Origin of the sequence: Burkholderia sp. MSMB1078WGS (genome assembly GCF_001528895.1) — a bacterium.
Lineage (GTDB): Bacteria > Pseudomonadota > Gammaproteobacteria > Burkholderiales > Burkholderiaceae > Burkholderia.
On record NZ_LPDI01000050.1, the window covers coordinates 1 to 55,747 of the forward strand.

The 55,747-nt window shown below is 67.1% G+C and carries 57 protein-coding genes (1 of these 57 cut by a window edge); 37 read left to right on the top strand and 20 right to left on the bottom strand.

Features of this window, described 5'->3' with window-relative positions; genetic code table 11:
- Nucleotides 1-115: 115 nt before the first annotated feature.
- Nucleotides 116-925: an IclR family transcriptional regulator gene (locus tag WT24_RS14895; RefSeq protein WP_059505752.1), complete on the bottom strand. Its 810-nt coding sequence runs from the start codon at nt 923-925 to the stop codon at nt 116-118.
- Nucleotides 926-1,107: 182 nt separating this feature from the next.
- On the opposite strand from WT24_RS14895, the gene WT24_RS14900 reads away from it, so the two are divergent.
- The 12 genes from WT24_RS14900 to iscX all read left to right on the top strand — a co-directional run bounded on the left by WT24_RS14900 (nt 1,108) and on the right by iscX (nt 10,232).
- The gene (locus WT24_RS14900; RefSeq protein ID WP_060034448.1) at nt 1,108-1,830 is read left to right on the top strand and encodes a (Fe-S)-binding protein; all 723 of its coding nucleotides are present in this window, start codon (nt 1,108-1,110) and stop codon (nt 1,828-1,830) included.
- Nucleotides 1,831-1,865: 35 nt separating this feature from the next.
- A complete protein-coding gene (locus tag WT24_RS14905; protein WP_060034450.1) occupies nt 1,866-3,278 on the top strand; it encodes a lactate utilization protein B in 1,413 nt (470 codons plus the stop codon).
- A gap of 128 nt (nt 3,279-3,406) precedes the next feature.
- Nucleotides 3,407-3,634, top strand: a complete 228-nt coding sequence (locus tag WT24_RS14910; protein ID WP_034207755.1) for a hypothetical protein — start codon at nt 3,407-3,409, stop codon at nt 3,632-3,634.
- Between the two features lie 101 nt (nt 3,635-3,735).
- Nucleotides 3,736-4,218: a low molecular weight protein-tyrosine-phosphatase gene (locus WT24_RS14915; protein WP_059505757.1), complete on the top strand. Its 483-nt coding sequence runs from the start codon at nt 3,736-3,738 to the stop codon at nt 4,216-4,218.
- A 114-nt stretch (nt 4,219-4,332) separates the two neighbouring features.
- Nucleotides 4,333-4,872, top strand: coding sequence for a Fe-S cluster assembly transcriptional regulator IscR (gene iscR / locus WT24_RS14920; RefSeq protein WP_009691731.1), 540 nt, complete (start codon nt 4,333-4,335; stop codon nt 4,870-4,872).
- Between the two features lie 64 nt (nt 4,873-4,936).
- On the top strand, nt 4,937-6,160 hold the full coding sequence (locus tag WT24_RS14925; RefSeq protein WP_059505759.1) for an IscS subfamily cysteine desulfurase: 1,224 nt from the start codon (nt 4,937-4,939) through the stop codon (nt 6,158-6,160).
- A 67-nt stretch (nt 6,161-6,227) separates the two neighbouring features.
- Nucleotides 6,228-6,635 (top strand): Fe-S cluster assembly scaffold IscU, encoded by a 408-nt coding sequence (iscU, locus tag WT24_RS14930; protein ID WP_006478389.1) that lies wholly within the window; start codon nt 6,228-6,230, stop codon nt 6,633-6,635.
- Between the two features lie 67 nt (nt 6,636-6,702).
- Nucleotides 6,703-7,026 carry an iron-sulfur cluster assembly protein IscA gene (gene iscA, locus WT24_RS14935; RefSeq protein WP_011885413.1) on the top strand — a complete coding sequence of 108 codons (324 nt, stop codon included), beginning with the start codon at nt 6,703-6,705 and terminating at the stop codon, nt 7,024-7,026.
- Nucleotides 7,027-7,122: 96 nt separating this feature from the next.
- On the top strand, nt 7,123-7,650 hold the full coding sequence (gene hscB / locus WT24_RS14940) for a Fe-S protein assembly co-chaperone HscB (protein WP_059506084.1): 528 nt from the start codon (nt 7,123-7,125) through the stop codon (nt 7,648-7,650).
- A gap of 54 nt (nt 7,651-7,704) precedes the next feature.
- Nucleotides 7,705-9,573 (top strand): Fe-S protein assembly chaperone HscA, encoded by a 1,869-nt coding sequence (gene hscA, locus WT24_RS14945; protein WP_060034453.1) that lies wholly within the window; start codon nt 7,705-7,707, stop codon nt 9,571-9,573.
- Between the two features lie 88 nt (nt 9,574-9,661).
- On the top strand, nt 9,662-10,003 hold the full coding sequence (gene fdx / locus WT24_RS14950) for an ISC system 2Fe-2S type ferredoxin (RefSeq protein ID WP_059506086.1): 342 nt from the start codon (nt 9,662-9,664) through the stop codon (nt 10,001-10,003).
- Between the two features lie 19 nt (nt 10,004-10,022).
- Entirely contained in the window at nt 10,023-10,232 is a 210-nt protein-coding gene (gene iscX, locus WT24_RS14955; protein ID WP_059505763.1) for a Fe-S cluster assembly protein IscX, read from the top strand.
- A gap of 153 nt (nt 10,233-10,385) precedes the next feature.
- Here iscX and WT24_RS14960 read toward each other — a convergent pair whose 3' ends face one another.
- From WT24_RS14960 to WT24_RS14975, 5 genes are all read right to left on the bottom strand, one after another.
- Complete coding sequence (locus WT24_RS14960; RefSeq protein WP_060034456.1) at nt 10,386-11,114, bottom strand: glycine zipper 2TM domain-containing protein; 729 nt, start codon at nt 11,112-11,114, stop codon at nt 10,386-10,388.
- A 345-nt stretch (nt 11,115-11,459) separates the two neighbouring features.
- Nucleotides 11,460-12,986, bottom strand: a complete 1,527-nt coding sequence (gene lysS, locus WT24_RS14965) for a lysine--tRNA ligase (protein ID WP_059790490.1) — start codon at nt 12,984-12,986, stop codon at nt 11,460-11,462.
- A 73-nt stretch (nt 12,987-13,059) separates the two neighbouring features.
- Nucleotides 13,060-14,164, bottom strand: a protein-coding gene (prfB, locus tag WT24_RS32825) for a peptide chain release factor 2 (protein ID WP_108041952.1) whose coding sequence is annotated in 2 segments (ribosomal slippage) — nt 13,060-14,082 and nt 14,084-14,164 — 1,104 coding nt in all. Because the reading frame shifts where the segments join, the coding sequence is not laid out codon by codon here.
- A gap of 153 nt (nt 14,165-14,317) precedes the next feature.
- Complete coding sequence (gene recJ, locus WT24_RS14970; protein WP_059505768.1) at nt 14,318-16,015, bottom strand: single-stranded-DNA-specific exonuclease RecJ; 1,698 nt, start codon at nt 16,013-16,015, stop codon at nt 14,318-14,320.
- Nucleotides 16,016-16,029: 14 nt separating this feature from the next.
- On the bottom strand, nt 16,030-17,106 hold the full coding sequence (locus tag WT24_RS14975) for a hypothetical protein (RefSeq protein ID WP_059790492.1): 1,077 nt from the start codon (nt 17,104-17,106) through the stop codon (nt 16,030-16,032).
- A gap of 150 nt (nt 17,107-17,256) precedes the next feature.
- Between WT24_RS14975 and WT24_RS14980 the strand changes: the two genes are divergently transcribed.
- The 9 genes from WT24_RS14980 to ftsB all read left to right on the top strand — a co-directional run bounded on the left by WT24_RS14980 (nt 17,257) and on the right by ftsB (nt 28,301).
- On the top strand, nt 17,257-18,510 hold the full coding sequence (locus WT24_RS14980; protein WP_059505772.1) for a lipoprotein-releasing ABC transporter permease subunit: 1,254 nt from the start codon (nt 17,257-17,259) through the stop codon (nt 18,508-18,510).
- A complete protein-coding gene (gene lolD / locus WT24_RS14985) occupies nt 18,503-19,261 on the top strand; it encodes a lipoprotein-releasing ABC transporter ATP-binding protein LolD (protein ID WP_077175848.1) in 759 nt (252 codons plus the stop codon). Before WT24_RS14980 ends, lolD begins: the two co-directional genes overlap by 8 nt.
- Nucleotides 19,262-19,327: 66 nt before the next feature.
- On the top strand, nt 19,328-20,116 hold the full coding sequence (locus WT24_RS14990; protein WP_059505774.1) for a TatD family hydrolase: 789 nt from the start codon (nt 19,328-19,330) through the stop codon (nt 20,114-20,116).
- Nucleotides 20,117-20,173: 57 nt separating this feature from the next.
- Complete coding sequence (locus tag WT24_RS14995; RefSeq protein WP_060034460.1) at nt 20,174-22,684, top strand: DNA internalization-related competence protein ComEC/Rec2; 2,511 nt, start codon at nt 20,174-20,176, stop codon at nt 22,682-22,684.
- Between the two features lie 184 nt (nt 22,685-22,868).
- A complete protein-coding gene (locus WT24_RS15000) occupies nt 22,869-23,714 on the top strand; it encodes an alpha/beta fold hydrolase (protein ID WP_059505778.1) in 846 nt (281 codons plus the stop codon).
- 180 nt (nt 23,715-23,894) lie between these two features.
- Nucleotides 23,895-25,553, top strand: coding sequence for a CTP synthase (locus tag WT24_RS15005; RefSeq protein WP_059790498.1), 1,659 nt, complete (start codon nt 23,895-23,897; stop codon nt 25,551-25,553).
- Nucleotides 25,550-26,404, top strand: coding sequence for a 3-deoxy-8-phosphooctulonate synthase (gene kdsA / locus WT24_RS15010; protein ID WP_060034463.1), 855 nt, complete (start codon nt 25,550-25,552; stop codon nt 26,402-26,404). Before WT24_RS15005 ends, kdsA begins: the two co-directional genes overlap by 4 nt.
- A gap of 106 nt (nt 26,405-26,510) precedes the next feature.
- Nucleotides 26,511-27,794 carry a phosphopyruvate hydratase gene (gene eno / locus WT24_RS15015; RefSeq protein ID WP_006478406.1) on the top strand — a complete coding sequence of 428 codons (1,284 nt, stop codon included), beginning with the start codon at nt 26,511-26,513 and terminating at the stop codon, nt 27,792-27,794.
- 81 nt (nt 27,795-27,875) lie between these two features.
- Nucleotides 27,876-28,301, top strand: coding sequence for a cell division protein FtsB (gene ftsB, locus WT24_RS15020; RefSeq protein ID WP_059505783.1), 426 nt, complete (start codon nt 27,876-27,878; stop codon nt 28,299-28,301).
- Between the two features lie 89 nt (nt 28,302-28,390).
- On the opposite strand, the gene WT24_RS15025 is transcribed toward ftsB, so the two are convergent.
- The 3 genes from WT24_RS15025 to WT24_RS15035 form a co-directional block, all read right to left on the bottom strand.
- On the bottom strand, nt 28,391-28,756 hold the full coding sequence (locus WT24_RS15025) for a hypothetical protein (protein ID WP_059790502.1): 366 nt from the start codon (nt 28,754-28,756) through the stop codon (nt 28,391-28,393).
- Between the two features lie 137 nt (nt 28,757-28,893).
- Nucleotides 28,894-29,844: an Hsp33 family molecular chaperone HslO gene (gene hslO, locus WT24_RS15030; protein WP_034207735.1), complete on the bottom strand. Its 951-nt coding sequence runs from the start codon at nt 29,842-29,844 to the stop codon at nt 28,894-28,896.
- A 25-nt stretch (nt 29,845-29,869) separates the two neighbouring features.
- The gene (locus tag WT24_RS15035; RefSeq protein ID WP_059505788.1) at nt 29,870-30,394 is read right to left on the bottom strand and encodes a gamma carbonic anhydrase family protein; all 525 of its coding nucleotides are present in this window, start codon (nt 30,392-30,394) and stop codon (nt 29,870-29,872) included.
- Nucleotides 30,395-30,537: 143 nt separating this feature from the next.
- Here WT24_RS15035 and WT24_RS15040 point away from each other — a divergent pair, with 143 nt between their 5' ends.
- The 11 genes from WT24_RS15040 to WT24_RS34895 all read left to right on the top strand — a co-directional run bounded on the left by WT24_RS15040 (nt 30,538) and on the right by WT24_RS34895 (nt 39,912).
- On the top strand, nt 30,538-31,395 hold the full coding sequence (locus WT24_RS15040; RefSeq protein WP_060034466.1) for a ferritin-like domain-containing protein: 858 nt from the start codon (nt 30,538-30,540) through the stop codon (nt 31,393-31,395).
- A gap of 180 nt (nt 31,396-31,575) precedes the next feature.
- Nucleotides 31,576-32,466 (top strand): alpha/beta fold hydrolase, encoded by an 891-nt coding sequence (locus WT24_RS15045; RefSeq protein WP_060034468.1) that lies wholly within the window; start codon nt 31,576-31,578, stop codon nt 32,464-32,466.
- 82 nt (nt 32,467-32,548) lie between these two features.
- Nucleotides 32,549-33,379, top strand: a complete 831-nt coding sequence (locus WT24_RS15050) for a 3',5'-nucleoside bisphosphate phosphatase (RefSeq protein ID WP_059506088.1) — start codon at nt 32,549-32,551, stop codon at nt 33,377-33,379.
- Between the two features lie 72 nt (nt 33,380-33,451).
- Nucleotides 33,452-34,084 (top strand): L-threonylcarbamoyladenylate synthase, encoded by a 633-nt coding sequence (locus tag WT24_RS15055; protein ID WP_006478414.1) that lies wholly within the window; start codon nt 33,452-33,454, stop codon nt 34,082-34,084.
- Nucleotides 34,085-34,131: 47 nt separating this feature from the next.
- Nucleotides 34,132-34,794, top strand: a complete 663-nt coding sequence (locus WT24_RS15060; RefSeq protein ID WP_034207732.1) for a site-2 protease family protein — start codon at nt 34,132-34,134, stop codon at nt 34,792-34,794.
- A gap of 8 nt (nt 34,795-34,802) precedes the next feature.
- Nucleotides 34,803-36,005 carry a tryptophan--tRNA ligase gene (locus WT24_RS15065; RefSeq protein ID WP_006487046.1) on the top strand — a complete coding sequence of 401 codons (1,203 nt, stop codon included), beginning with the start codon at nt 34,803-34,805 and terminating at the stop codon, nt 36,003-36,005.
- 8 nt (nt 36,006-36,013) lie between these two features.
- Nucleotides 36,014-36,616, top strand: coding sequence for a bifunctional 2-polyprenyl-6-hydroxyphenol methylase/3-demethylubiquinol 3-O-methyltransferase UbiG (locus WT24_RS15070; RefSeq protein ID WP_060034471.1), 603 nt, complete (start codon nt 36,014-36,016; stop codon nt 36,614-36,616).
- A gap of 46 nt (nt 36,617-36,662) precedes the next feature.
- Nucleotides 36,663-37,568: a 4-hydroxy-tetrahydrodipicolinate synthase gene (gene dapA, locus WT24_RS15075; RefSeq protein WP_059505795.1), complete on the top strand. Its 906-nt coding sequence runs from the start codon at nt 36,663-36,665 to the stop codon at nt 37,566-37,568.
- A gap of 111 nt (nt 37,569-37,679) precedes the next feature.
- Nucleotides 37,680-38,825, top strand: a complete 1,146-nt coding sequence (gene bamC / locus WT24_RS15080; protein ID WP_059505797.1) for an outer membrane protein assembly factor BamC — start codon at nt 37,680-37,682, stop codon at nt 38,823-38,825.
- A 4-nt stretch (nt 38,826-38,829) separates the two neighbouring features.
- Nucleotides 38,830-39,606 carry an MBL fold metallo-hydrolase gene (locus WT24_RS15085; RefSeq protein WP_059505799.1) on the top strand — a complete coding sequence of 259 codons (777 nt, stop codon included), beginning with the start codon at nt 38,830-38,832 and terminating at the stop codon, nt 39,604-39,606.
- A 102-nt stretch (nt 39,607-39,708) separates the two neighbouring features.
- Nucleotides 39,709-39,912 carry a hypothetical protein gene (locus WT24_RS34895; RefSeq protein WP_006487056.1) on the top strand — a complete coding sequence of 68 codons (204 nt, stop codon included), beginning with the start codon at nt 39,709-39,711 and terminating at the stop codon, nt 39,910-39,912.
- Here WT24_RS34895 and WT24_RS35785 read toward each other — a convergent pair whose 3' ends face one another.
- Both WT24_RS35785 and WT24_RS15090 read right to left on the bottom strand, forming a co-directional pair.
- On the bottom strand, nt 39,913-40,158 hold the full coding sequence (locus WT24_RS35785; RefSeq protein WP_011657350.1) for a hypothetical protein: 246 nt from the start codon (nt 40,156-40,158) through the stop codon (nt 39,913-39,915).
- A 56-nt stretch (nt 40,159-40,214) separates the two neighbouring features.
- Nucleotides 40,215-41,435 (bottom strand): cupin domain-containing protein, encoded by a 1,221-nt coding sequence (locus WT24_RS15090; RefSeq protein ID WP_060034474.1) that lies wholly within the window; start codon nt 41,433-41,435, stop codon nt 40,215-40,217.
- A gap of 32 nt (nt 41,436-41,467) precedes the next feature.
- Between WT24_RS15090 and WT24_RS15095 the strand changes: the two genes are divergently transcribed.
- Nucleotides 41,468-42,010 carry a peptidylprolyl isomerase gene (locus WT24_RS15095; RefSeq protein ID WP_034207726.1) on the top strand — a complete coding sequence of 181 codons (543 nt, stop codon included), beginning with the start codon at nt 41,468-41,470 and terminating at the stop codon, nt 42,008-42,010.
- On the opposite strand, the gene WT24_RS15100 is transcribed toward WT24_RS15095, so the two are convergent.
- From WT24_RS15100 to WT24_RS15110, 3 genes are all read right to left on the bottom strand, one after another.
- Nucleotides 41,990-43,261 (bottom strand): hypothetical protein, encoded by a 1,272-nt coding sequence (locus tag WT24_RS15100; RefSeq protein ID WP_179949352.1) that lies wholly within the window; start codon nt 43,259-43,261, stop codon nt 41,990-41,992. The two genes, WT24_RS15095 and WT24_RS15100, sit on opposite strands and share 21 nt — an antisense overlap.
- On the bottom strand, nt 43,242-45,899 hold the full coding sequence (gene mutS / locus WT24_RS15105; RefSeq protein ID WP_059790511.1) for a DNA mismatch repair protein MutS: 2,658 nt from the start codon (nt 45,897-45,899) through the stop codon (nt 43,242-43,244). Before mutS ends, WT24_RS15100 begins: the two co-directional genes overlap by 20 nt.
- 117 nt (nt 45,900-46,016) lie before the next feature.
- On the bottom strand, nt 46,017-46,508 hold the full coding sequence (locus WT24_RS15110; protein WP_060034477.1) for a hypothetical protein: 492 nt from the start codon (nt 46,506-46,508) through the stop codon (nt 46,017-46,019).
- A 378-nt stretch (nt 46,509-46,886) separates the two neighbouring features.
- Between WT24_RS15110 and WT24_RS15115 the strand changes: the two genes are divergently transcribed.
- Both WT24_RS15115 and WT24_RS15120 read left to right on the top strand, forming a co-directional pair.
- Nucleotides 46,887-47,213: an EthD family reductase gene (locus tag WT24_RS15115; RefSeq protein ID WP_060034502.1), complete on the top strand. Its 327-nt coding sequence runs from the start codon at nt 46,887-46,889 to the stop codon at nt 47,211-47,213.
- A 238-nt stretch (nt 47,214-47,451) separates the two neighbouring features.
- Nucleotides 47,452-48,147, top strand: coding sequence for an isoprenylcysteine carboxylmethyltransferase family protein (locus WT24_RS15120; protein ID WP_060354673.1), 696 nt, complete (start codon nt 47,452-47,454; stop codon nt 48,145-48,147).
- 117 nt (nt 48,148-48,264) lie between these two features.
- On the opposite strand, the gene WT24_RS15125 is transcribed toward WT24_RS15120, so the two are convergent.
- Entirely contained in the window at nt 48,265-49,887 is a 1,623-nt protein-coding gene (locus WT24_RS15125) for an NAD(P)/FAD-dependent oxidoreductase (protein ID WP_059505806.1), read from the bottom strand.
- Nucleotides 49,888-50,191: 304 nt separating this feature from the next.
- Nucleotides 50,192-50,995: an inositol monophosphatase family protein gene (locus tag WT24_RS15130; protein WP_059505808.1), complete on the bottom strand. Its 804-nt coding sequence runs from the start codon at nt 50,993-50,995 to the stop codon at nt 50,192-50,194.
- A 281-nt stretch (nt 50,996-51,276) separates the two neighbouring features.
- Here WT24_RS15130 and WT24_RS15135 point away from each other — a divergent pair, with 281 nt between their 5' ends.
- Both WT24_RS15135 and cysE read left to right on the top strand, forming a co-directional pair.
- Nucleotides 51,277-52,101: an RNA methyltransferase gene (locus WT24_RS15135; protein ID WP_060034479.1), complete on the top strand. Its 825-nt coding sequence runs from the start codon at nt 51,277-51,279 to the stop codon at nt 52,099-52,101.
- A gap of 306 nt (nt 52,102-52,407) precedes the next feature.
- Nucleotides 52,408-53,181, top strand: coding sequence for a serine O-acetyltransferase (gene cysE, locus WT24_RS15140; RefSeq protein ID WP_257127380.1), 774 nt, complete (start codon nt 52,408-52,410; stop codon nt 53,179-53,181).
- 48 nt (nt 53,182-53,229) lie between these two features.
- On the opposite strand, the gene WT24_RS15145 is transcribed toward cysE, so the two are convergent.
- From WT24_RS15145 to WT24_RS15160, 4 genes are all read right to left on the bottom strand, one after another.
- Complete coding sequence (locus WT24_RS15145) at nt 53,230-54,030, bottom strand: UDP-2,3-diacylglucosamine diphosphatase (protein ID WP_034207717.1); 801 nt, start codon at nt 54,028-54,030, stop codon at nt 53,230-53,232.
- 26 nt (nt 54,031-54,056) lie between these two features.
- Complete coding sequence (locus tag WT24_RS15150; protein ID WP_006483987.1) at nt 54,057-54,548, bottom strand: peptidylprolyl isomerase; 492 nt, start codon at nt 54,546-54,548, stop codon at nt 54,057-54,059.
- Nucleotides 54,549-54,636: 88 nt separating this feature from the next.
- Entirely contained in the window at nt 54,637-55,212 is a 576-nt protein-coding gene (locus tag WT24_RS15155; RefSeq protein WP_059505814.1) for a peptidylprolyl isomerase, read from the bottom strand.
- 40 nt (nt 55,213-55,252) lie between these two features.
- Nucleotides 55,253-55,747 carry the 3' portion of a tetratricopeptide repeat protein gene (locus WT24_RS15160; RefSeq protein ID WP_060034481.1) on the bottom strand. The gene runs 228 nt beyond the window's last position, so only the last 495 of its 723 coding nucleotides appear in the window; the start codon falls outside the window, past its right edge; its stop codon occupies nt 55,253-55,255.

Below are 55,747 nucleotides of genomic sequence, written 5' to 3' on the forward strand. Positions count from 1 at the left end.
ACCGCCCGGTGCGGACCCGCATGCCGGGTGGTGTGGGAGGGGATCGGTCAGACTCTCTGACCGCCCCTATCCCGATCCGGTGAAACCGGAGTCGGAAGCGGGTCGATGGCGCCGCTTACGCCTGCCGCTGCAGCGCGTCCATGTCCTTCGCGGGCGCCGGCCGGTAGCCGAGCGATTCCGAGATGGTGAGCGCCGTCCGGCTCAACTGGCCGAGCCACGCATCCTGCAGGCGGTCGGCCGGTGCCGACAGCGACAGGCCCGCGACGAGCTTGCCCGAATCGTCGTAGATGCCGGCCGCGATACAGCGCACGCCGAGTTCGAGCTCCTCGTTGTCGCGTGCGCACGATTGCTGGCGGACGAGAGTCAGTTCGCGCTCGAGCTTCGCGATATCGGTGATGCTGTTCTGGGTATGGCCGGACAGCCCCGTGCGCGTCGCATAGGCACGCACGCGTGACGTTTCGTCGGCCGCGAGGAACAGCTTGCCGACCGACGTGAGGTGCAGCGGTGCGCGGCCGCCGATCGCACGGACGACCTGCATCCCCGAGCGCTCCGAGTACGCGCGCTCGATGTAGACGATCTCGTCGCCCTGGCGTACCGACAGGTTCACGGTTTGCCCGGTGAGGCGGTGCAGCTCGCGCATCGGCATCAGCGCCGCGTCGCGCACCGACAGGCGCGCCTTCACGAGATTGCCGAGCTCGAGCAGCCGCATGCCGAGGCGGTAGGTGCCGGGATCGGAGCGGTCGACGAGGCGGCAAGTCACCATGTCGTTGAGGATGCGGTGCGCGGTCGACGGGTGCAGCTCGGTGCGCTGCGCGAGTTCCTTCAGGCTGACGGGGTCACTGTGCGCGGCGAGCGCGTCCAGCAACCGCATCATGCGTTCGATCACCTGGATCGACGTTTTTGAATCCGGGGTGGGTTGGCTCATGTCGGGGAGGAATCGGTTGACGCGTCAAGCGGTGTTGGATCGATTGTATCTCGTATCGTGAAAAAAGCGAACGCCGTTCGAGGAAGTCCTCGCTTCGCGCGCTGCGGGCTTGCGCGCAGGCCGGCGTTGGTCTTGCCGGCCAAACGTCGGATAATGAGGGCCGTTTTCTCGAAGGAGCACGTATGCGAGTCGGTTTGTTCGTGACCTGCCTGGTCGACCTGATGCGTCCCGAAATCGGTTTTTCGGCGCTCAAGCTGATTCGCGACGCCGGCTACGAAGTGATCGTGCCGCCCACGCAGACCTGCTGCGGTCAGCCGGCCTACAACTCGGGCGACCGCGCGCTCGCGCGCGACCTCGCGGAAAAGACGCTGCGCGAGTTCGAGCAGTTCGATTACGTCGTCGCGCCGTCGGGTTCGTGCGGCGGGATGATCCGTGCGCACTATGGCGACCTGTTCCGCGACGATCCCGAGCTGATGGGGCGCTACGTGCGGTTCCAGCAGAAAGTCCACGAACTGACCGATTTCCTCGCGAACGTCGCGAAGGTGTCGCTCGCTCCGGGCGAATTCGCCGGCCCGGTCACCTATCACGACGCGTGCTCGGGCCTGCGCGAGCTCGGCGTGAAGGCGCAGCCGCGCGCGCTGCTCGCGCAGCGCGGCGTGACCGTCACCGAGATGAAGGACTGCGAGCATTGCTGCGGCTTCGGCGGTACGTTCGCGGTCAAGTACGGTGACATCTCGGCGGCCATCGCGGACGAGAAATGCGCGAACGTGCGCGCGTCCGGCGCGGGCGCCGTCGTGCTCGGCGATCTCGGCTGCATGCTGAACATCGAAGGGCGGTTGCGCCGCACCGGCGACCGCGACACGCGCGTGCTGCACGTCGCGCAGGTGCTGGCGGGCGACGTCTGACGCCCGGCTCCGCTCACTTTTCCCCCGATACCGCGATGCAAGTCCAATCGATGCATTTCAAGGCGCGCGCCGGCCAGAAGCTGGCCGACCAGCGCCTGCAGCAGAACCTGAAGAAGCTGTCGACGAAGTTCGTGTCCGCACGCGCCGATGCGATGACCATGATCGACTTCCCGGCCACGCGCGCCGCGCTCAAGGCGCGCCGCGACCGTGCGCTGGAAAATCTCGACGTGTGGCTCGAGGCGTTCGAGCGCGAGGCGACGCGGCGCGGCACGACGGTGCTGTTCGCCGAAACGACCGCGGACGCCGCCCGGCTCGTGGCCGACATCGCACGCCGCCACGCCGTGAAGAAGGTCATCAAGACCAAGTCGATGGTGTCCGAGGAAATGCGCCTGAACGCGGTGCTCGCCGAGATGGGCGTGCAGTCGATCGAGACGGACCTTGGCGAATACATCCTGCAGATCAACGACAACGAGCCGCCCAGCCACATCATTGCGCCCGTCGTGCACAAGGACAAGGACGAGATCGCCGATCTGTTCGCGCGTACGCATCAGCGCGAGCGACTCACCGAGATTCCGGACATGACGCGCGAGGCGCGCGAGGTGCTGCGTCCGCATTTCATGTCGGCCGACATGGGCGTGACCGGCGGCAACTTCGTGATCGCGGAAACGGGCTCGGTCGCGATCGTGACGAACGAAGGGAACGAAGGCATGTGCACGGTCATGCCGCGCGTGCACGTCGCGGTGACGGGCATCGAGAAGGTGTTGCCGACGCTCGAGGATCTCGCGACCGCGATGCGCTTGCTGCCGCGTTCCGCGACAGGGCAGAAGACGTCGAACTATTTCTCGCTGCTGACCGGGCCGCGCGCGCCGGGCGACGAGGACGGCCCCGAGCACAACTACGTGGTGCTCGTCGACGGCGGCCGCACCGGCCTGATCGGCGGCGAATTCCAGGAGATGCTGCGCTGCATCCGCTGCGGCGCATGCATGAACCATTGCCCGGTGTACCAGAAGGTCGGCGGTCATGCGTACGGCTGGGTCTATCCGGGCCCGATGGGATCGGTGCTGACGCCGAGCTACGTCGGGCTCGACCGCGCGCTCGACCTGCCGCAGGCGGCGACGCTGTGCGGCGAATGCGACAGCGTATGCCCGGCCGGGATTCCGTTGTCGCACCTGTTGCGCACGCTGCGCGAGAAGCAGGTCGAGCGCCATCTTCGGCCGTGGCGCGAGCGGGCGGCACTCGCCGCGTGGGGCTTCTTCGCACGGCGGCCGATGCTGTATGCGCTGACGACGAAGCTCGCGGTGCGCATTCTCGAGCGGCTGGGCGGCGATGCAGGCACGCTGCGACGCCTGCCGATGATGGGCGGCTGGATGGATACGCGCGACATGCCGACGCCGACCGGGCGCACGTTCCGCGAGCTGTACGCGGCGTCGCAAAGCCACCTCGGCTGACACTGTTCAGCGGGCGGCAACAGTGCGTTCGCTATTTGCATATTTATCTCGATAGATGCGATCTATAGAATCTCGTCTGTAGTCCCCGGAATCGGGTTTCGGGGTGCGAGGTCAAGGAGGTCCGCATCATGAAAAAGACAATATCGATGTACTGGCCGCTGGCAATCGTGGTTCCGCTGGCAGCGGTTGCCTATCTGCATGCGATGGACGGCGCGCCGTCGCGCGGCCCGCTCGCGGTTCACCAGGCGTCCGCCGAGCTGGCGCGCGCGGTATCGTTCGGGCTGGTCGGCGACGCGGCGCAGCCGCTGCCGGCAGCATCCGGCGACATTGCGCTCGCTGCGCCGAAGGCGCTGTAAGGCAGGGCGCCGTCGCTTCGCGCGACGGCGCGATTTCGGCCCCCTTTGTATAATGTCGCGTTCTTCACCCACGCGGTCCGCCGCGGCTTTCCGATAGTGCGATGACCCGCGTTGCGATCTGTTTCGTCTGTCTCGGCAATATCTGCCGTTCGCCCACTGCGGAGGGCGTGATGCGTCACCAGGTCGACGCGGCCGCGCTGGCCGATCGGATTGCGATCGATTCGGCCGGCACCGGCGACTGGCACGTGGGCGAGCCGCCCGATTCGCGTGCGCAGGCGGCCGCCCGGAGCCGCGGCTACGATCTGTCGGCGCTGCGCGCGCGACAGGTGAGCGCGGCGGATTTCGAGCGGTTCGACCTGCTGCTCGCGATGGACGAAGCGAACCTCGCCGAACTGCGCCGCCGTTGCCCGCCGCAGCATCGCGACAAGGTGCGCCTGCTGATGGAGTTCGCGCCGGGCGCGACCGAAACCGAAGTGGCGGATCCGTATTTCGGCGGCGCGCAGGGCTTCGAGCAGGTGCTCGATCAGGTCGAGCGCGCCTGCGCGGGCCTGCTGGAGACGCTCCGCGCACGTACGGCGCGCTGACCGCGCAATATTCAGCGGTTTGCGAATACCCTTTCAAAGGCATGGATACTTGACTAAAAACGTCAAATATTTATACTTGACCAAAATCGTCAAGATTGCAGTCCCCTAGACACCATGAGACTCACCACCAAAGGCCGTTTCGCCGTCACGGCGATGATTGACTTGGCGCTGCGCCAGGAGCAGGGCCCGGTGACGCTTGCAGGCATCAGCCAGCGCCAGCGGATTTCGCTCTCGTATCTCGAACAGCTGTTCGGCAAGCTGCGCAGGCATGAAATCGTCGAATCCGTGCGCGGCCCGGGCGGCGGCTACAACCTCGCGCGTCGCGCGCAGGACGTCACCGTTGCCGACATCATCATCGCGGTCGACGAACCGCTCGACGCCACGCAGTGCGGCGGCAAAGGCACGTGCGACGGCTCGAAGCAGCCCGACGGCCATTGCATGACGCACGAGCTGTGGTCGACGCTGAACCAGAAAATGGTCGAATACCTCGATTCGGTGTCGCTGCAGGATCTCGTCGATCAGCAGCGCGCACGCGAGGGCGCCCCGGCGGTGCTGCGCGACCGTCGCACGCCGGAGCCCGTCGCCGCACCGGCCGAGCCCGTGCGTACGATGCCGCTCGGCCCCAATTCGGTGTTCAACATCGCGAGTTCGTGAGCGCGAAGGCGCCGCCATACCCCATAACGCACATAGTCCCTGCACAGAATACCCGGAGCGACAGATGACCCAAGAGACTCTCCACCTGCCCATCTATATGGATTACAGCGCGACGACGCCGGTCGATCCGCGCGTGGTCGACAAGATGGTGCCGTACCTGCGCGAGCAGTTCGGCAACCCGGCGTCGCGTAGCCATGCCTATGGCTGGGACGCGGAGCGTGCAGTCGAGGAAGCGCGTGAGCAGGTGGCCGCACTCGTGAACGCCGATCCGCGCGAAATCATCTGGACGTCGGGCGCCACGGAGTCGGACAACCTCGCGATCAAGGGCGCCGCGAACTTCTACAAGGGCAAGGGCAAGCACATCGTCACGGTGAAGACCGAGCACAAGGCCGTGCTCGACACGTGCCGCGAGCTCGAGCGGGACGGTTTCGAAGTCACCTACCTCGACGTGAAGGAAGACGGGCTGATCGACCTCGACGTGTTCAAGGCTGCGCTGCGGCCGGACACGATCCTCGTGTCGGTGATGCACGTGAACAACGAGATCGGCGTGATCCAGGACATCGAGACGATCGGCGAGATCTGCCGCGAGAAGGGCATCGTGTTCCACGTCGATGCCGCGCAGTCGACCGGCAAGGTCGGGATCGACCTCGCGAAGCTGAAGGTCGACCTGATGTCGTTCTCGGCGCACAAGACGTACGGCCCGAAGGGCATCGGCGCGTTGTACGTGCGTCGCAAGCCGCGCGTGCGCATCGAGGCGCAGATGCACGGCGGCGGTCACGAGCGCGGCATGCGCTCGGGCACGCTGCCGACGCATCAGATCGTCGGCATGGGCGAAGCGTTCCGCATCGCGCGCGAGGAAATGGCGACCGAGAACGAGCGCATCCGCATGCTGCGCGACAAGCTGCTGCGCGGCCTGTCGCAGATCGAGGAAACCTACGTGAACGGCGACATGGATCACCGTGTCCCGCACAACCTGAACATCAGCTTCAACTTCGTCGAAGGCGAGTCGCTGATCATGGCGATCAAGGACGTCGCGGTGTCGTCGGGTTCCGCGTGCACGTCGGCGTCGCTGGAGCCGTCGTACGTGCTGCGTGCGCTCGGCCGCAACGACGAGCTCGCGCACAGCTCGATCCGCTTCACGGTCGGCCGCTTCACGACGGAGCAGGAAGTCGACTTCGTGATCGATCTGCTGAACAGCAAGATCGCGAAGCTGCGCGAACTGTCGCCGCTCTGGGAAATGCACCAGGAAGGCATCGATCTGTCGACGATCGAATGGGCCGCACACTGATACCGCATTGAATGCAACCGCGCGCGGATTGACGCACGCAGACGTAACGAGTCAAGGAGTCTGAGTCATGTCTTACAGCAACAAGGTTCTGGATCACTACGAAAACCCGCGCAACGTCGGTTCGTTCGCGAAGGACGACGACACGGTCGGCACGGGCATGGTCGGCGCGCCGGCTTGCGGCGACGTGATGAAGCTGCAGATCCGCGTCGGCGCGGACGGCGTGATCGAAGACGCGAAGTTCAAGACCTACGGTTGCGGTTCGGCGATCGCATCGAGCTCGCTCGTCACCGAATGGGTGAAGGGCAAGACGCTCGACGAGGCACTGTCGATCAAGAACACGCAGATCGCCGAGGAACTCGCGCTGCCGCCGGTGAAGATTCACTGCTCGATCCTCGCGGAAGACGCGATCAAGGCAGCCGTGGCCGACTACAAGAAGCGCCACGACACCAAGGAAAGCGATCAGGCAGCAGCCTGAGCGGCATCGAGAGCGGCTAGGGAAGGAAACGCGGCGGGCCTCGGCGGCACGCCGCGGCAAGGACATCATGGCAATTACACTGACCGAAAAAGCAGCACAGCACGTCCAGAAATACCTCGTCCGTCGCGGCAAGGGCGTGGGCCTGCGGCTTGGCGTTCGCACGACCGGGTGCTCGGGGCTCGCGTACAAGCTCGAGTATGTCGACGAGCTGGCTCCCGAGGATCAGGTGTTCGAGAGCCATGGCGTGAAGGTGGTCGTCGATCCGAAGAGCCTCGCCTATATCGACGGCACCGAGCTCGACTTCGCCCGCGAAGGCCTGAACGAAGGGTTCAAGTTCAACAACCCCAACGTGAAGGACGAGTGCGGGTGCGGGGAATCGTTCCGCGTGTGACGCGGCTTCCTCCGCGCGATGCGGGCAAGAGGCGGCACGGGCCGCCTTTTTAATGTGCGGCGTTTGCCGCGCGACGAACCGGAATTCAACGCGACGATGGTTTCGCTGAAAGACAGCCATTTCGACCTGTTTCACCTGCCGGCGCAATTCGCGCTCGACGAGACGGCGCTCGACGCCGCCTACCGGACGGTGCAGACGCAGGTGCACCCGGACCGCTTCGCGGCGGCCGGCGACGCGCAAAAGCGCATCGCGATGCAATGGGCCACCCGCGCGAACGAGGCGTACCGCACGCTGCGCGATCCGCTGAAGCGCGCGTCCTATCTGCTGTCGCTGCGCGGCGTCGACATCGGCGCAGAAAACAACACCGCGATGGAACCTGCATTCCTGATGCAGCAGATGGAGTGGCGCGAGGGCATCGAGGATGCCGCGGCCGCCCGCAACGTCGATGCGCTCGATGCATTGCTCGCCGAGTTGCGCGACGAGAAGCGCGTGCGCGTCGAGCGCCTCGGCACGCTGCTCGACAGCGGGGCCGATCAGGCCGCCGCGGAAGCCGTGCGTCAGCTGATGTTCATCGAACGGGTCGCGTCGGAAGTGAGCGCGCAGATCGAGCGCCTCGAAACTTAACCGCGTGCCTGGCGGCACGCGCAGCAAACGGGCCGAGCGCCCGAACGAACCAAGATGGCTTTACTGCAAATTTCCGAACCGGGCATGGCGCCGGCGCCGCACCAGCGGCGGCTCGCCGTCGGGATCGATCTCGGCACGACGAACTCGCTCGTCGCCGCCGTGCGCAACAGCGTGCCTGAAGTACTGCCGGACGAAGCGGGCCGCGTGCTGCTGCCGTCGGTGGTCCGTTACCTGGAGAAGGGCGGCCGCCGCATCGGCCACGAAGCGAAGGAGCAGGCCGCGACCGATCCGCGCAACACGATCGTGTCGGTCAAGCGCTTCATGGGCCGCGGCAAGGCCGAAGTCGAAGGCGCGGCGAACGCGCCGTACGAATTCGTCGATGCGCCGGGCATGGTGCAGATCCGCACGATCGACGGCGTGAAGAGCCCGGTCGAAGTATCGGCCGAAATTCTCGCGACGCTGCGGTATCGCGCCGAGGATTCGCTCGGCGACGAGCTGGTCGGCGCGGTGATCACGGTGCCCGCGTACTTCGACGACGCGCAGCGCCAGGCGACCAAGGATGCCGCGCGTCTCGCGGGCCTCAACGTGCTGCGCCTGCTGAACGAACCGACCGCCGCGGCGATCGCCTATGGTCTCGACAACGCGGCCGAAGGCCTTTACGCGGTGTACGACCTCGGCGGCGGCACGTTCGACCTGTCGATCCTGAAGCTGACGAAGGGCGTGTTCGAAGTGCTGGCAGCGGGCGGCGATTCGGCGCTCGGCGGCGACGATTTCGACCATGCGCTGTTCGATCACGTGCTCGCGCAGGCCGGTATCGACGCGAAGACGCTCGCGCCCGAAGACGTGCGCCTGCTGCTCGATCGTGTGCGGGTGCTGAAGGAGGCGCTGTCGTCCGCGCCGCAGGCAGCGCTCGACGTGACGCTGTCGAGCGGTGCGCATCTGGTGCAGACGATTTCGCACGACACGTTCGCGTCGCTCGTCGAGCCGCTCGTGCAGCGCACGCTCGCGCCGACCCGCAAGGCGCTGCGCGATGCGCAGGTCACGCCGGCCGACATCAAGGGCGTCGTGCTCGTCGGCGGCGCGACGCGCATGCCGGTGATCCGCGACGCGGTCGCGAAGTATTTCGGCCAGCTGCCGCTCGTGAACCTCGATCCGGATCAGGTCGTCGCGCTCGGCGCGGCGATCCAGGCCGACCTGCTCGCGGGCAATCGCGGCACCGGCGACGACTGGCTGCTGCTCGACGTGATTCCGCTGTCGCTCGGTGTCGAGACGATGGGCGGCCTCGTCGAGAAGATCATTCCGCGCAACTCGACGATTCCGATCGCGCGTGCGCAGGAATTCACGACCTTCAAGGACGGCCAGACCGCGATGGCGATTCACGTCGTGCAGGGCGAGCGCGAGCTCGTCGCCGACTGCCGGTCGCTCGCGCGCTTCGAGCTGCGCGGCATTCCGCCGATGACGGCGGGCGCCGCACGCATTCGCGTGACCTATCAGGTCGACGCGGATGGCCTGCTGTCGGTGTTTGCACGCGAGCAGTTGTCCGGCGTCGAGGCATCGGTCGTCGTGAAACCGTCGTACGGCCTCGCCGACGACGACATCGCGAAGATGCTGGAAGACAGTTTCAAGACCGCCGAAATCGACATGCGTGCCCGCGCGCTGCGCGAAGCGCAGGTCGAGGCCGAGCGGATGCTCGAGGCGACGCAGGCCGCGCTGGCGGCCGACGGCGAACTGCTCGATGCCGGCGAGCGCGAGCAGGTCGATGCGCTGGCCGCGGCGTTGCGCGCGCTCGCGCAGGGCGACGACACGAATGCGATCGAAGCGGCGACCAAGGCGCTGGCCGACGGTACCGACGAATTCGCGGCGCGCCGGATGGACAAGAGCATCAAGCGTGCGCTGTCGGGCCGCCGGCTCGACGAGATCTGAACCCACGAACCGCGCATCGGCCGGCAACGGCCCGCGCGACGATGAACCGTGCGGCGCATGGCGCCGCACCCTGACTGACGGAACGGACATGCCTCAACTGGTGGTGCTGCCTCACGTCGAACTGTGCCCGGATGGCGCAGTGATCGACGCGACGCCCGGCAAGAGTATCTGCGACAACCTGCTCGATCACGGAATCGAGATCGAGCATGCATGCGAGAAGTCGTGCGCATGCACGACGTGCCACGTGGTGATCCGCGAAGGCTTCAACGAACTGACGCCGTCCGAGGAGGACGAGGACGATCTGCTGGACAAGGCATGGGGCCTCGAGCCGACGTCGCGCCTGTCGTGCCAGGCAATCGTGAAGGAAGATTCGGACCTGGTGGTCGAGATTCCGAAGTACTCGATCAACCACGCGAAGGAAAATCACTGACAGGAACCGGAGGCAGGCGATGAAATGGACCGATTCGCGTGAAATAGCCATTGCGCTGGCGGACAAGTATCCGGACATCGACCCGCAGCGGATCAACTTCGTCGATCTGCGCCAGTGGGTGCTCGAACTCGACGGCTTCGCCGACGATCCCGCGCACTCCGGCGAGAAGATCCTCGAGGCGATCCAGGCACACTGGATCGACGAATCGGATTTCGACGACGAAGACTGACCGACCGGTCACGGCATGCGCCGCAACGGTGCACGCCGCGCGAATGGAAAACGGCTCGTGAGCGTTTGCTCGCGAGCCGTTTTCGTTTTTGGCAGCCTGCCCGCGCACGACGCGCGGGCAGGGGCGCCGACGATGGCGCGATCAGGGAGGTACTTACACGCCGACCAGCGTGCCGTTCTCGATCCGCACGCGCTGGCCCTGGCCGAACGGCGGCGGGTTGTGGTACGTGAACGTGCGCGTCGCGCCGCTTTCCATCTGTACTTGCACCTGATAGTCGGTTTCCGCGCGGACCTGCTTCTCGACCTGGTTGCCGGCGAGACCGCCGCCCAGCGCGCCGATGATCGTCATCGCGGTGCGGCCGTTGCCGTGGCCGAACTGGTTGCCGAGCAGGCCGCCCGCCGCCGCGCCGCCCACGGCGCCGATCCCCGAGCTCTGGCCCGGTGTGCGCGTCTGCGTGATCGCGACGACCGTGCCGCAGCTTTGGCAGTAGGTTTGCGCGGGCGCCGACGGCTGCTGCGCGTATTGCGGCGGCTGCGGGGCGGTCGCGTGACGGCGGTGCGGTGCAGCGGGGCGCGGCGCCGGCTTCGGTTCGGCCTGCGCGACGGCGGCCTTCTGCTGCGCGGCGGCCTGTTCTGCTGCCTGCCGCTGCGCTTGCGCAGCCAGTGCGGCGCTGGCGGCCGCGGCCGTGTCGACGGCCGGCTGCGACGCGATCAGCGCGGCCTGGGTCTGGCCGTTCTGTTCATTGCTGCTGCTCGCCTTCGGGAAGACGCCCGTGATCGCTGCGGTCGCCGCGAGGCTGGCGACGATGACGGCGCCGGCCGCGGTGGCGATGAGCGGGTGGAGGCGTTGCTTTTGCGGCGTGGTCTGATTCTGGTTGTCCATTTTGTTCTCCAATGTCGATCCGGATCGGCACACTGGCCGGAGCAGGATCCCACGCTCGGGAGCGAGCAGACTTGGCGTTCCGGCGCCTCGTTCTGGTCCCGTGGTCATGCGTGGTGACGCAACAGGAGTGTCGTCCACGGCCAAGCGGCGCGCCGTATCAAGGTGTAACGAATTGCAGCACGGGCGCGGCGGGCGCCATCGGGAAAACCCGGAGAAGGCCGGCGCGACGAGGGAATAAAACGGGGGAGGAGCGAAAGCCGGCGAACGCCGGCAGGCAGGATTTACGCGCGGTTACAAAGCCGATCCGTATGCACCGCGTAGCGCGGCGCATACGGGGGCACGGCGTCAGTCTTCGCGGCGCAGGTGCGGGAACAGCAGCACGTCGCGAATCGTCGGGCTGTCGGTCAGCAGCATCACGAGACGGTCGATGCCGATCCCGCAGCCGCCCGTCGGAGGCATCCCGTATTCGAGCGCGCGGATGTAGTCGGCGTCGAAGAACATCGCTTCCTCGTCGCCCGCATCCTTTTGCTCGACCTGCTTCTTGAAGCGCGCGGCCTGGTCTTCCGGGTCGTTCAACTCCGAGAAGCCGTTCGCGATCTCGCGGCCGGTCATGAACAGCTCGAAACGCTCGGTGATGCCCGGCACCGTATCCGATGCGCGCGCGAGCGGCGACACCTCGACCGGGTAGTCGATGATGAACGTCGGTTCCCACAGCTGCGCCTCGGCCGTTTCCTCGAACAGCGCGAGCTGCAACGCGCCGATGCCTGCGTTCAGGAACGCCGGCTGCGACACGTCGACGCCCAGGCGCTTCAGTTCGGTACGCAGGAACGCGTCGTCCGACAGCTGGCCGTCGGTGTAGTTCGGTGCGTACTTCTGGATTGCCTGAGTGATCGTCAGGCGATGGAACGGCTTCGCGAGGTCGAGCTCGCGGCCCTGGTACTGGATCGTCGCGGTGCCGAGCGCATCGATCGCCGCCTGGCGGATCAGTTGCTCGGTGAAGTCCATCAGCCAGCGGTAGTCGGTGTACGCGGCGTAGAACTCCATCATCGTGAATTCCGGGTTGTGACGCGGCGACACGCCTTCATTCCGGAAATTGCGGTTGATCTCGAACACGCGCTCGAAACCGCCGACGATCAGGCGCTTCAGGTACAGCTCCGGCGCGATGCGCAGGAACATCTGCATGTCGAGCGCATTGTGATGCGTGACGAACGGCTTCGCGGCCGCGCCGCCCGGGATCGGGTGCAGCATCGGCGTCTCGACTTCCATGAAGTCGGCGTTGTCCATGAACTTGCGGATCGACGCGATCGTCTTCGTGCGGGCGCGGAACGTGTCGCGCGTTTCCGGCGTGACGATCAGGTCGACGTAGCGCTGGCGGTAGCGCATTTCCTGGTCGGACAGGCCGTGGAACTTGTCCGGCAGCGGCCGCAGCGCCTTCGCCAGCAGGCGCAGCTCCTTGCACTGGACCGACAGCTCGCCCTTGTTGGTGCGGAACAGCACGCCGCGCGCGGCGACGATGTCGCCGAGGTCCCACTTCTTGAACGCGTCGTAGGTGTCGGCGCCGACGTCGTTCGGCGTCACGAAGAACTGGATCTGGCCCGACCCGTCCTGCACCGTCGCGAAGCTCGCCTTGCCCATCACGCGCTTGAGCATCATGCGGCCGGCCACCGACACCTCGACCGGGTTCGCTTCGAGCGCGGCCTTGTCCGAATCGGCGAATTTGGCCTGCAGGTCGGCTGCGTGGTGCTCGGGCCGGAAGTCGTTCGGATAGGCGACGCCTTGCTCGCGCAACGCGCGCAGCTTCTCGCGGCGCTCGGCGATGATCTGGTTGTCGTCCGCCGTGACGGCGGGCTGCGTTTGGGTCGATTCGGTCATGATGGTCGGAATTCGGAGTGGGGTGCGGCAACGCGAACGGAAAGGGCGGCGCGGGCAGGCCGCGCCGCGGCGCTTACACGCCCTGTTTCAGGCTCGCGCTGATGAAGTCGTCGAGGTCGCCGTCGAGCACCGCCCGCGTGTTGCTCATTTCGACGTTCGTGCGCAGGTCCTTCACGCGGCTCTGGTCGAGCACGTACGAGCGGATCTGGTGGCCCCAGCCCACATCGGTCTTGCTCGATTCGAGCTTGTCCTGTTCGGCCTGGCGCTTGCGCATTTCGACTTCGTACAGGCGCGACTTCAGCATCGCCATCGCTTCGGCGCGGTTGCGGTGCTGCGAGCGGTCGTTCTGGCACTGCACGACGATCCCCGTCGGCATGTGCGTGATCCGCACCGCCGAGTCGGTCTTGTTGATGTGCTGGCCGCCCGCGCCCGAGGCGCGGTACGTGTCGATGCGCAGGTCCGCCGGGTTGATCTCGACTTCGATCGAGTCGTCGATTTCCGGATAGACGAATACCGACGAGAACGACGTGTGGCGGCCGCCCGACGAGTCGAACGGCGACTTGCGCACGAGGCGGTGGATGCCCGTTTCGGTACGCAGGAAGCCGTATGCGTATTCGCCCGTGACCTTGACCGTCGCGTTCTTGATGCCGGCGACGTCGCCGTCGGATTCTTCGAGGACTTCGGCCTTGAAGCCCTTGCGTTCGCAGTAGCGCAGGTACTGGCGCAGCAGCATCGACGCCCAGTCGCATGCCTCGGTGCCGCCCGCGCCGGCCTGGATGTCGATGAAGCAGTTGTTCGGATCGGCCGGGTTCGAGAACATCCGGCGGAACTCGATGTCGCCGACGCGCGCTTCGAGCTTCGCGGCGTCTTCCTCCGACGCGAGCAGCGTATCCTCGTCGCCTTCCTCGCGTGCCAGCTCGAACAGGTCGAGCGCGTCGCGCAGGTCGCTATCGAGCGCGGTGAGCGTCATGACGACGCCTTCGAGCAGCTTCTTCTCGCGGCCGAGCGCCTGGGCGTTCTTCGAATCGTTCCAGACGTTCGGGTCTTCGAGTTCCTTGTTGACTTCGGTCAGACGCGCAGCTTTGGCGTCGTAGTCAAAGATACCCCCGAAGCTCGCCCGCGCGATTGCGCAGGTCGAGCAGGGAGCTTTCGATCGCGTTGAGACGTTCCGCTTCCATGATCGTTCGCTGTTCCGGCTTCGTAAAAAAGCGGAATTATAGCCGATCGGCAGGGTTGCCCGGTGACGCAAACAGTGCCTGCACGCGTGTCGACGGCCCCGTCCGGCACGGCGCGCACGCGTGCGGCGGCGCGTCGCGGGCCGGGTGGCGTGCTCAGCCGGCCGCGTGTTCGACGATCAACTGGACGCGCGTGACGCCGTTCCACGTATCGGCGACGAGCCGGTACGCGACCAGCGCGCTCGCCGGCAGCGGCTCGGTGTGGTTGAACCAGATCGCATTGAAGCGCTGGCGACCGCGCGCAAGCTGCAGCTTCAGGTGCTTTTCCTTCACAAGCGACTGCGACACGACGTCGAATTCGCCCGAGAAAAGCGGGGCCGGAAACCCTTGCCCCCAGACGGCCTCGTCGAGCAGGCCGACGAACTGCGGCGTGAAGTACGCGTCCTCGAGTTCGCCGTCGGTCTCGATCACGCGGGCGAGCGCGTCGTCGGACAGCCATTCGCGCGCGACGGCTTCGAACGCGGCCGCGAAGCGCGGCACGTTTTCGGTGTCGAGCGTGAGGCCGGCCGCCATCGCGTGGCCGCCGAACGCGACGATCAGGTCCGGTTCGCGTTTCGAGACGAGGTCGAGCGCGTCGCGCAAGTGGAAGCCCGCGATCGACCGGCCGGACCCCTTGACCCGCTTGCCTTCGTCGTCGGCGTGCGCGAACGTGAACGACGGGCGGTGGAATTTTTCCTTGAGCCGGCCGGCGACGATGCCGATCACGCCCTGGTGCCACTCGGGATTGAACAGCGTGATCGTGCATGCGTCGGCCGGATCGACGTCGGCGAGATCGGCGAGCGCCTGCTGCTGCATGCCGGCCTCGATTTCGCGGCGCTCGCGGTTCATCGCGTCGAGCTGCTGCGCGAGATCCCACGCGCGGCCGATGTCGTCGGTGATCAGGCATTCGATGCCGAGCGACATGTCGGACAGCCGTCCGGCGGCGTTCAGGCGTGGGCCGAGGCCGAAGCCGAGGTCGAAGCCCGACGCGGTGCGCGCGTCGCGCGCAGCGGCGCGGAACAGCGCGGCGACGCCCGGCTGCATGCGGCCGTTGCGGATGCGCTGCAGCCCCTGCGCGACGAGCACGCGGTTGTTGCCGTCGAGCCGCACGACGTCGGCGACGGTGCCGAGCGCGACGAGGTCGAGCAGGCCGTCGAGGCGCGGCTCGGCTTCCTTGCTCGCGAACGCGCCGCGGCGGCGCAGTTCGGCGCGCAGCGCGAGCAGCACGTAGAACATCACGCCGACGCCGGCGAGGTGCTTGCTCGGGAACGCGCAGCCCGGCTGGTTCGGGTTGACGATCGCGCGCGCGGCGGGCAGCGCGTCGCCGGGCAGGTGGTGGTCGGTCACGAGCACGTCGATGCCGCGCGCGTTCGCGGCTTCGACGCCGGCGACGCTCGCGATCCCGTTGTCGACGGTGATCAGCAGATCGGGCTTGCGTGCGGCCGCGAGCTCGACGATCTCGGGCGTGAGGCCGTAGCCGTATTCGAAGCGGTTCGGCACCAGGTAGTCGATCTGCGCGCCGAACATCCGCAGGCCGCGCACCGCGACCGCGCAGGCGGTCGCGCCGTCGCAGTCGTAGTCGGCGACGACCAGCAGGCGCCGCTTGTCGGCGATCGCGTCGGCGAGCAGCACCGCCGCATCGGCGCAGCCTTTCAGCTCGGTGGGCGGCACGAGGCGCGCGAGCGCGGTCTCGATGTCCGCGGGCGACTGCACGCCGCGCGACGCGTACAGGCGTGCGAGGACGGGGTGCAGGCCGTGGCGCGCGAGCGCTTCGGCGTCGGCGGGCGCGACGGGGCGGGTAACGATCCGGGTCATACGGGTTGGCGTTGTTATTCGAACAGGGAGGCGAGCGCGCGGCGGCGCCAGAACTTGCGCAGGTCGCCGCGCGTCGCGTGCAGCGTCACGGAGCTCGTGTCGCCGCACAGCGTGAAATCGACGGCCGCCAACTCGCCGTTCTGCAGCGCGGCGAGCGCCGGCGCGAACCAGTCGCGTTCGAGCGTGGCGAGTCCGTCGTGCCAGCGCGCCCAGTCCTGCTCGATGAACGGGGCGGTCAGCGCCGGCAGCTCGACGAGCGTCGCGCCATCGGCGGCCGGCAGCGCGCCGAACGTCGCGGGCGGGCGGCCGGCTTCGATTTGCGCGGCGCGTGCGAGGCCGAGTGCGGCGGGCGACGCGGACAGCACGCGCGAGAACGGCTTGCCGACCGGCTTCAGCGTGCCCTGTGCATGGAACCAGATCGAATTGACGGCCGGCAACCCACGGGCCTCGCGGGCTTCGTTCACCGGATGCTGGAACCACGCCATCTGCACTTCATTCTGCAGTTTCATCCACATCCGCGAGCGCTCGCCCGTATGTGCCTCGTGCGGCAACCAGATCTCGATGTTGCGGCCGCTGGCGCGCAGCGGCGCGGCGCCGGCGAGGCGCGCGAGCTGGTCGCTCGACAGATACCAGCGCGCCGGGTTCGGCGCTTCGAGCCGCACGCCCAACTCCTCGATCAGCGGCCGCGCAACCGCGAGCAGCGCGGCTGCGTCGCCGTCGTCGAGCGCGAGGGCGGCCGGATCGACGAGCACCAGGTGATCGTGCGCGATTTCGACGTGCACGGGCTCGACGCACGCCCATGCGTGCGTGCCGGGATCGCCGCCGTCGGCCAGCAGCATGTAGGGCGCGAGCGGCGCCTCGTCCGCGGCGTTGCCCTGCGTGGCGCCGAACCGGCTTGCCAGCCAGCGTTCGTGCGGCAGCGTGCGCTGGAAGTCCTCGCCGGCCACGCGCTCGACGAGGCTCGCGCGGGCGAGCAACTTCCTGAGCGCGGGACTGTCCAGTGTGTGCAGGGACGAGGCCGCATCGGCCGCCGACGGCAGCGCGAACGGAACGAGAAAATGGAGGCGTCGGTCGTGCATGATGGTGCGCATTGTATGGCAAACTGCGCGCGTGATCGGGCCGGCTGACGGCCCGTTCGCGTCCGGCGACCGTTTTTTTTCGATCGCGCCCGGGCGACCGCCGCCCGATGGCGGTCCGGCCGCGGGCCGCCATCCCCGCCGTAACCAGCAGAAAGGATTCGCTTGAAACTTCCGTACGAATGGCAAATCGGCTGGCGCTACACGCGCGCCGGCAAACGCACGACCGGCAACGGCTTCATTTCCTTCATCGCGCTCGTCTCGATGCTCGGGATCGCGCTCGGCGTCGCGGCGCTGATCGTCGTGCTGTCGGTGATGAACGGCTTCCAGAAGGAAGTGCGCGACCGCATGCTGTCGGTGCTCGCGCACGTCGAGGTGTTCTCGCCGACGGGTTCGATGCCCGACTGGCAACTGACCGCGCAGGAAGCGCGCCGCAATCCGTCGGTGATCGGCGCGGCGCCGTACGTCGACGCCCAGGCGCTGCTCACGCGCCAGGACTCGGTGAGCGGCGTGATGCTGCGCGGCATCGAGCCGGCGCTCGAACCGCAGGTGTCCGACATCGGCAAGGACATGAAGGCCGGCCAGCTCGGCGCGCTCGTGCCCGGCCAGTTCGGCATCGTGCTCGGCGACGCGCTCGCCGGCAACCTCGGCGTGACGGTCGGCGACAAGATCACGCTCGTCGCGCCCGAAGGCTCGATCACGCCGGCCGGCATGATGCCGCGCCTGAAGCAGTTCACGGTCGTCGGCGTGTTCGAATCGGGCCACTACGAATACGACAGCACGCTCGCGATGATCAACATTCGCGACGCCGAGGCGTTGTTTCGGATGAGCGCGCCGACCGGCGTGCGGTTGCGGCTCACCGACATGCAGAAGGCGCCGCAGGTCGCGCTCGAGCTGTCGCGGACGCTGTCGGGCAGCCTGTACATCCGCGACTGGACCCAGCAGAACAAGACGTGGTTCTCGGCCGTGCAGATCGAGAAGCGGATGATGTTCATCATCCTCACGCTGATCATCGCGGTGGCCGCGTTCAACCTCGTGTCGTCGCTCGTGATGACGGTGACCAACAAGCAGGCCGACATCGCGATCCTGCGCACGCTCGGCGCGCAGCCGGGGTCGATCATGAAGATCTTCGTCGTGCAGGGCGTGACGATCGGCTTCGTCGGCACCGCGTCCGGCGTCGCGCTCGGCTGCCTGATCGCATGGAGCATCCCGTGGCTGATCCCGATGATCGAGCACCTGTTCGGCGTGCAGTTCCTGCCGCCGTCGGTGTACTTCATCAGCGAACTGCCGTCCGAGCTCGTCGCGAGCGACGTGATCCGGATCGGGTTGATCGCGTTCGCGCTGTCGGCCGTCGCCACGCTCTATCCGAGCTGGCGCGGCGCGAAGGTGAAACCCGCGGAGGCGCTCCGCTATGAATGACCGCGCGACCGCATTCGCGGATTCACGACAACACAACAGACAGGATTCGGCAGGTATGCAGGAATACGTGCTTCAGGCGCGCGGGATCACGAAGGCGTTCGTGCAGGGCGGCTTCAACGTGCAGGTGCTCAACAACACCGAGCTGACGGTGCGGCGCGGCGAGAAGCTCGCGGTCGTCGGCGCGTCGGGCTCCGGCAAGAGCACGCTGCTGCACGTGCTGGGCGGGCTCGACGAGCCGAGCGCCGGCGAGGTGTCGCTGCTCGGCAAGCCGTTTACGCAACTCGCCGAGCGCGAGCGCAACGAGCTGCGCAACCGCGCGCTGGGCTTCGTCTACCAGTTCCATCACCTGCTGCCCGAGTTCACGGCGCTCGACAACGTCGCGATGCCGCTGCGCATCCGCCGGATGACGACCGAGGACGCGCGCGCGCAGGCACAGGCGATGCTCGAACGCGTCGGTCTCGGCCCGCGTGCGAAGCACCGGCCGGGCGAGCTGTCGGGCGGCGAACGGCAGCGTGTCGCGATCGCGCGCGCGCTGGTCACGAAGCCGGCGTGCGTGCTCGCCGACGAGCCGACCGGCAACCTCGACGGCACGACGGCCGACACGGTGTTCAACCTGATGCTCGAGCTGTCCGAGACGCTCGAAACGAGTTTCGTGATCGTCACGCACGATCCCGATCTCGCCGCGCGCTGCGACCGCATCATGCGGTTGCGCGACGGGGTGCTGCACGAGGAGCCGGCGCTGCCGGTGTAAGAAGCCACGCGCCTTTGGCCGGCCGCCGGCTCGTCCGGCACGGCGCAACGGCGCAGGACCGCTGCCATGTGGATCGACACGCACTGCCATCTCGATGCCGCCGAGTTCGACGCCGACCGCGACGCGGTCGCGCAGGCTGCGCGCGCGGCCGGCGTGTCGCGCGTCGTGATCCCGAGCATCGGGCGCGACAACTTCACGACGGTGCGCGAACTCGCGCATCGCACGCCGGGCGCGGTGTACGCGCTCGGCATCCATCCGATGTATACGCCGCAAGCGCGCGACGCGGATCTCGACCGGCTGCGCATGGAGATCGAGGCGAGCCTCGACGATCCGCGTTTCGTCGCGATCGGCGAGATCGGGCTCGACTATTTCGTGCCGGGCCTCGACGAAGACCGGCAGCAGCTCTTCTACCAGGGCCAGCTCAGGCTGGCGCGGGAATTCGATCTGCCGGTGCTGTGCCACGTGCGCAAGTCGCAGGACCGCGTGCTGGCCGGGCTGCGCCGTTTCGGCGTACGGCGCGGCATCGCGCATGCGTTCAACGGCAGCTTCCAGCAGGCCGACGCGTATCTTGCGCAGGGGCTGCATCTCGGCTTCGGCGGCAACGTGACCTTCACGCGCGCGCGGCAGATCCGCCGGCTCGCCGCCGAATTGCCGCTCGACGCGCTCGTCGTCGAGACCGATGCGCCCGACATCGCGCCCGAATGGGCATACAAATCCCGCAATACGCCCGACCAGGTGCCGCGCATCGGCGGTGTGCTGGCCGAACTGCGCGGGCTCGATGCCGGCGAATTGTCCCTATGCACTTCGGCTAACGCGCTCGCCGCGCTGCCGCGACTCGCACTTTCGTCCGCATAATCGTTGCCGGAAGGCGCCGCATGGGCAGGGGCGGCGCCGGGTCGACGAGGAGGCGGAATGCGCGTGTGGTGGATCGCGTTCGCGCTCGGCGTCGTCGTGCTGCAGCGGCAGGCGGCGTTGCCGGGGGCGATCGCTTGGACGATCGGAGCAGCGGTGCTCGCGGGCTGCGCGGCGCTGGGCGCGTGGTGCGTGCGTCGCCGGCGCACGCGTGCGGTCGTCGTATGCGGATGGATGTTGTGCGCGGTCGCGGCTTGCGTCGTGGGATTCGGCTATGCGGCCGCGCGAGCCGAATGGCGGCTGCGCGACAGTCTGCCTGTCGAGTGGGAAGGGCGCGACATCGTCGTCACGGGCGTGATCCGCGGGCTGCCCGTCGTCGACGAGACAGGTGCGCGGCTGCTGTTCGCGGTCGAATCGAATGATGCGGGGCTCACCCGTTTCCCGCCGTTGATCCGATTGTCGTGGCGCGCGTATGGCGCATCCGCGACACGCGATGCGCTGCCCGATTTGCGTGCGGCCCAGCGCTGGCGTTTCGTCGTACGCCTCAAGCGTCCGCATGCCGAGGCCAATCCCGGCGTGCGCGACAGCGAGGCGGCGTGGCTCGCCGCGGGCATTCGTGCGATCGGCTATGTCAGCGCGCCGCGTCGGGCGGTATTGCTCGATGGGCGCGCATCGGGATGGCGCGCATCGATCGATCGTGTGCGCGACATGCTGCGGGCACGCATCGGCGAGGGGCTCGGCGCCGATGCGGCGCATCGCGGCATCGTCGCCGCGCTGGCGATCGGCGACCAGTCGGGTATCGGCGACGACGATTGGCGCGTGCTGCGCAACACGGGCACGAGCCATCTGGTCGCGATTTCAGGTCTCCATGTCGGGCTGGTCGGTGCGCTCGCCGGCTGGCTCGTTTCGATGGTCTGGCGCCGCGTGCGCTGGCGCGGACGGGCCACGACGCTCGTGCTGCCGGCGCCGTACGCGGCCGCGCTTGCCGCGCTGGTCGCTGCGGCGGGCTATGCGGCGGGCTATGCGGCGCTCGCCGGCTTCAACGTACCGGCGCAGCGCGCGTGGTGGATGATCGCGGCCGGCGGCATCGCGTATCTGGCTGGCCGCAGCGTGCCGACGTCGGCGGTGCTGTGCGTGGCGCTCGGCGGCGTGCTGCTCGCCGACCCGTGGGCCGTGCTGTCGGCCGGGTTCTGGCTGTCGTTCGGTGCGGTCGCGGTGATCCTGCTGGCCGTCGCCGGCTGGCGCGCGGTGCGCGAGGCTGATGAGATCGACGAGATCGACGAAGCGGGCGCGGAAAGCGGCACGGCCGGCTTGCGGAGCCGGTTGCGTGCGTGGGCTATGCGTTGCGGGCGGCGCTTCGCCGAGGCGACGCGCGTGCAGTACGCGGTGACGATCGGGCTCGCGCCGCTCACCGCCGCATGGTTCGCGCAGGTTTCGCTGTCGGGGCCGTTCGGCAATGCGTTCGCGATTCCGTGGGTCAACTCGGTCGTGACGCCGGTCGTGCTGGCCGGCATCGCGTTGCCGCCGCCGCTCGATGCGGTTGCTTTTCGGCTAGCGCACGCGGCGCTCGCGCCGATGATGACGCTGCTCGGGCACCTGGCCGATTGGCCGGCCGGCGTGTTCTGGCTGCGCATGCCCGACTGGCCGGTGCTGGTGCTGGCATGCATGGGTGTCGCGTGGGCACTGATGCCGCGCGGCTGGCCGCTGCGCTGGGCGGCGCCGCTGACGTGGCTGCCGCTCGTCGCGCCGGCGCCGGATGCGCCGCCGGCGGGCGGCTTCCGGCTGACCGTGCTCGACGTCGGGCAGGGCGCGGCGGTACTGGTCGAAACCGCGCGGCGGACCTTGCTGTTCGATGCGGGGCCGGGTGCGGAGTCGTCCCACGCCGGTACGCGGATCGTCGCGCCGGCGTTGCGGGCGCGCGGCATCGCGACGATCGATTCGCTCGTGCTCAGTCATGCGGATGCCGATCATGCGGGCGGCGCAGCGGCCGTTTATGCGGCCACCGACGTGCGCCAACTGCTGGCCGGCATTGCGCCGCGGCACCGGCTGTGGCGCGATGCGCAGGCGGCGGGCGTGGCCGATCGGCTGCCGTGCGCGGCCGGGCAGCGGTGGACCTGGGACGGCGTCGTCTTCACGGTGCTGTGGCCGCCGGGCGGGGTGGGCACGGGTTCGTCGAACGGCCAATCGTGTGTGTTGCGCATCGATGCGGGCGGCACGTCGGCACTGCTGACGGGCGACATCGAGGCCGCCGCCGAGCGCCGGCTGGTGGCCGATGCGCGCGACGCGCTGGCCGCGCAGATCCTGGTCGTTCCGCACCACGGCAGCCGCACGTCGTCGGTCGAGCCTTTCCTCGATTCGGTCGGGCCGCGCGTCGCGGTATTTCCTGTAGGCTATCGCAATCGTTTCGGGCATCCGCACCGGACCGTGCTTGCCCGCTACGAGGCGCGCGGGATTCCGCTGCCGCGCACCGATCGCGACGGCGCCGTGCGGTTCGACGTCGCGCCGGCGGGCGCCGGGTTTGCATTCGCGCGCTATCGCGACGAACGGCGCCGGTACTGGATGGACCGGTAAGCGCGGCGAAGGCCGGCATCGGGACGGAAGCTCGGGGCTGGCGTAGCGTGCCGAAGCACGGTTCCGACAGAATACGAAGCAGGGATCGGCGCAAGAGCTGAAGCGCCCACTTCCGTCGGCCGCGAAGCATGACGGGAGCACGTGCCGAAGCCCCCGCTCCCGTCGACAAAGGAGACATCGGCATTTGAAGGACATCCTCCACTTCTCGCATGCGAACGGCTTCCCGGCGTCGACATACCGGACGATCTTCGCCGAACTGGCCGACGACTACGAGCTGCGCTACATCGAACGGATCGGTCACGACCGCCGCTACCCGGTGACGCGCGACTGGCCGCATCTCGTCGAGCAACTGCTCGACGACATCGGCAGCCGCTACGAGCGCCCGGTCTGGCTCGTCGGCCATTCGCTCGGCGGCTACCTGTCGTTGATGGCCGCGCTGAAGAAGCCGCAGTGGGTGCGCGGCGTCGTGATGATCGATTCGCCGATCATCGCGGGCTGGCGTGCCGGCGCGCTGCGCGCGAGCCAGTGGGCGGGGCTCGACGAGCGGCTGTCGCCGGCCGCGGCCACGCGCAACCGGCGCACGCGCTGGATGAGCCGCGACGAAGTCTGGCGGCACTTTCGCGAGAAGCCCGCGTTCGCGCGCTGGGACGAACGGATGCTCGCCGACTATATCGACCACGGGATCCCGCAGGCCGGCGCCGACGGCGAGCGCGCGCTGGCGTTCGACCGGCAGGTCGAATACCTGATCTACCGGACGCTGCCGCACACGCTCGGCCCGCGGCTCGCGCACGGCGCGCCGGTGCCGCTCGGCTTTCTCGCCGGCACGCGCTCGCGCGAGGTGCGGCAGGTCGGGCTCGACGCGACGCGCCGTGCGACGCGCGGGCGCATCGAATGGATCGAAGGGAGCCACCTGTTCCCGATGGAGCGGCCGATCGAGACCGCCCGCGCATTGCAGCGGATGCTGAATTCGCTGAAGGCGGAAGAGGGCAGCGCTTCGCTGGCCGGTGCGCCGATCGCGAGGCGCGCCTGACGCTTCGTCCGGCGACAGGAACGCCCGCCGGCGCATGCGCGCGGCGCCGACCGGCCGGCCGGTTCGCACCGGCGCGCACGGTTGGTGCGGCTCGGCACGAAAGGGCGCGATCATCGCGTCAATTGCTGAGAGAAGGGCGGGCTTTACGGTATAATCCGTTTTTCCCGCGAGCATCCAGCGATGACCAAATATGTTTTCGTCACCGGCGGCGTAGTTTCTTCCCTCGGCAAGGGTATTGCCGCCGCCTCTCTCGCCGCGATCCTCGAATCGCGCGGTCTGAAAGTCACCCTCCTCAAACTCGATCCCTACATCAACGTCGACCCCGGCACGATGAGCCCGTTTCAGCACGGCGAAGTATTCGTGACGGAAGACGGAGCGGAGACCGACCTCGACCTCGGCCACTATGAGCGCTTCATCAGCACGAAGATGCGCAAGGCCAACAACTTCACGACCGGCCAGATCTACGAATCGGTGATCCGCAAGGAACGCCGCGGCGACTATCTCGGCAAGACCGTGCAGGTGATTCCGCACATCACGAACGAAATCCAGGCGTTCATCGAGCGCGGGGCGGCATCGGCCACCTGCGGCGAGCCGGACGTCGCGATCGTCGAGATCGGCGGCACGGTCGGCGACATCGAATCGCTGCCGTTCCTCGAGGCCGCGCGCCAGATGAGCCTGCGCCTCGGCCGCAACAGCGCGTGCTTCGTGCACCTGACGCTCGTGCCGTACGTCGCGACGGCCGGCGAGCTGAAGACGAAGCCGACCCAGCACAGCGTGCAGAAGCTGCGCGAGATCGGCATCCTGCCGCACGTGCTGCTGTGCCGTGCGGATCGCCGCATTCCCGACGACGAATCGAAGAAGATCTCGATGTTCTCGAACGTGCCCGAAGACGCCGTGATCTCGGTGTGGGACGCCGACAGCATCTACAAGATTCCGCAGATGCTGCACGACCAGGGCCTCGACCGGATCATCTGCGAAGAGCTGAAGCTGTCGCCGAAGGACGCCGACCTGAGCATGTGGTCGACGCTCGTCGAAAAGCTCGAGAACCCGAAGCACGAAGTGACGATCGGCATGGTCGGCAAGTACGTCGACCTGACCGAGTCGTACAAGTCGCTGATCGAGGCGCTGCGCCATGCGTCGATCCACACGTCGACCAAGGTCAACATCGAGTACATCGATTCGGAAGAGCTCGAGGCGAACGGTGTCGACAGCCTGAAGCATCTCGACGCCGTGCTGGTGCCGGGCGGTTTCGGCCGTCGCGGCACGGAAGGCAAGATCGCGGCGGTCCGCTATGCGCGCGAGTCGAAGGTGCCGTACCTCGGCATCTGCCTCGGCATGCAGCTCGCGGTGATCGAATTCGCGCGCGACGTCGTCGGCCTGAAGCAGGCGAACAGCACGGAATTCGATCCGGACACGCCGGAGCGCGTGGTCGCGCTGATCACCGAATGGTACGACCGCGAAGGCAAGGTCGAGACGCGCACCGAGGAATCCGACCTCGGCGGCACGATGCGCCTGGGTTCGCAGCGCTGCCCGATCAAGCCGGGCACGATGGCGGAAGAAATCTACGGCAAGGACGTGAACGAGCGCCATCGCCACCGTTATGAAGTCAATAACCGCTTCGTGCCCCAGCTCGAAGCCGGCGGCCTTATCATCAGCGCCCGTACCCCGAGCGAGGATCTGCCGGAAATGATGGAGCTGCCGCGCTCGATGCACCCGTGGTTCGTCGGCGTCCAGTTCCACCCGGAATTCACGTCCACGCCGCGTGACGGTCATCCGCTGTTCAAGTCGTTCGTCGAAGCCGCGCTCGCCAACAAGCAAGCGCGCGGAGTGCAAGCATGAAGCTGTGCGATTTCGAGGTCGGTCTCGACAAGCCTTTCTTCCTGATCGCGGGTACCTGCGTCGTCGAATCGGAGCAAATGACGATCGACACGGCCGGCCGCCTGAAGGAGATCTGCGAGAAGCTGAACGTTCCGTTCATCTACAAGTCGTCCTACGACAAGGCAAACCGCAGCTCGGGCAAATCGTTTCGCGGCCTCGGAATGGACGAGGGCCTGCGGATCCTGTCCGAGGTGAAGCGCCAGCTCGGCCTGCCGGTGCTGACGGACGTGCATTCGATCGACGAGATCGAGCAGGTCGCGTCGGTCGTCGACGTGCTGCAGACGCCCGCGTTCCTGTGCCGTCAGACCGATTTCATCCATGCATGCGCGCGCTCGGGCAAGCCCGTCAACATCAAGAAGGGCCAGTTCCTCGCACCGCACGACATGAAGAACGTGATCGACAAGGCGCGCGACGCGGCACGTGAAGCCGGTCTGTCGGAAGACCGTTTCATGGCGTGCGAGCGCGGCGTCTCGTTCGGCTACAACAATCTCGTGTCGGACATGCGTTCGCTCGCGATCATGCGCGAGACGAACGCGCCGGTCGTGTTCGATGCGACCCACTCGGTGCAGTTGCCGGGCGGCCAGGGCACGAACTCGGGCGGCCAGCGCGAATTCGTGCCGGTGCTCGCACGTGCGGCGGTCGCGACGGGCGTCGCGGGCCTTTTCATGGAAACGCATCCGAATCCGGCCGAGGCGAAGTCGGACGGCCCGAACGCGGTGCCGCTGAACCGGATGGGTGCGTTGCTGGAGACGCTCGTCACGCTCGACCAGACGGTGAAGCGCAACCCGTTCCTGGAAAACGATTTCAATTAAAGATCGAATGAACCTTGCGACGGCTTTGCGCGTCTGTAGCGAAAGCGGTTCCGGCCCGCACGCCGTCGCAGTTTGAAGAATCCATCGTCATTCTCAGAGGAAACCCATGAGTGCAATCGTAGATATCATCGGCCGCGAGATTCTGGATTCGCGCGGCAACCCCACCGTCGAATGCGACGTGCTGCTCGAATCGGGCACGATGGGCCGCGCGGCGGTGCCGTCGGGCGCGTCCACCGGCTCGCGTGAAGCGATCGAACTGCGCGACGGCGAAGCCGGCCGCTACAACGGCAAGGGCGTGCTGAAGGCGGTCGAGCACATCAACACCGAAATCTCCGAAGCCATCATGGGCCTCGACGCGTCGGAACAGGCGTTCCTCGACAAGACGCTGCTCGAACTGGACGGCACCGACAACAAGTCGCGCCTCGGCGCGAACGCGATGCTGGCCGTGTCGATGGCCGTCGCGAAGGCAGCAGCCGAAGAAGCCGGCCTGCCGCTGTACCGCTACTTCGGCGGCTCGGGCGCGATGCAACTGCCGGTGCCGATGATGAACATCGTCAACGGCGGCGCGCACGCGAACAACAGCCTGGACATCCAGGAATTCATGATCGTCCCGGTCAGCCAGCCGACGTTCCGTGAAGCGCTGCGTTGCGGCGCGGAAGTGTTCCACGCGCTGAAGAAGATCCTGAGCGACCGCGGCATGAGCACGGCCGTCGGCGACGAAGGCGGTTTCGCACCGAACTTCGGCAGCAACGACGAGTGCCTGTCGACGATCCTGCAGGCGATCGAGAAGGCCGGCTACCGTGCGGGCGAAGATGTGCTGCTCGCGCTCGACTGCGCGGCATCCGAGTTCTACCACGACGGCAAATACCAGCTCGCGGGCGAAGGCCTGCAACTGTCGTCGGCCGAATTCACCGACTACCTCGCGACGCTCGCCGACAAGTTCCCGATCGTGTCGATCGAGGACGGCATGCATGAAAGCGACTGGGACGGCTGGAAGCTCTTGACCGACCGCCTCGGCAAGAAGGTGCAGCTCGTCGGCGACGACCTGTTCGTCACGAACACGCGCATCCTGAAGGAAGGCATCGAGAAGGGCATCGCAAACTCGATCCTCATCAAGATCAACCAGATCGGTACGCTGACCGAAACGTTCGCGGCGATCGAAATGGCGAAGCGCGCGGGCTACACGGCCGTGATCTCGCACCGCTCGGGCGAAACGGAAGATTCGACGATCGCGGACATCGCGGTCGGCCTGAACGCCGGTCAGATCAAGACGGGTTCGCTGTCGCGCAGCGACCGCATCTCGAAGTACAACCAGTTGCTGCGCATCGAGGAAGATCTCGGCGACATCGCGAGCTACCCGGGCAAATCGGCTTTCTATAACCTGCGCTAACGCGCTACTATCGGGTTCGTCATCTCGACGCCGCTCTGTGCCTGTGCGCGGAGCGGCGCTTCTTATATCTGCGTCTCTTACATGCGGCTTGTCACTGTCGTCCTGATTGCCTTGCTGGCGCTCATTCAGTACCCCCTATGGTGGGGACACGGCGGCTGGCTGCGGGTGCACGAACTGCGTCAGCAGCTCGACGACCAACTTCAGAAGAACGCGGACGAGAAGCTGCGCAACGAGCGCACCGCCGGCGAAGTGCAGGACCTGCAGAGCGGCACCGCGGCGATCGAGGAGCGTGCGCGCTACGAGATGGGCATGGTGAAGGACGGCGAAGTATTCGTGCAGTTCGTGTCGCCGAATGCGCCGGCCGGGCCGCCGAACAACACGCCGTCGAATACGTCGACGCGCGGTACCGTGTCCGCGGCGCCCGTGCGGGTCGTGCCGAATCCGCAGTCGATCGCGAAGCCGTCGCGCCATCATGGCGGCGACAAGGGCAAGGCGGCGCATCACTGAGCGCGATACGTCGAATCCATTGAAAAAGCGCGGGAAATGCCGCGCTTTTTTATTTCCTGCCAGTGATCAATCGGTCGGGCGATGCGAGCTCACCACCACCAGCCCGGGTAGCCGTAACTGATGCCCGTGCCCCAGCGATTGCCCCAACCGCCGTAATACCCGCCGTAGACCGTCACGGGCGGCGGCGAGTAATAGGCCCACGCGCGCGCGGCCGCTTCGGCTGCCATCGCGCTGTTCTGCTCGCGCAGGACCTGTTGATCGATCTCGTCGTAGCGCTTGCGTTCGGCGCTCGACAGCACGGGCGGCTGGCCACCCGACGCGCCCGGTTCGGGCAGGCGGCTCAGAATCGTGGAAGTCGGCGGCGGCATCGCGCAGCCGGCAAGCGCGAGCGTGCCGGCGGCCATGCCCGTCAGGACGATGGTGCGGATGGTGCAAAAGCGGCGGGGGCGATTCATGTGTTTCTCCTGCGGCGCGCCGACCGTGGAAAGCGGCTGGCACGAAAGGCCGGGCCTCCGGCGCCCGAGCCGCGCATGCGGCGCTCGTGCGTCATTATGCGCCCGTGCCGCGCCGGTGGCGGGCACGGGCGCGCGGCTCAGTGACGCTGGTCGGTCGCCGGCGCGATGCCGGTTTCGACACCGGGCGCCGCGAACAGTTGCGCGACGTCGACCGGATCGAACTCGTAGCGCTGGTTGCAGAACTCGCAGTGGATCTCGACGTGGCCGCGCTCGACGATCACGCTGTCGACTTCTTCGCGACCGAGCATGCGAAGCATCGCACCGACCTTCTCGCGCGAGCACGAACACTGGAAGCGCGTGCCGGCCGGTTCGAAGTGCTGCACGTTTTCCTGCCAGAACAGCCGGCGGAACACGACTTCCGGTTCGACCTCGAGCAGTTCCTTCGCGGACAGCGTGCCGCCGAGCGTGCACACGCGCTCCCACGTGTCGATATCGGTTTCGGCGTTGCGCGGCACGATGCCGCCGTCGCCCGGCAGCTTCTGCAGCAGCATGCCGACTGCGCGGTCGCGATCGGCCGCGAGCCACAGCCGCGTGTCGAGCTGCTCCGAGTGATGCATGTAGTGCTCGAGTACCTGCGACACCGATTCGAGCGGGCCGTCGACGCCGTTCAGCGGCACGATGCCCTGATACGGCTGCTGGCCCGGCAGCTTGTCGGCCGGGTCGAGCGTGATCACGCAGCGGCCGTGACCGCTCGCATTGACGAGCGCCGCGAAACGCGTGTCGTCGCCGATCGTCTGCGCGGCGTCACCCGAGAACTTCGCGGTGGCCCGCATCGACAGATCGGACCCGCACTGGACGACCAGCATCTGGACCGGCCCGTCGCCGAAGATCTGCATGATCAGGGTGCCGTGAAATTTCAGGTTCGCGGACAGCAGCGCGCACGCGGCCATCATTTCGCCGAGTACCGTGCGCACGGGGGCAGGGTAGTCGCGGCGGGCGAGTACTTCCTGCCACGTGTTGCGCAGCGAAACGATCTCGCCGCGCACGGGCGCCGCATTGAACATGAATTTCTGTAACTGGTCGCTCACTCTTCTTCCTTGAAATCCGTGCGAATCACCCGATCCGCACGAGTTGCTCCTTGAAATGCGCGCGTCGCTCGACATACGTCTTCGCGTTCGCGCGCAGCCGCGCGACGTCTTCGTCCGACAGCTCGCGCACGACTTTCGCCGGTGCGCCGAGAATCAGCGAGTTGTCCGGGAACGTCTTGCCTTCCGTCACGACCGCGCCGGCACCGACCAGACAGTTGCGGCCGATGACCGCTCCATTCAAGACCACCGCCTGAATCCCGATCAGCGAGCCTTCACCGATCGTGCAGCCGTGCAGCATGGCCTGGTGCCCGATCGTCACGTTCTCGGCAATCGTCAGCGGAAAGCCCGGGTCGGTATGCAGGACCGCCCCTTCCTGGACGTTGCTGCCGACGCCGACCGTAATCGTCTCGTTGTCGCCGCGAATCGTCGCGCCGAACCACACGCTCGCGTTTTCCTCGAGCACGACCTTGCCGATGATGGCCGCCGTATCGGCGACGAATACGCTTTCGTGGATCGTCGGGGCCGTCTCGCCCAGCTTGTAGATCGTCACGGAGTCTCCTTGTCTCTTCGATGACGGGCGCCGGTAGAATGGCGCGTCCGGTTTGCCCGGCGCATGGCGCCGCGGAACAAACGCATATTGTAAACCGTCGCGTGCTTGTGCTCCCGCGATGCGTACGCAAGGTGCCCCGTTTTATGAGCATCGTGTCTTCTTCTTTCGGCCAGGTGCCGACCTGTGTGCGCAGCGTGGCGCTCGATGCGCTGCGTGTTGCCGAGCCGACGGCCAAGGCCGCGCAGGTGCGCGCGCTGCACGATGCGCTGCGGGCCGGGCAGGCCGCGATCGCGCCGGCGCTTCGACTGCGTGAACCGGCCGATCTGCCCGGCCGTCCGGCGCGGCCGCCGCTCGTCGAGCCGCGCCAGCTCGAGCGGCGCAGCATGCGGTCGCCGGAAGGGCGCGCCGTGCTGCTGCACGCGCTCGCCCACATCGAGTTCAATGCGATCAACCTCGCGCTCGACGCGGTCTGGCGCTTCGCGGGCCTGCCGGACGCGTTCTACGCGGATTGGCTGAAGGTCGCGGCCGAGGAGGCCTACCACTTCACGCTGCTGTCCGACCGGCTCGCGGCATTCGGGCACGCATACGGCGATTTTCCCGCGCACAACGGGCTGTGGGAGATGTGCGAGCGGACCCGGGACGACGTGCTGGCGCGCATGGCGCTCGTGCCGCGGACGCTCGAGGCCCGCGGGCTCGACGCGTCGCCGCCGATCCGCGCACGGCTCGTGCAGGCGGGCGACGATGCGTCGGCCGCGATCCTCGACGTGATCCTGCGCGACGAAATCGGCCACGTCGCGATCGGCAACCGCTGGTTCCGGCATTTGTGCGACGCAGCCGGCCGCGATCCCGTGCCGACTTATCGGCAGCTCGCCGAGCAATACCACGCGCCGCGGCTGCGTGGCCCGTTCAATTTCGATGCGCGACGCGACGCGGGCTTCGAGCAAGCCGAACTCGACGAACTGGCCGCGCAGGACGCGGCGGACGGACGCCCCACGCCTTAGCCGGATCACGCTCGGTTGCGTCCTCGGTGGCCGCCCGCCCGCTCGCGCGCCTGATCGACGGCGTGCTGCCCGCGGGCCCTGGGACGACCTTGCCGCTAGAGCGATACCTCGATTACCGGCGGCCGGAACCGGAGTGTCGCCGCTATAATCGAACGACCATTCTTTTTTCGGGCGGCTGCAATGAGTGCGTCGAATTCTGTTTCCGATTTCGTCACGGTGCGCGGCGTCCAGCTGCATGTGCGGCGCTGGGGCCGGCCCGATGCGCCGACGCTGTTCATGCTGCACGGGTGGATGGACGTCGCTGCGTCGTTCCAGTTCGTCGTCGATGCGCTCGCGGGCGATTGGCAGGTGATCGCGCCCGACGCGCGCGGCTTCGGGCTGTCCGACTGGCCGGTCGCGCGGCAGGGCGGCGGTCACTACTGGTTCCACGAGTACCTGGGCGACCTCGATGCGCTCGTCGACCGCTATGCGCCGAGCGGCGAGGTCAATCTGGTCGGCCACAGCATGGGCGCGAACGTCGTGTGCCTGTATGCCGGCGCGCGGCCGGAACGGGTGCGGCGCGTGGTCGACCTCGAAGGGTTCGGGCTCGCGCCGGCCCGCGCCGAACAGGCGCCGCGCCGGCTGCGCGGCTGGCTCGACGAGCTGCGCGAGCCGCCCGCGCTACGGCCGTACGCGTGCCTCGACGATGTGGCGGCGCGCCTGATCAAGACCAATCCGCGACTCGACCCGCGCCGCGCCGCGTTTCTCGCCGAACACTGGTCGAAACGCGGCGACGACGGCCTCTACCACCTGCTGGCCGACCCGGCGCACAAGATCCCGGGCCCGCTGCTGTACCGGCTCGACGAAGTGATGGCCATCTGGAAGCAGGTGCGCGCGAAGGTGCTGCACGTCGAGGCCGTCAATTCGCCGACGCTCGCGCACCTCGCAGGCGACATCCCGCTGCCCGAATTCAAGGCACGCTTCGACGCATTCTCCGACTGGCGCGAGAAGCTCGTCGAGGATGCCGGCCACATGGTGCATCACGACCAGCCCGAGCAGATCGCGTCGCTGATCGAGGCGTTCTGCGCGTAGGCGCGTGGCGGCGCCGGCACGGCAGGCGGGCGGCGCAATTGCCGCGTTGCAGTAGAATGAGGCCTTACCTGCCATGCCGACAATGAACGCCGATCTCCACTGCCATTCCAATGTTTCCGACGGGTTGCTGTCACCTGCCGATGTCGCGCGCCGCGCGCATGCGGGCGGCGTGACCCTGTGGGCGCTGACCGACCACGACGAGATCGGCGGGCAGGCGGCGGCGCGCAGCGAGGCGGAAGCGCTCGGCATGCGCTATCTGAGCGGCGTGGAGATTTCGGTCACGTGGGCTTCGCGCACCGTACACATCGTCGGTCTGCACATCGATCCCGCCCATCCGGCGCTGGTCGACGGCCTGTACCGCACCCGCCACGGCCGCGCGGCGCGCGCGCTGGCGATCGCGGAGCAGCTCGCGACGCTCGGCATACCCGGCGCGTACGAAGGCGCGCTGAAATACGTATCGAATCCCGACCTGATCTCGCGCACGCACTTCGCGCGCTTTCTCGTCGAGAACGGCCACGCCGAATCGACGACCGACGTGTTCGACCGCCTGCTCGGCGACGGCAAGCCCGGCTTCGTCCCGCATCGCTGGGCGTCCCTGTCCGACGCGATCGGCTGGATCCGCGCGGCGGGCGGCGAAGCGGTGGTCGCGCATCCGGGCCGTTATCGCTATACGCCGGTCGAATTCGACGCGTTCTTCGGCGAGTTCATCGATCTCGGCGGTCGCGCGATCGAGGTCGTCACGGGCAGTCACACGCCCGACCAGTACCGCGAATACGCGGACGTCGCGCGCCGCTTCGGCTTCGAAGTGTCGCGCGGCTCGGATTTCCACGCGCCGGGCGAGGGCCGCATCGAGCTCGGCGACCTGCCGCCGTTGCCGCCCGACCTGACGCCGGTCTGGGAGCGCTGGCTCTGACGCCGGGCGGCTTCGGGCCGCCCGCGTTGTCGCCGATACGCGCATCCGACTTCTCCCTCTTTACGTGTCCCCATGTCCCAGTTCTTCAGGATTCATCCGGATAATCCGCAGCCGCGCCTGATCAAGCAGGCGGTGGAGATCGTCAGCAAGGGCGGCGTGATCGCGATGCCGACCGATTCGAGCTATGCGCTCGCGTGCCATCTCGACGACAAGGATGCGGTCGAGCGCGTGCGCCGGATTCGCGGCCTCGACGAGAAGCAGCATCTGTCGCTGCTCGTGCGCGACCTGTCGGAGCTTGCCAACTTCGCGATGGTCGACAACCGCCAGTACCGGCAGATCAAGTCGGTGACGCCGGGCCCGTACGTGTTCATTCTGCAGGCGACGAAGGAGGTGCCGCGCCGGCTGTCGCACCCGTCGCGCAAGACGATCGGGTTGCGCGTGCCCGATCACGCGATCACGCTCGCGCTGCTGGAGTCGCTTGGCCAGCCGCTGCTCGGCACGACGCTGATCCTGCCGCCGGACGACGAACCGCTGAACGATCCCGAGGAAATCCGCACGCGGCTCGAGAAGCAGGTCGACCTCGTGATCGACGGCGGTGCGTGTCCGCGCGAACCGTCGACGGTGATCGACCTGACCGGCGATGCGCCCGAACTCGTCCGCGCGGGGCGCGGCGCGCTCGAACCGTTCGGGCTTTCGGCCGCATGACGCGCCGTGCCATTTTTGCGCGAGTGCGCTTGTTACAATAACGCGATATGGATGCTTCCCTGATACAGACCATCGCCGTCTACGCGCTGCCCGTGATCTTCGCGATCACGCTGCACGAGGCCGCGCATGGTTACGCCGCGCGGCTGCTCGGCGACAACACCGCCTACGCGATGGGGCGCGTGTCGTTCAATCCGATGCGCCACATCGACCCGCTCGGCACGATCGCGATTCCGCTCGCGATGTACTTCCTGACCGGCGGCGCGTTCCTGTTCGGCTATGCGAAGCCGGTGCCGGTGTCGTTCGGCAACCTGCGCAATCCGCGCTGGGGCAGCTTGTGGGTCGCGCTCGCGGGGCCGGCCTGCAACTTCGTGCAGGCGCTGGTCTGGGGCCTGCTGACCCTCGTGCTGCCGGCCGTCGGCATCGACGAGCCGTTCTTCACGCGGATGGCGTTCGCGGGCGTCAGCGCGAACCTCGTGCTCGGCGTGCTGAACCTGTTTCCGCTGCCGCCGCTCGACGGCGGCCGCATCCTGGCGGCGCTGCTGCCGACCAGGCAATCGATCGCGCTGTCGCGCATCGAGCCGTACGGTTTCATCATCGTCCTCGTGCTCGTCACGACGGGCGTGCTGACGAACTTCTGGCTGCGTCCGCTCGTCAATGTCGGCTACGCCGTGCTGAGCGCCGTCCTGTCTCCCTTCGCCTCGCTTTTCTAACGACAATCATGTTCCCAGAACGTATTTTCTCCGGCATGCGACCCACCGGGTCGCTGCACCTCGGTCATTACCACGGCGTGCTGAAAAACTGGGTGAAGCTGCAGTCCGAGTACCCGTGCTTCTTCTGCGTCGTCGACTGGCATGCGCTGACGACGCACTACGAGACGCCCGAGGTCATCGAGAAGAACGTGTGGGACGTGCTGATCGACTGGCTCGCGTCCGGCATCGACCCGGCGCAGGCGACGCTGTTCATCCAGAGCAAGGTGCCCGAGCATGCGGAACTCGCGCTGCTGCTCGGCATGAGCACGCCGCTCGGCTGGCTCGAACGCGTGCCGACCTACAAGGAGCAGATGGAGAAGCTGAAGGACAAGGATCTGTCCACCTACGGCTTCCTCGGCTACCCGGTGCTGATGGCCGCCGACATCCTGCTGTATCGCGGCTCGCTCGTGCCGGTCGGCGAAGATCAGGTGCCGCACGTCGAGATGACGCGCGAGATCGCGCGCCGCTTCAACTACCTGTACGGCCGCGAGCCCGGTTTCGAGGAGAAGGCGCTCGAAGCCGCGAAGAAGCTCGGCGGCAAGCGCGCGAAGCTCTATCACGAGTTGCGTAACGCGTATCAGCAGGAAGGCGACGACGAGGCGCTCGAACAGGCGCGCGCGATGCTGCAGGAATCGCAAAGCCTGTCGATGAGCGACCGCGAGCGCCTGTTCGGCTATCTCGAAGGCGCACGCAAGATCATCCTGGTCGAGCCGCAGGCGCTGCTGACCGAAGCGTCGCGGATGCCGGGCCTCGACGGGCAGAAGATGTCCAAGTCGTACGGCAACACGATCGGCCTGCGTGAAGACGCCGAGACGATCACGAAGAAGGTGCGCACGATGCCGACCGATCCCGCACGCGTGCGCCGCACCGATCCGGGCGATCCCGACAAGTGCCCGGTGTGGCAGCTTCACCAGGTCTATACGGACGAAGCGACGCACGAATGGGTGCAGAAGGGCTGCCGCTCGGCGGGTATCGGCTGTCTCGACTGCAAGCAGCCGGTCGTCGAAGGCATCCTGCGCGAACAGCAGCCGATGCTCGAGCGTGCGCAGAAGTACATGGACGACCCGTCGCTGTTGCGTGCGATCGTCGCGGACGGTTGCGACAAGGCGCGCAAGTACGCGACGGAAACGATGCGCGACGTGCGCGACGCGATGGGCCTGTCGTACAACTGATCCGGCGCATGAGCGAGTCCGTCATCGCCGCCGCGGGCGGCCACGTCGGCCAGGCCGAGCCGTCGCGCTGGGTTGCGCAATGGGCGCGGCTCGTGCCGGCCGGCGGGGCGGTGCTCGACGTCGCGGCGGGCGGCGGCCGCCATGCGCGCTGGTTCGCGTCGCGCGGGCATCCGGTCGTCGCGCTCGACCGCGATCCGGCCGCGCTGGCCGCGTTGCGCGGGATTCCCGGTGTCGCCGCCCGCGCGGCCGATCTCGAAGGCGCGCCATGGCCGCTGCCGGCCAGCGAGCGGTTTGTGGCCGTGATCGTCACGAACTATCTGCATCGCCCGCTCTGGCCCCATCTGCTCGCTGCCGTGGCGCCGGGCGGCGTGCTGATCTACGAAACCTTCGCGCAAGGAAACGAAACGGTCGGAAAGCCGTCCAACCCCGCGTTCCTGGTCGCCCCGGGCGAGTTGCTGGATGCCGTGCGCGGCCATCTGCGGGTGGTCGCGTACGAGGACGGTTTCGTCGCCGCGCCGCGCGAGGCGTTCGTCCAGCGTCTTTGCGCAGTGCGCGAGGGCGCGACCCCGACGGCGGGGGCGGGAATTCCACGTTACGAACTGCCCGGCTAATCCGCTACAATCTCAATGTTTACCGGTACACAATCAATCGCGTTTCATGGCTAACGGCACCCAAGACGGCATTCAAATCCGCGGCAGCATCCCCGCGATCGTCACCCCGATGCTCGAAGACGGCAGTCTCGACCTGCCGGCGTTTCGCAAACTGATCGACTGGCACATCGCGGAAGGCACCGATGCGCTCGTCGTCGTCGGTACGAGCGGCGAGTCGGCAACGCTCAGCGTCGAAGAGCACATCCTGATGATTCGTACGGCGGTCGAGCATGCGGCCAAACGCATCCCGATCATCGCGGGCGCGGGCGGCAATTCGACCGCGGAGGCGATCGAGCTGACGAAGCACGCGAAGGCGGTCGGCGCGGACGCGACGCTGCAGGTCGTGCCGTACTACAACAAGCCGACGCAGGAAGGCATGTACCGCCATTTCCGGACGATCGCCGAAGCGGTCGACCTGCCGGTGATCCTGTACAACGTGCCGGGCCGTACGGTCGCGGACATGGCGCACGAGACGACGCTGCGCCTCGCGCAGGTGCCGGGCATCATCGGCGTGAAGGAAGCGACCGGCAACATCGATCGCGCAGCCCACCTGATCAAGGCCGCGCCGAAGCATTTCGCGATCTACAGCGGCGACGATCCGACCGCGATCGCGCTGATGCTGCTCGGCGGCCACGGCAACATCTCGGTGACCGCGAACGTCGCGCCGCGCGCGATGAGCGAGCTGTGCCGCGCGGCGCTGGCCGGCGACGTGCAGACGGCCCGCACGCTGCACATGAAGCTGCTGTCGCTGCACAAGAACCTGTTCATCGAAGCGAACCCGATCCCGGTGAAGTGGGCGCTGCAGGCGATGGGCAAGATGCAGGGCGGCATTCGGCTGCCGCTCACGGCGCTCGACGAGCGCTGCCACGATGCCGTGCGTTCGGCCCTCGTCGAGGCCGGCGTTCTCGCCTGATGCCGAGGTGGCCGCGTCCTGCGGCCGCCGGCTCGACCCCTGATCAACCCGCACCGGCCGGCTCCGTCCGGCGCCGCTCCTGACGAGCGTTCTAGCAAGACGAAGGATTTCATGAAACGTTTCGCCTTTTCCTCTCGTGCCATCCAGTTGTCGGTGATGGCGCTGGCGCTGGGCGCGCTCGCTGGCTGCGATACGCTGAACGACTACCTGGCCCCTGACCGGGTCAACTACAAGAACACGGGTTCGGCGCCGCCGCTCGCGGTGCCGAGCGACCTGAAGCCGGTGCCGACGACGCAGCAGTTCGTCGCGCCGCCGACCAATGCCGGGCTCGGCACGCTGCCGCCGCGAGCCACGACGCAGGCCGGCAACGCGACCGACGGCATCCCGAGCGCGCAGGATCCGCTCGGCATGCACATCGAGCGCGACGGCGATCGCCGCTGGCTCGTCGTCGACGGCCGGACGCCCGAGCAGCTGTGGCCGATCCTGAAGGAGTTCTGGCAGGAGAACGGCTTCTCGCTGAAGACCGATGCGCCGTCGACGGGCATCATGGCCACCGACTGGGCCGAGAACCGCGCGAACATTCCGGACGACTGGTTCCGCCGCACGATCGGCAAGGTCATCGATTTCGCCTATTCGTCGGGTACGCGCGACCGCTTCCGCACGCTCGTGAACCGTACGCCGGACGGCAACACCGACATCTCGATCACGCATAGCGCGATGGAGGAAATGATGGTCGGCCCGCAGGGCGGCACGTCGTCGCGCTGGGAAGAGCGTCCGCGCAACCCCGTGCTCGAAGCCGTGTTCCTGTCGAAGCTGATGCAGAAGTTCGGCCTGACCGACGCGCAGGCGAAGCAGCTGCTGACCGATGCGCGCCCCGCGACGGCGCCGGCGCAGGTCGCCGACACGAGCGGCGGTGCGGCGACGCTGCAACTGGCCGAGTCGTTCGACCGCGCGTGGCTGCGCGTGGGCCTGGCGCTCGACCGGACCAACTTCACGGTCGACAATCGCGACCGCGAGAAGGGTGTCTACACCGTGCGCTACGCGAACTCGATGGAAGAGCTCAAGCGTGACGGCCTGTTCGGCAAGCTGTTCTACGGCGGCCCGTCGGCGGCCAAGCCCGGCAAGGAATATCTGATCAACGTGCGCGCGCAGGGCAATGGCGGTACGCAGGTCGCCGTGGTCGGCGCGGACGGCCAGGTCGACAACTCGTCGGACGCGCAGCGGCTCATCTCGCTGCTGCACGCGCAACTGAACTGAGCGCGTGCGATTCGCCAGCCTCGGAAGCGGCAGCGAGGGCAACGCGCTGGTCGTCGAGGCCACGAGCGGCACGACGACCACCCGCGTGCTGCTCGACTGCGGCTTTTCCGCCAAGGAGGTCGAGCGCCGGCTCGGCCGACTGAATCTCTGCATCGCCGATCTCGATGCGATCCTCATTACCCACGAACATAGCGACCATGTCGGCAGTGCGCTGACGCTCGCACGCCGTGCGTCGCTGCCGCTCTACATGAGCTGGGGCACCGCGCGCGCGGTCGGCGCGGACGAGGCCGATGTCGATCTCCACGTGCTGTGGGGCGACGAGACGGCCGCGATACGCGATCTGGCCGTGATGCCCTATACGGTCCCCCACGATGCGCGGGAACCGCTCCAGTTCGTCTTCACGGACGGAAACCGCCGGCTCGGCGTGCTGACGGACGTCGGGATGGCCACGCCGCACATCACGGCCGTCCTGAGCGGCTGTGACGCGCTGGTGCTCGAATCCAACCACGATACCGCAATGCTGGCTGCCAGCCGCTATCCGCAGTCGCTGAAGGCGCGGATCGGCGGCAACCACGGCCATCTGAGCAACGACGCGGCGGCCGACATCCTCGCGTCGCTCGAACGTAGCCGTCTCCAGCATCTGGTCGCGGCCCATCTGAGCCAGCAGAACAACCTGCCGGAACTGGCCCGCCAGGCGTTCGGCGGCGTGCTCGGGACGGACGGGGAAGACGTGATCGTGGCCTCGCAGGACGCGGGCTTCGACTGGCTGATGCTCGGATGAGGGGGGCGGGGCCGCTGCGGCGGCTCCAGGCGGCTGCCGGGCGCTCGATTCGAAAGCGGCAGACGTAAAAAAACCGGCCCTCGGGCCGGTTTTTTTCAGCTGATGCTGAAGGCTTACTGGCTTGCGCCCGAAGCCGGAGCAGCCGTCGCTGCCGAAGCAGCCGACGCCACTGCAGCAGCAGCGTCGCTCGCAGCAGCCGTTGCCGACGAAGCAGCAGCCGAAGCGTCGCTCGCAGCACCAGCAACTGCCGAAGCAGCCGACGAAGCAGCAGCAGCCGCGTCGCTTGCAGCCGACGAAGCAGCTTGATCAGCGCTCTTGTTGCAAGCAGCCAGTGCAACAGCAGCCAACAGGGAAGCTACGAGGAGGGATTTCTTCATGATCACGTCCTTTTATGGTTAAAGGTAAGCAACAGCGCGAAACAATACCGGTAATGTGCTCCAACACCGACCTGGGCCGCTGGTGGAGACGCACTTCTAGAGCGTGAATCTTCCCTACGGCTTGGGCGGAAATTATATGCACTTTCCTATCGACCGTCGACAAATGCGGGGTCAATACGTTGTCTTTCCCATACAGAATTTGATCTGTACGGGCATACGGGGCGACTCACACTAATTCCGGCTTCCGACCCGTATCCAGCCCGCACGATACCACTCGTGCAACAAAGCTGTCATCGACGGAACCCGGGATAGTGTTACAAACCGTTTCGCCTCCATCTGGCGTTGATTGGCCAGTTCGGGCAGCCATTCATCGGCTTGCTCGAGCGACCCTTCCTCGCCATTAATGAAGTACGAGCGCGCGTTATACATCAATGCGGCCCTTCTGTCGAGACGCACGCCACGGCGTGACGCTTGCGTGACGAACGCGGCCTCGGACAGCGGACGCTCGGGCGGGTCGAAAACGACGTTCGGTTTGGGCTCGCTCAGATAGCAGCCGAGGAATTCGGCGACGTCGCGCTTGCGCCAGCGGATCGCGTCGACGATCTCGGCGACACGTTCGACCATGGCCGGTGGCAGTTGCGCGGGTACGTCGACGGCCGGCTGCTTCGGATCGCGGTAGAGGTCGCCGCCGCCCGCGTCGCGCAGGCCGCCACGCTCCGCGAGGTAGTACAGGAACTGGGCGCCCAACTCGCCGGCGGACGGGGCCCGGAAGCCGATCGAGCAGGTCATGCACTCGCCTTCGGCGACGCCGTCGTGCGCGATGTGCGGCGGCAGGTACAGCATGTCGCCGGGCTCCAGCACCCATTCGTCGCTCGGCTCGAAGTTCTCGAGAATCTTCAGCGGCACGTCCGGCTGCAGCGACAGATCCTTCTGCGCGCCGACCCGCCAGCGACGCCGGCCTTCGACCTGCAGCAGGAATACGTCGTATGAATCGAAGTGCGGGCCGACACCGCCGCCGTCCGTCGCATACGAGATCATCAGGTCGTCCAGTCGCGCATCGGGGATGAAGCGGAAGCGGTCGAGCAACGCGCGGGCCGCGTCGACGTGCAGGTCGAGCCCCTGCACGAGCAAGGTCCAGGATTTGCGCGTCACCGCAGGCAGCGAGTCGGGCTCGAACGGACCGTGCGCCAGTTGCCACTTGTTACGAAAATGGGTGATCAATCGCGATTCCGCGTCATAGTCGGCGGCGAGCTCGAACAATGCGTCGCGCGTGACCGGCGACGCGACGCCGGGAATCGCCTGGCGGATCAGCAGCGGTTTTTTCTGCCAGTAGCCGCGCATGAATTGCGCCGGCGTGAGGCCGCCGAGCAGCGGCGTGGGAAGATCGGAGGGCGGCGCGCCGAGCGGGGCGGCAGCGGCATCCCGCGGTTCGGCTTGAGACCGGTTGCGCATCGTATAATGGGACTTGTACTTGGGAGAATTGGATGAAAATCGCAAAAAACACCGTCGTATCGGTCACTTACAAGCTGTCGGACGCACAGGGCAATCTGATCGAGGAAAGCGACGAGCCGATGGTCTATCTGCACGGCGGCTATGATGGCACGTTCCCCAAGATCGAGGAACAGCTCGACGGCCACGAGGCGGGCTACCAGGCGCAGATCCAGCTCGAGCCGGAGGACGCGTTCGGCGACTACGATCCCGAACTCGTGAAGATCGAGCCGCGCGATCGTTTTCCCGAGCCGCTCGAAGTGGGCATGCAGTTCGAAGGCACGCCGGAAGACGCCGACGAGGAAGTCGATTCGCTGATCTATACGGTCACCGATATCGCCGAAGACAAGGTCGTGCTCGACGGCAATCACCCGCTGGCGGGCATGGCGCTGCGTTTCGCGCTGACCGTGAAGGACGTTCGCGAAGCCACCGAAGACGAAATCGAGCACGAGCACGCGCATGGCGCGGAAGGGCTCGAGATCGTCGACGAGGATGACGACGAGGACGGCGAAGCGCCGTCAGGGCGTACGCTGCACTGAGCTTGCCGGCAGGCCCGGCGCCGGCCCTGATCCGGGGGGCGGTGCCGGCGACGACGCGCCGCCCGGTGCGGCGCCGTCGCCCTGCAACGGCGGCGCGACCGACGACGCGTCGGGCAGCGCCGGCAGCGCGGGGATTTCCGGCATCTGCGGCAGCGGCACGTCGTCGCGCGGCACGAGCGGCAGCGTGGGCGGCACCGGCAGGTTCTTCGGCACCTCCTGCAGGCTCACGTTGAAGATCGTCTGCCGCGCGGGCGATACGGTCACCTTGACCCACTGGTTCGCCGGGTGGCGCGGTCCGATCGCGACGCGCGTCACGTTTCCTACCAACTCACCGTCGTCGGCATGCAGCGGACGGTCGATCAGAAAGCCGTTCGCCAGCGGTTCGCCGCTCGCGTGCATCACCAGTATCGGGCCGCGGAACGTCGCCGCCGCCTTCACCAGCGTTCGTTTCAGTTCACGGAAGCCGTCGCGCACGCGCGGCCGATTGAAACGCAGCCACGCGAAGCGCTCCGAGCGTTCGTAGCGTTCGAACTGCGGATCGCCCTCGAAAATCACCACCATCGCGCGGGCTTCGCGCCGCTTCGCATATTCGGCGGCGTGGTCGATCCAGAAGCCGTTTGCGATGATGCGGTCCTCGAATTCGCCGTTGCGGCCGCCCGCCGTCAAATAATGGTTGTTCGGCGCCGGCGCATTGAGTGCGACGTAGACGATGTCGTCGCGCATCCAGCGTGCGTTCTCGCGATATGGCCGGAACCGCGCGACTTCGCTCTCCCGTGTAATCTGCAGCGCACCGGGGTCGGGCAGCGCCGACTCGGCGAGCAGGGTCTGTCGCAGGAAATCGAGCCGCTCGACCGGATCGTAACCGCCGCCGGCCGCGGTGTTGCATGCGATCCAGTCGTCGTGGCCGGGAATGAACACGAGCGGCATGCGCGCCGAATCCAGGATCGCGCCGCGCTGCGAATACAGCGTGTCGCGGCATGCTTCCTTCGGGCCTTTGAGGTCGCCCGCGTAGACCACGAACGCGAGATTGCGCTCGCGTGCGATCGCATCGAGCAGCCGCTGCGCGGCCGGTTCGTCCGCCGGCCCGTTGATGACGCCCGACACGACCGCGAACGAGTAGGGCGCGGCGCTGCGCTTGGGCGGCGCGGCCAGCGCACCGGCCTGCGCCAGCGCAAGCAGTGTCGCGGCGAGCGCGGCGGCGGCGCGGGCCGGCAGGCGCCGCGAGATGCGCTTACGCGTGCCCGTCGGCATCGTGCGACCGGACCAGCGTGCGCAACTCGTACAGCAGGTCGAGCGCCTCGCGCGGCTTGAGATCGTCAGGATCGATGTCGCGCAGCTTTTCGAGCGCCGGGTGCGGCGCGTCGGGCAGCGCCGGCGCGTCCGCGCATTCGAGATCGTCGATGGCCGCCGGCGGCGCGCTGAAGAGGTCGAGCTGCGGCGTGTGCTGGGAGGCCGACTGCTGTTCGAGATACGCTAGGTGCTTACGCGCGGCGCGGATCACGGGCGCCGGGACGCCCGCGAGCTGTGCGACCTGAAGGCCGTAGCTCTGGTTCGCCGGGCCTTCGTTGACCGCGTGCAGGAATACGATTCCGTGGCCGTGCTCGACCGCCGACAGGTGGACGTTGGCCGCCTGCGGGAATTCGGCCGGCAGTTGCGTCAGCTCGAAGTAGTGCGTCGCGAACAGCGTGTAGCACGCGTTGTGCGCCAGCAGGTGGCGCGCGATGGCCCAGGCCAGCGCGAGGCCGTCGAAGGTCGACGTGCCGCGGCCGATCTCGTCCATCAGCACGAGGCTTTGCGGCGTCGCGTCGTTGAGGATCGCCGCGGCTTCGGTCATCTCGACCATGAACGTCGAGCGGCCGCCCGCGAGATCGTCAGCCGCGCCGATGCGCGTGAAGATCCGGTCGATCGGGCCGAAGCACGCCGATTTCGCCGGCACGTAGCTGCCGACGTACGCCATCAGCGCGATCAGCGCGGTCTGCCGCATGAACGTGGACTTACCGCCCATGTTCGGCCCGGTGATCAGCAGCAGCTTGCGATCGACGCCGAACCGGCAGTCGTTCGCGATGAACTGCTCGACCTGCGCTTCGACGACCGGATGGCGCCCCTGCTCGATTTCGATGCCGATCTCGTCAGTGAAGGTCGGCGCGACCCAGTCGAGCGCGCGCGCACGTTCGGCGAACGCGGCCAGCAGGTCGAGTTCGGCGAGGGCCGATGCGACGCGCTGGCACTCGGGGATGAACGGCAGCAGCGCCTGCAACACCGAGTCGTACAGCGCGCGCTCGCGTGCCAACGCGCGCTCCTGTGCGGACAGCGCCTTGTCCTCGAAGGTCTTCAGTTCCGGCGTGATGTAGCGCTCGGCGTTCTTCAGCGTCTGGCGGCGGCGGTAATCGTCGGGCACCTTGTCGGTCTGGCCGCGCGTGACCTCGATGTAGAAGCCGTGCACCTTGTTGTATTCGACGCGCAGGTTCGCGATGCCGGTGCGCGCTCGCTCGCGCGCTTCGAGATCGATCAGGAACTGCCCGCAGTTCTCGGAAATGTCGCGCAGCTCGTCGAGCTCGGCATCGTAGCCGCGCGCGATCACGCCGCCGTCGCGCACCATCGCGGCCGGCTCGGTGGCGATCGCGCTCGTCAGCAGGTCGAGGCATTCGGCGGGCGGCGCGAGCGCCGCGTCGACGCGCGCGAGCGCATCCGCGTTCGCGACGATCGCGCCGATGCGCTCGCGCAGCGCCGGCAGCGCGGCGAACGTGTCGCGCAGGCTCGACAGGTCGCGAGGGCGCGCGGACAGCAGCGCGAGACGACCGGTGATCCGTTCGACGTCGGCGATCTGGCGCAGCGCGCTGCGCAACGCATCGAGGCTCGCGTTGGCCGGTGCATCGAGCAGCGCGCCGATCGCCTGCTGGCGCGACTGCGCGGCAACCGAGGCGCGCGGCGGATGATGCAGCCAGTGGCGCAGCAGGCGGCTGCCCATCGTCGTGCAGCAGGTGTCGAGCAGCGAATACAGCGTAGGCGACTCGGTGCCGCGCAGCGTCTCGGTCAGTTCGAGGTTGCGGCGCGTGGCCGGATCGAGGCCGATGTATTCGGTTTCGTTCTCGACCTTCAGGCTGCGCACGTGCCGCAGTTGCTGGCCTTGTGTGGCCGCTGCGTAGAGCAGCAGCGCGCCGGCCGCGCCGCATGCGCTCGTCAGCGAATGCGCGCCGAAACCGTCGAGGCTCGCGACGTCGAGCTGGTCGCACAGGCGCTGCGTGCCCGACGCGATGTCGAAGTGCCAGGCCGGCACGCGCTTGCTTGCGCCCGCGCCGGCGGGAATGGCGTCGGTTGCACCGTCCGGCGTCAGGATTTCGGCTGGCCGGATGCGTTCGAGCGCGGCGGCAAGCTGTTCGGGCTCGATTTCGGCGAGCCGCAATGCGCCGCTTGCGAGGTTCAGCCACGCGAGGCCGATATTGACCGCGACGCCGCGCTTGTTGTGGCCGGTGCACATCGCGAGCAGGTAGACGTCGTTCTTGTCGGACAGCAGCGCGGCATCGGTCAGCGTGCCGGGCGTGACGACGCGTACGACCTTGCGCTCGACCGGGCCTTTCGACGTGGCCGGATCGCCGATCTGCTCGCAGATCGCGACCGATTCGCCCATCTTCACGAGCTTCGCCAGATACTGCTCGACCGCGTGATGCGGGACGCCGGCCATCTTGATCGGCGTGCCGGCCGACGCGCCGCGCTGCGTGAGGGTCAGGTCGAGCAGGCGTGCCGCTTTTTCCGCATCCTCGAAGAACAGTTCGTAGAAGTCGCCCATCCGGTAGAAGACGAGCGTGTCCGGATGATCGGCCTTGATGCGCAGGTACTGCTGCATCATGGGGGTATGGCCGGCAAAGGCCTCGGGCGACAGCGTGGTCATAGGTCAGGCATGAAGTTGTTGCTTGGGTTGCCCGAGTTTACCAGTGGCTTCGACGTCCACGCGCGAAGTTCGCCGTTTGGCCAGGTGCGGGAGATGGCGAGCGGCAGCGGGCGATGCCTACTTGCTCTCGTCCAGCGCGTCGTTCCAGACCTTCGCGCCCCGCTCGTGCGAGGCAACGCCGTTGAAGAACGACTCGATGGCGGCGCTCATATCGAAGTCGCCACACTTGTCCCACAAGACGAGTTTGGGCTTGTGTACACGGAAGTTGCCGGTGCTCTTCGGCGTGTATGCGACCGCAATGGCTGCCCTTGCCGACGGGAAAGCGTAGGACCGCGCTTCCAGAACGATCGCATCGAGCTTTTTGCCATCGGGAGTCGCGAGCCGGCCGTCGTACGCCAGCACGCCGTCGCTTGCGTTGGACGGATTGCTCTCGAGACGCTTTCGGCCTTGCTCGACTGCTTCGCCTGCATCGTCGAACACCAGCCGCTCGATTTTCCGCTGACCGTCGTCCGTCTGAAATGCTGCGATAGGGATAAAGCCATCTGCGTCGGAGACACACCAGACGGCATGCGCCGCAATAAAACCAGCGAGTTCGAAGGCAGTGAGCATGATGGTGGGGGCGGATAGGTCAGAGTCGAGCGCTCATGTAACCGGGAAAGTTGCTTTCGGTTGCACGAGTTTACCAGCGGTCCAAACGGGACCGCTCGCAGTTCGCCATTCGGGCGGTCGTCGGCGATGGCGATCGGCTGCCATGTGATAGACGTGCTCATGCGACTGCCGACCCACACGGCGTCCGACGTCGCCGGACTGCTCCCGCATCGTTGGATACCCCGCGCCACCGAACTGGCAAGACGGGTTCACCGGTGCCTACAATCAGATCAATGCGTGCGCCGATTCCGAAGGACTTTCCCCGCGCCTGTATCGGCGACTCGATTTCGTCTTGCGCGCGCCGCCGCGTCGATTACCTTGGAGCAACAGGAGAACCCGATGATCAAAGTCAGTGTCATGTACCCGTACGCCGCAGGCGCGCGATTCGATCATGCTTACTATCGCGAGCGGCATATGCCAATGGTGAAACAGCGCCTCGGCGCCGCATGCCTGTACTACACGGTGGACAAGGGAATCGCCGGTGGTGCGCCGGGCATGGATCCCGTGTACGTGGCCAAGTGCGACTTCGTCTGCACTTCCTTCGAAGCTTTCCAGGCAGCCCGCGATCCGCATGCGCAGGAGATCATGACCGACATCGCCAATTACACGGATATACGACCCGTGCTGCAAATCAGCGAGGTGGTCGTGGAGCGTTCGGAAACCTGACCCAGGTTCCGATCATTGGGGGCGAGCGGGCAGAATCAGATCCGTCCGGAAAACGCCATGACCTGTGAAACGATTGGCAGGCTGCGTCATCCGGTCCATCGGTCTTTCTACTGGCCGATACGCTCGGGACTTACACCAATTCGCGTCGCAAAACTGAAACTCGGGCCAGTGTCGAAAAGATCGGCGTGCTACGCTGAGACATCGATATATAAATACAATAGATTAACGGGGCACGAACATGAAGCAGGCCATGCAGGATGTCGGGGGAGCGTCCGCGCAAAGTACGCCAGTGTCGCCCATGACCGCGGTCGCGGCCAAGTCGGAGCGGATCGATCCGATCGAGCTTGGCGCTCGCGTGTCTTCAGTGACCGTGCTGGGCGCATTCGCTTATCTGATTTATATGCAGTGGCGATTGAACCCGAGCCGGATCACGCTGATCCTGCTGCTGATGTCCGCGGGACTGACCGTCGGAATGTCGGCTTTTGCGAAATTGCCGACGCGGCGGGACTGGCACCCCGTCGCGGTGTGCTTTTCTCTTGGCGGGTCGTTCTATTACCTGGCCTATCAACTGACCGCCAGTACGCAACTGATTCCGGAATGGGCAGGGGGCGTCTGGCAAATTGCCGGGATTGCGTGGCAACTGTTCGCGAAGCTGTCGCTGGGGCGCTCGTTCGGCCTGCTGCCGGCCAATCGCGGGGTCGTTTCGACGGGGGCGTACCGGTTCATGCGTCATCCGATCTATGCCGGTTACCTGCTGTCCGAAATCGGTTTTCTGCTCTCCAACTTCAGTATCCGAAACCTGCTCGCGATCGGCATCTGGATGCTGCTGCAGATCGGGCGAATCGTCATGGAGGAGAGGGTGTTGTCGGAAGACGCGGATTATCGTGAGTACAGGACGAAGGTGCGGTACCGGTTGATGCCAGGCGTGTTTTGACGGGAACGCCGAAAGCGCGCAACGGCCGGGCGCCGATCGCGCGCATGGGCGCGGCGGACACGCGAAAGCCGGCGCGCTCGGGTCACGGACCTTCGCGCGCCGGCCCCGTATCGCAAATCAGGACGCGTGCGCCGACGTCAGGCTGAGCGCCACCGCCTGCGCGACCTCGATCCCGTCGATCGCTGCCGAATAGATGCCGCCCGCATAGCCGGCGCCTTCGCCGGCCGGATACAGGCCTTCGACGTTCAAACTCTGGTAGTCGTCCTTGCGCCGAATCCGGATCGGCGACGACGTGCGCGTTTCCACGCCGGTGAGCACGGCATCGTGCATCGCGAAGCCGGCGATTTTCTTGTCGATCTCGGGCAGCGCTTCGCGGATCGCTTCGATCGCGTAGTCCGGCAGCGCGGTGCTGAGATCGGTCGGATTCACGCCGGGCTTGTACGACGGTTCCACGGTGCCCAGCGACGTCGACGGCCGGCCCGCGATGAAATCGCCGACCAGTTGGCCCGGCGCGCGGTAATCGCCGCCGCCGAGTTCGAATGCGCGTTCTTCCCATTTGCGCTGGAACGCGATGCCGGCGAGCGGGCCGCCCGGATAGTCGTCCGGCGTGATGCCGACGACGATGCCCGCATTCGCATTGCGCTCGGCGCGGGAATACTGGCTCATTCCGTTGGTGACCACGCGGCCGGGCTCCGAGGTCGCGGCGACCACCGTGCCGCCCGGGCACATGCAGAAGCTGTAGACGGCGCGCCCGTTGCTTGCGTGGTGGACCACCTTGTAGTCGGCCGCGCCGAGCTGCTTGTGGCCCGCGAACTTGCCGAAGCGGCTGCGATCGATCAGCCCCTGCGGATGTTCGATGCGAAAACCCAGCGAGAACGGCTTGGCTTCGATGTAGACGCCGCGGTCGTGCAGCATCTGGAACGTGTCGCGCGCGCTGTGGCCCACGGCCAGCACCACGCGGTCGCACCGCAGCGTTTCCCCGTTCGACAGCTTGAGTGCGCGCACCTTGCCCTGGTCGATTTCGATATCGTCGACGCGGGTTTCGAAACGCACTTCGCCGCCGAGTTCGTGGATCGACGCGCGCATTTTTTCCACCATGCTGACGAGTCGGAACGTGCCGATGTGCGGCCGGCTCAGATACAGGATGTCCTCGGGGGCGCCGGCCTTGACGAATTCGTCCAGCACCTTGCGGCCATAGTGGTTCGGATCCTTGATCTGGCTGTACAGCTTGCCGTCGGAAAACGTCCCCGCGCCGCCTTCGCCGAACTGCACGTTGGATTCCGGGTTGAGCACGCTCTTGCGCCACAGGCCGAAGGTGTCCTTGGTGCGCTCGCGCACGGCCTTGCCGCGTTCGAGAATGATGGGACGGAAGCCCATCTGCGCGAGGATCAGCCCTGCGAACAGCCCGCACGGCCCCATGCCGATGACGACGGGGCGCAGGAAGTCGGCGTGCTCGGGCGCCTTCGTGACGAAGTGATACGTCATGTCGGGCGTCACGCCGCAATGCGGCTTGCCGGCGATGCGCTTGAGCGCGGCTGCCTCGTCGGTGACTTCGACATCGACGATGTACGTGAGCTTGATGTCGGCGCGCTTGCGTGCGTCGTGCGCGCGGCGGAACACGGTGTAACGGAGCAGCCCGTCTGCCGCCACGCCTAGCTCGGCGAGGCGCGCGCGAATCGCGGCCTCGAGCGCGCTGTCGGGGTGGTCGAGGGGAAGTTTGATTTCGCTTAGCCGTAACATGGGGACTCGGATGCGATTGCCACGGCGCCGTGGCGGTGTTGATACAGGCGGGGCCGGCATACCGGCGGCGTTGTTCGCCGTGCGGGCATGCCGGACGCAAACCATGCGCTGTCGTTGCGGGACAAGCGGCGCGAGCGGCAGTACGCCGACCCGTGCGGGCAACTCGAGCAACTTCAGGATAGGCGCACGAAGCGACCCGTGTGCACGGAAGATTGTCCCGCGTGTCGGGCGATCGGCGCGCCATCGTGGCGATGCCGCGCGCGCGGTTTGCGCGAAAGCCGCGCCACGCGGGCGCGGCCAGGGCTTACTCCGCTGCCGGATGCACGCGGCTGTAGCGGTTCAGGATCGGGATCATCTGCGCGTAGATCTTCGGGTTCGCGGCGACGATCTCGTGGCGATGCAGGAAATCGGCGTCGCCCGTGTAGTTGCCGACGAGGCCGCCGGCCTCGGTGATCAGCAGGCTGCCCGCCGCCATGTCCCACACGTTGATGCCTTGCTCGAAGAATGCGTCGAGGCGGCCGGCCGCGACGTTCGCGAGGTCGAGGGCCGCCGCGCCCGGGCGGCGCAGGCCCGTGCAGGCCTGCGTCATCTCGGTGAAGAGGCGCGCGTATGCGTCGAGGCCGTCCTTCTCGCGGAACGGGAAGCCCGTGCCGACCAGCGCGTCCGACAGACGATCGCGGCGGCCGACGCGGATGCGGCGGTCGTTCAGGTACGCGCCGCGGCCGCGGGTGGCCGTGAACAGGTCGTTCTTGTTCGGATCGTAGACGACGGCCTGCGTGACGATGCCCTTGTGCTCGAGCGCGATCGATACGCAGTAGTACGGGAAGCCGTGGATGAAGTTGGTCGTGCCGTCGAGCGGATCGATGATCCACTTGAATTCGGATTCGTTCTCCGATTCGCCCGATTCCTCCGCGAGGATCGCGTGGTCGGGGTAGGCGGTCTTCAGCGTCTCGATGATCGCGTCTTCGGCGGCCTTGTCCACTTCGGTGACGAAGTCGTTCTGCTGCTTCTTGCGGATCTCGATCAGGTCGAGATCGAGGGACGCGCGATTGATGATCTGTCCGGCGCGGCGCGCAGCCTTGACAGCAATATTGAGCATGGGATGCATGAGCCTGGATCCTGTAGCCGGCGGCACGGGCCGCCACGAAGTGGGACAACCGCCCGGTACGGCGCAAGCGTGCCGGGGCGAGGTGAGACGCGAATTGACAAAGAGCGGGGTACGACCCGCGCTGCGCGGAGCGCAACGCGTAAAGGCATGATTTTACCCGATTTTCGGCGGTTTCAGGCGAGCGGCATGCGGGGAAACCCCCACCGGCCGTCCGGACGAGTGGGTTTGCGGGAGCGATGGCGATACCATACGGCCATTCTGATGAACCGAGTCGTATCGTAGTGGAAACCTCGCAGAACCCCGCCGCGCCGTCCGAATCGGGCGCGGCCTCGTCCTTGCCGCCGTCCGGCGGCTTCACGTCCACCCGTTTCGTGCTCGTCGAGCCGAGCCATCCCGGCAACGTCGGGGCGGCCGCCCGCGCGCTGAAGACGATGGGCTTCTCGCGCCTCGTGCTGGTCGCGCCGCGCGTGCCGCACGTGCAGAGCGACCCCGAAGCGATCGCGATGGCCAGCGGCGCGGACGACGTCCTCGCGTCCGCGCACGTCGTGCCGACGCTCGGCGAAGCGCTGTCCGGTGTTCACTGGTCGATCGCGCTGACTGCGCGCACGCGCGAATACGGGCCGCCGCGCCTCGCGCCGCGCGCGGCCGCCGCGCAGGCGAGCGCGCAGGTCGGCACGGGCGACATCGCGCTCGTGTTCGGCAACGAGCGCACCGGCCTCGCGAACGAGCATGTCGAGCAGTGCAGCGCGCTCGCGCACATTCCGGCCAACCCGGCCTACAGTTCGCTGAATCTCGCGCAGGCCGTGCAGGTGCTCGCATACGAGTTGCGTGTCGCGTTTCTCGAGCAGGCGAGCGAGCCGCCGGCGCAGCCGCAGGCCGAAGCGGGCACGCTCGCGCAGAGCGACGAAATCGAGCGGATGTACGTGCACCTCGAGAACGCACTGATCGCGCTCGACTTCCTCGATCCGCGCAATCCGAAGAAGCTGATGCCGCGGCTGCGGCGCCTGTTCGCGCGCACGGGCCTCGAGCGCGAGGAGGTCAACATCCTGCGCGGCGTCGCCAAGCATATCCTGCTGAAATCGGGCAAGCCGGGCGGCGACGCGTAAGGGGCCGGCGCTCCGATTGCCGGGCGCGGGGGCGTTCGCCGGCGAATGCGGCGTGTGGCCGAACAGGCCAGGCAGCGACCGACCGGCAACGCCGAACCCGCTGTTTCTCCCGATCGCCCCGCCGCGGAAACCCCGCCGCAGCAAGTGTCCCGGCCGAATACCCGTGCCGGCCGCGGGGTGAACGCGCGGCCGCGTGCGGCCCGCCGCGACTGGCCCTACAATCGCCGAACCTCATAAGCAAATGACCCGGCGCGATAACGGCCGGCATTGCCGGCGATGCGCGCCGGCCTTTTCCCGGATCACATCATGTTCACGAGACTGCGCGAAGACATTGCAACGATTCGCGAGCGGGATCCCGCCGCTCGTAGTGCGTGGGAAGTGCTGACCTGTTATCCGGGGCTGCATGCGCTCGTGCTGCACCGTTTCGCGCATGCATGCTGGCGTGCGAAACGCTACTGGCTCGCGCGGTTCGCGTCGCAGGCAGGCCGGTTCCTGACCGGGATCGAGATCCACCCCGGCGCGACGATCGGCCGGCGCGTGTTCATCGATCACGGCATGGGTGTCGTGATCGGCGAGACGGCGATCGTCGGCGACGACTGCACGATCTATCAGGGTGTGACGCTGGGCGGCACGTCGCTCACGCGCGGCGCGAAACGCCACCCGACGCTCGAGGCCGGCGTGATCGTCGGCGCGGGCGCGAAGGTGCTCGGCGGGTTCACGGTCGGCGCGGGCGCGAAGATCGGCTCGAACGCGGTGGTCGTCAAGCCGGTGCCGGCGGGCGGCACGGCGGTCGGCAATCCGGCGCGCATCGTGATGCCGGCGCAGCCGAAGCCGCAACCCGAACGCGCGGCATTTTGCGCATACGGGATCACGCCGAACGCCGACGATCCGATGTCGCTCGCGATTCACGGGCTGATCGATCACGCGGCGAAGGAAAGCCGCCGCGTCGACGAGATCGTCGCGGCGCTCGAGCGGCTCGGCACGCATCTGGAAACGCTGCAGGGCGCCGACGCGGCGGGCCTCGACCTGCGCAGGCTGTCCGCGGTGCTGGAAGGCAAGACGGTCGAACGCCAGATGTAACGAACGGGAAGCGCGCCGACGGCTGCTGTCGGCGCGGCAGCGGCGGCGTCAGTCGAGCGGCATCGCGTGGATGCCTTCCGCATCGACGCGCAGGTAGCCGCCGCGCGGCGTGCCGTGATCGAGATCCCAGTCGGGCAGCACCCAGCGGATTCCGCCCGGTTCCGCGTGGCGCGCGGGGCGGTGCGTGTGGCCGTGAATGATCACGCTCGCGCGGCTTTTCCGGAACAGCGCGGCCACGCCTTCCCGCGTGACGTCGTAGAGGGCCGAAGCGGGGCGCATGCGGCCCGCTTCGCTGGTCGAGCGCATGCGTTGCGCGAGCGCGCGGCGCCAGCGGAACGGCCACGCGAGAAACAACCATTGCGCGACGCGGTTGCGCGCGAAGCGACGGAACATCTGGTAGCCGCGGTCGGCCGTGCATTGCGCGTCTCCGTGCGCGAGCACGATGCGCTGGCCGAACGCGACGATCAGCGAAGGATCGGGCAGCAGCATCGCGCCGGCGGCCTTCATGAAGCGGCGGCCGAGCAGGAAATCGCGGTTGCCGTGCATCACGTAGAGCGCGATGCCGCGTTCCGAGAACGTGTGCATCAGCGCGGCCATGCGCGCGGCGAACGGATCGTCGTCGAGGATGTCGTCGCCGATCCAGTATTCGAACAGGTCGCCGAGGATGAACACCGAATCGGCGCTGTCGGCGGTGTATCTCACGAAATGCTCGAACGCGGCGACCGTCTTCGGAATCGCTTCGCTCAGGTGCAGATCGGAGAGAAACAGGAACGGGCGTGCGGCTTGCGCGTACTCGCGCTCGCCCGGCACGCCCGCGGAGACGCTTCGCGGCGGACTCTCCTGCAACATCGAAGTGCCTCCGTAACGACTGCGCGTCAGACCACCACGGCCTTCTCGATCACGACGTCGTCGGTCGGCACGTCCTGGTGGAAGCCGGCGTTGCCCGTCTTGACGCCCTTGATCTTGTCGACCACGTCCTGGCCTTCGACCACCTTGCCGAACACCGCGTAGCCCCAGCCCTGCGGCGTCGGCGACGAGTGGTTCAGGAAGTCGTTGTCGTTCACGTTGATGAAGAACTGGGCGGTCGCCGAATGCGGATCGTTCGTGCGCGCCATCGCGATCGTGTAGTTGTCGTTCTTCAGGCCGTTGTTCGCTTCGTTGTCGATCGGCGCATCGGTCGGCTTCTGCTTCAGGCCCGGCTCGAAGCCGCCGCCCTGGATCATGAAGCCGTTGATCACGCGATGGAACACGGTGCCGTCGTAATGGCCCTTCTTCACGTAGTTCAGGAAGTTCTCGACCGTCTTCGGTGCCTTCGCGGCGTCGAGTTCGAGCTTGATCACGCCGTGGTTCGTATGCAGTTCAACCATGATGAATTCCTTCGGTGAGGCGGTTTAAATGGCACGCGGCCGGTCGTGCGACGCGGCCGCGTGAGGCGCCGGACGTGCCGGCAGGTCATTACTTCGAGACGATGCTCGCGGATTCGATCACGATCGGCTGGGCCGGCACGTCCTGCATCGGGCCGCGCGAGGTCGTCGCCACGCCTTCGATCTTCTTCACGACGTCGAGACCCGACACGACCTTGCCGAACACCGCATAGCCGTTGCCGTCCGGGTTCGGGTAGTCGAGGCCGCTGTTGTCGACCGTATTGATGAAGAACTGCGCGGTAGCCGAATTCGGGTCGCTGGTGCGCGCCATCGCGATCGTGCCCGTCAGGTTCTTCAGACCATTGCGGCTCTCCAGCGGGATCGGCGCGCGGGTCGGCTTCTCCTCGAAGTTGGTCTTGTAGCCGCCGCCCTGGATCATGAAGCCCTTGATCACGCGATGGAAGATCGTGCCGTTGTACTGGCCGGACTTCACGTAATCGAGGAAGTTGGCGACGGATTTCGGCGCCTTCTCCGGATAGAGCTCGACGCGGATGTCGCCCTGCGAGGTCTTCAGCTGCACGACGGGGTGCGCGGTGGCCGTTTGCGCGAACGCGGGCGCGGTCGCGAGAAGGGCGGCGCCGCCAAGCGCCAGCAACAGACGTTTCATTGCGATCCTCAGGTTGGGAGGGGAAGGAAGGCCGCGCCGCTTATTTCGACGGCGCGACGTACGGCGCCGCCAAGGCGCCCGACGGACCGCTGAACTGGAACGTCGGCGACATCGGCAGCGTGGTGGTGCTCACGTTCGCGGCGGCGCGCTCGGTGTAGTCGCGCGTGGTCGGCGTCGTCGCGCGGGCGTTCGGCGCGGCCTTCGACGGCGACACGATCTTCTGGAGATCGGCGAGGCGCTGCGCGGTCGCGCCGCTCGTGCGGCCGAGCGATTGCGCGCGCTTGTACGATTCGGCCGCGAGCCGCAGGTACAGATCGCCGAGGTTCTCGTACGCGAGCGAGTAGCTCGGGTTCGATTGCGTCGCGGTGACGAGCGCGGTGCGCGCTTCGTCGTAGCGGCCGTGCTTCGCGTAGAGCGCCGCGAGGTTGTTGTACGGCTCGGGCAGTTCGGGGTACGCCTGCGTGATCGCGACGAATTGCTGGATCGCGTCGTCGTCGCGGTTCAGGCGGGCCAGCACGGTGCCGCGCTTGAACTG

Coding starts and splice junctions, on each gene's coding strand:
- WT24_RS14895 (WP_059505752.1), bottom strand. CDS start 925: ATGAGCCAACCCACCCCGGATTCAAAAACGTCGATCCAGGTGATCGAA.
- WT24_RS14900 (WP_060034448.1), top strand. CDS start 1,108: ATGCGAGTCGGTTTGTTCGTGACCTGCCTGGTCGACCTGATGCGTCCC.
- WT24_RS14905 (WP_060034450.1), top strand. CDS start 1,866: ATGCAAGTCCAATCGATGCATTTCAAGGCGCGCGCCGGCCAGAAGCTG.
- WT24_RS14910 (WP_034207755.1), top strand. CDS start 3,407: ATGAAAAAGACAATATCGATGTACTGGCCGCTGGCAATCGTGGTTCCG.
- WT24_RS14915 (WP_059505757.1), top strand. CDS start 3,736: ATGACCCGCGTTGCGATCTGTTTCGTCTGTCTCGGCAATATCTGCCGT.
- iscR (WP_009691731.1), top strand. CDS start 4,333: ATGAGACTCACCACCAAAGGCCGTTTCGCCGTCACGGCGATGATTGAC.
- WT24_RS14925 (WP_059505759.1), top strand. CDS start 4,937: ATGACCCAAGAGACTCTCCACCTGCCCATCTATATGGATTACAGCGCG.
- iscU (WP_006478389.1), top strand. CDS start 6,228: ATGTCTTACAGCAACAAGGTTCTGGATCACTACGAAAACCCGCGCAAC.
- iscA (WP_011885413.1), top strand. CDS start 6,703: ATGGCAATTACACTGACCGAAAAAGCAGCACAGCACGTCCAGAAATAC.
- hscB (WP_059506084.1), top strand. CDS start 7,123: ATGGTTTCGCTGAAAGACAGCCATTTCGACCTGTTTCACCTGCCGGCG.
- hscA (WP_060034453.1), top strand. CDS start 7,705: ATGGCTTTACTGCAAATTTCCGAACCGGGCATGGCGCCGGCGCCGCAC.
- fdx (WP_059506086.1), top strand. CDS start 9,662: ATGCCTCAACTGGTGGTGCTGCCTCACGTCGAACTGTGCCCGGATGGC.
- iscX (WP_059505763.1), top strand. CDS start 10,023: ATGAAATGGACCGATTCGCGTGAAATAGCCATTGCGCTGGCGGACAAG.
- WT24_RS14960 (WP_060034456.1), bottom strand. CDS start 11,114: ATGGACAACCAGAATCAGACCACGCCGCAAAAGCAACGCCTCCACCCG.
- lysS (WP_059790490.1), bottom strand. CDS start 12,986: ATGACCGAATCGACCCAAACGCAGCCCGCCGTCACGGCGGACGACAAC.
- recJ (WP_059505768.1), bottom strand. CDS start 16,015: ATGACCCGGATCGTTACCCGCCCCGTCGCGCCCGCCGACGCCGAAGCG.
- WT24_RS14975 (WP_059790492.1), bottom strand. CDS start 17,106: ATGCGCACCATCATGCACGACCGACGCCTCCATTTTCTCGTTCCGTTC.
- lolD (WP_077175848.1), top strand. CDS start 18,503: ATGAATGACCGCGCGACCGCATTCGCGGATTCACGACAACACAACAGA.
- WT24_RS14990 (WP_059505774.1), top strand. CDS start 19,328: ATGTGGATCGACACGCACTGCCATCTCGATGCCGCCGAGTTCGACGCC.
- WT24_RS14995 (WP_060034460.1), top strand. CDS start 20,174: ATGCGCGTGTGGTGGATCGCGTTCGCGCTCGGCGTCGTCGTGCTGCAG.
- WT24_RS15005 (WP_059790498.1), top strand. CDS start 23,895: ATGACCAAATATGTTTTCGTCACCGGCGGCGTAGTTTCTTCCCTCGGC.
- kdsA (WP_060034463.1), top strand. CDS start 25,550: ATGAAGCTGTGCGATTTCGAGGTCGGTCTCGACAAGCCTTTCTTCCTG.
- eno (WP_006478406.1), top strand. CDS start 26,511: ATGAGTGCAATCGTAGATATCATCGGCCGCGAGATTCTGGATTCGCGC.
- ftsB (WP_059505783.1), top strand. CDS start 27,876: ATGCGGCTTGTCACTGTCGTCCTGATTGCCTTGCTGGCGCTCATTCAG.
- WT24_RS15025 (WP_059790502.1), bottom strand. CDS start 28,756: ATGAATCGCCCCCGCCGCTTTTGCACCATCCGCACCATCGTCCTGACG.
- WT24_RS15040 (WP_060034466.1), top strand. CDS start 30,538: ATGAGCATCGTGTCTTCTTCTTTCGGCCAGGTGCCGACCTGTGTGCGC.
- WT24_RS15045 (WP_060034468.1), top strand. CDS start 31,576: ATGAGTGCGTCGAATTCTGTTTCCGATTTCGTCACGGTGCGCGGCGTC.
- WT24_RS15050 (WP_059506088.1), top strand. CDS start 32,549: ATGAACGCCGATCTCCACTGCCATTCCAATGTTTCCGACGGGTTGCTG.
- WT24_RS15055 (WP_006478414.1), top strand. CDS start 33,452: ATGTCCCAGTTCTTCAGGATTCATCCGGATAATCCGCAGCCGCGCCTG.
- WT24_RS15060 (WP_034207732.1), top strand. CDS start 34,132: ATGGATGCTTCCCTGATACAGACCATCGCCGTCTACGCGCTGCCCGTG.
- WT24_RS15065 (WP_006487046.1), top strand. CDS start 34,803: ATGTTCCCAGAACGTATTTTCTCCGGCATGCGACCCACCGGGTCGCTG.
- WT24_RS15070 (WP_060034471.1), top strand. CDS start 36,014: ATGAGCGAGTCCGTCATCGCCGCCGCGGGCGGCCACGTCGGCCAGGCC.
- dapA (WP_059505795.1), top strand. CDS start 36,663: ATGGCTAACGGCACCCAAGACGGCATTCAAATCCGCGGCAGCATCCCC.
- bamC (WP_059505797.1), top strand. CDS start 37,680: ATGAAACGTTTCGCCTTTTCCTCTCGTGCCATCCAGTTGTCGGTGATG.
- WT24_RS34895 (WP_006487056.1), top strand. CDS start 39,709: ATGCTGAAGGCTTACTGGCTTGCGCCCGAAGCCGGAGCAGCCGTCGCT.
- WT24_RS15090 (WP_060034474.1), bottom strand. CDS start 41,435: ATGCGCAACCGGTCTCAAGCCGAACCGCGGGATGCCGCTGCCGCCCCG.
- WT24_RS15095 (WP_034207726.1), top strand. CDS start 41,468: ATGAAAATCGCAAAAAACACCGTCGTATCGGTCACTTACAAGCTGTCG.
- WT24_RS15100 (WP_179949352.1), bottom strand. CDS start 43,261: ATGCCGACGGGCACGCGTAAGCGCATCTCGCGGCGCCTGCCGGCCCGC.
- mutS (WP_059790511.1), bottom strand. CDS start 45,899: ATGACCACGCTGTCGCCCGAGGCCTTTGCCGGCCATACCCCCATGATG.
- WT24_RS15110 (WP_060034477.1), bottom strand. CDS start 46,508: ATGCTCACTGCCTTCGAACTCGCTGGTTTTATTGCGGCGCATGCCGTC.
- WT24_RS15115 (WP_060034502.1), top strand. CDS start 46,887: ATGATCAAAGTCAGTGTCATGTACCCGTACGCCGCAGGCGCGCGATTC.
- WT24_RS15120 (WP_060354673.1), top strand. CDS start 47,452: ATGAAGCAGGCCATGCAGGATGTCGGGGGAGCGTCCGCGCAAAGTACG.
- WT24_RS15125 (WP_059505806.1), bottom strand. CDS start 49,887: ATGTTACGGCTAAGCGAAATCAAACTTCCCCTCGACCACCCCGACAGC.
- WT24_RS15130 (WP_059505808.1), bottom strand. CDS start 50,995: ATGCATCCCATGCTCAATATTGCTGTCAAGGCTGCGCGCCGCGCCGGA.
- cysE (WP_257127380.1), top strand. CDS start 52,408: ATGTTCACGAGACTGCGCGAAGACATTGCAACGATTCGCGAGCGGGAT.
- WT24_RS15145 (WP_034207717.1), bottom strand. CDS start 54,030: ATGTTGCAGGAGAGTCCGCCGCGAAGCGTCTCCGCGGGCGTGCCGGGC.
- WT24_RS15150 (WP_006483987.1), bottom strand. CDS start 54,548: ATGGTTGAACTGCATACGAACCACGGCGTGATCAAGCTCGAACTCGAC.
- WT24_RS15155 (WP_059505814.1), bottom strand. CDS start 55,212: ATGAAACGTCTGTTGCTGGCGCTTGGCGGCGCCGCCCTTCTCGCGACC.